The sequence below is a fragment of the Photobacterium marinum genome (assembly GCF_000331515.1).
GTDB lineage: Bacteria > Pseudomonadota > Gammaproteobacteria > Enterobacterales > Vibrionaceae > Photobacterium > Photobacterium marinum.
In genome coordinates, this window is the sequence record NZ_AMZO01000016.1 from 115,344 (window position 1) to 173,014 (window position 57,671).

General features: G+C 44.3%; 49 protein-coding genes and 1 pseudogene (1 of these 50 only partly in view). 29 read left to right on the forward strand and 21 right to left on the reverse strand.

Going from position 1 to position 57,671, the window contains the following annotated elements; all coding sequences use genetic code 11:
- Positions 1–342 precede the first annotated feature (342 nt).
- From C942_RS10635 to sgrR, 11 genes and pseudogenes are all read left to right on the forward strand, one after another.
- Positions 343–2,331, forward strand: coding sequence for a prolyl oligopeptidase family serine peptidase (locus C942_RS10635; protein WP_007465542.1), 1,989 nt, complete (start codon positions 343–345; stop codon positions 2,329–2,331).
- 12 nt (positions 2,332–2,343) lie between these two features.
- The gene (locus tag C942_RS10640) at positions 2,344–4,479 is read left to right on the forward strand and encodes a TonB-dependent hemoglobin/transferrin/lactoferrin family receptor (protein ID WP_007465544.1); all 2,136 of its coding nucleotides are present in this window, start codon (positions 2,344–2,346) and stop codon (positions 4,477–4,479) included.
- Positions 4,480–4,488: 9 nt separating this feature from the next.
- Positions 4,489–6,774: a proprotein convertase P-domain-containing protein gene (locus tag C942_RS10645; RefSeq protein WP_007465546.1), complete on the forward strand. Its 2,286-nt coding sequence runs from the start codon at positions 4,489–4,491 to the stop codon at positions 6,772–6,774.
- A 17-nt stretch (positions 6,775–6,791) separates the two neighbouring features.
- Positions 6,792–8,234, forward strand: coding sequence for an Lcl domain-containing protein (locus tag C942_RS10650; protein WP_007465547.1), 1,443 nt, complete (start codon positions 6,792–6,794; stop codon positions 8,232–8,234).
- A complete protein-coding gene (locus C942_RS10655; RefSeq protein ID WP_007465549.1) occupies positions 8,234–8,797 on the forward strand; it encodes an Lcl C-terminal domain-containing protein in 564 nt (187 codons plus the stop codon). Before C942_RS10650 ends, C942_RS10655 begins: the two co-directional genes overlap by 1 nt.
- A 356-nt stretch (positions 8,798–9,153) precedes the next feature.
- On the forward strand, positions 9,154–9,666 hold the full coding sequence (locus tag C942_RS10660) for a hypothetical protein (protein WP_007465550.1): 513 nt from the start codon (positions 9,154–9,156) through the stop codon (positions 9,664–9,666).
- A 188-nt stretch (positions 9,667–9,854) separates the two neighbouring features.
- Complete coding sequence (locus C942_RS10665) at positions 9,855–10,802, forward strand: HlyD family secretion protein (RefSeq protein ID WP_036799630.1); 948 nt, start codon at positions 9,855–9,857, stop codon at positions 10,800–10,802.
- Between the two features lie 7 nt (positions 10,803–10,809).
- Positions 10,810–10,908: pseudogene (locus C942_RS25755) on the forward strand (ABC transporter ATP-binding protein); the annotation flags it as partial.
- Positions 10,891–11,721, forward strand: coding sequence for an ABC transporter ATP-binding protein (locus tag C942_RS10670; RefSeq protein WP_408633477.1), 831 nt, complete (start codon positions 10,891–10,893; stop codon positions 11,719–11,721). The pseudogene C942_RS25755 and the gene C942_RS10670, both read left to right, overlap by 18 nt.
- A complete protein-coding gene (locus C942_RS10675) occupies positions 11,718–12,812 on the forward strand; it encodes an ABC transporter permease (RefSeq protein WP_007465556.1) in 1,095 nt (364 codons plus the stop codon). The genes C942_RS10670 and C942_RS10675 overlap by 4 nt, the downstream gene beginning before the upstream one ends.
- A gap of 186 nt (positions 12,813–12,998) precedes the next feature.
- Entirely contained in the window at positions 12,999–14,693 is a 1,695-nt protein-coding gene (sgrR, locus tag C942_RS10680) for an HTH-type transcriptional regulator SgrR (protein WP_007465558.1), read from the forward strand.
- 82 nt (positions 14,694–14,775) lie between these two features.
- On the opposite strand, the gene C942_RS10685 is transcribed toward sgrR, so the two are convergent.
- From C942_RS10685 to C942_RS10700, 4 genes are all read right to left on the reverse strand, one after another.
- Complete coding sequence (locus C942_RS10685) at positions 14,776–15,984, reverse strand: serine hydrolase (protein WP_007465560.1); 1,209 nt, start codon at positions 15,982–15,984, stop codon at positions 14,776–14,778.
- 151 nt (positions 15,985–16,135) lie between these two features.
- A complete protein-coding gene (locus tag C942_RS10690) occupies positions 16,136–16,606 on the reverse strand; it encodes a hypothetical protein (RefSeq protein ID WP_007465563.1) in 471 nt (156 codons plus the stop codon).
- A complete protein-coding gene (locus tag C942_RS10695) occupies positions 16,603–17,547 on the reverse strand; it encodes an ABC transporter ATP-binding protein (RefSeq protein WP_007465565.1) in 945 nt (314 codons plus the stop codon). The genes C942_RS10690 and C942_RS10695 overlap by 4 nt, the downstream gene beginning before the upstream one ends.
- Positions 17,544–18,386: an ABC transporter ATP-binding protein gene (locus C942_RS10700; protein WP_007465567.1), complete on the reverse strand. Its 843-nt coding sequence runs from the start codon at positions 18,384–18,386 to the stop codon at positions 17,544–17,546. Before C942_RS10700 ends, C942_RS10695 begins: the two co-directional genes overlap by 4 nt.
- A gap of 336 nt (positions 18,387–18,722) precedes the next feature.
- Between C942_RS10700 and nhaD the strand changes: the two genes are divergently transcribed.
- The 3 genes from nhaD (at position 18,723) to C942_RS10715 (ending at position 21,370) form a co-directional block, all read left to right on the forward strand.
- The gene (gene nhaD / locus C942_RS10705) at positions 18,723–20,093 is read left to right on the forward strand and encodes a sodium:proton antiporter NhaD (protein WP_232428171.1); all 1,371 of its coding nucleotides are present in this window, start codon (positions 18,723–18,725) and stop codon (positions 20,091–20,093) included.
- Between the two features lie 100 nt (positions 20,094–20,193).
- Positions 20,194–20,844 carry a hypothetical protein gene (locus tag C942_RS10710; protein WP_007465570.1) on the forward strand — a complete coding sequence of 217 codons (651 nt, stop codon included), beginning with the start codon at positions 20,194–20,196 and terminating at the stop codon, positions 20,842–20,844.
- Positions 20,845–21,067: 223 nt separating this feature from the next.
- Positions 21,068–21,370 (forward strand): hypothetical protein, encoded by a 303-nt coding sequence (locus tag C942_RS10715; RefSeq protein ID WP_036799637.1) that lies wholly within the window; start codon positions 21,068–21,070, stop codon positions 21,368–21,370.
- Between the two features lie 102 nt (positions 21,371–21,472).
- On the opposite strand, the gene C942_RS10720 is transcribed toward C942_RS10715, so the two are convergent.
- Positions 21,473–22,351 carry a LysR family transcriptional regulator gene (locus tag C942_RS10720; protein ID WP_007465573.1) on the reverse strand — a complete coding sequence of 293 codons (879 nt, stop codon included), beginning with the start codon at positions 22,349–22,351 and terminating at the stop codon, positions 21,473–21,475.
- A gap of 421 nt (positions 22,352–22,772) precedes the next feature.
- Here C942_RS10720 and pulA point away from each other — a divergent pair, with 421 nt between their 5' ends.
- Complete coding sequence (pulA, locus tag C942_RS10725; protein ID WP_007465574.1) at positions 22,773–26,387, forward strand: pullulanase-type alpha-1,6-glucosidase; 3,615 nt, start codon at positions 22,773–22,775, stop codon at positions 26,385–26,387.
- A gap of 911 nt (positions 26,388–27,298) precedes the next feature.
- Here the strand turns inward: pulA and C942_RS10730 are convergent.
- Both C942_RS10730 and C942_RS10735 read right to left on the reverse strand, forming a co-directional pair.
- Positions 27,299–27,838: a hydrolase gene (locus C942_RS10730; protein ID WP_007465578.1), complete on the reverse strand. Its 540-nt coding sequence runs from the start codon at positions 27,836–27,838 to the stop codon at positions 27,299–27,301.
- 104 nt (positions 27,839–27,942) lie between these two features.
- On the reverse strand, positions 27,943–29,502 hold the full coding sequence (locus C942_RS10735; RefSeq protein WP_007465580.1) for a glutamate synthase-related protein: 1,560 nt from the start codon (positions 29,500–29,502) through the stop codon (positions 27,943–27,945).
- Positions 29,503–29,760: 258 nt separating this feature from the next.
- Between C942_RS10735 and C942_RS10740 the strand changes: the two genes are divergently transcribed.
- Positions 29,761–30,447, forward strand: coding sequence for a VC0807 family protein (locus C942_RS10740; RefSeq protein WP_007465582.1), 687 nt, complete (start codon positions 29,761–29,763; stop codon positions 30,445–30,447).
- 138 nt (positions 30,448–30,585) lie between these two features.
- On the forward strand, positions 30,586–30,867 hold the full coding sequence (gene ppiC, locus C942_RS10745; protein ID WP_007465584.1) for a peptidylprolyl isomerase PpiC: 282 nt from the start codon (positions 30,586–30,588) through the stop codon (positions 30,865–30,867).
- Positions 30,868–31,093: 226 nt separating this feature from the next.
- On the opposite strand, the gene C942_RS10750 is transcribed toward ppiC, so the two are convergent.
- The gene (locus C942_RS10750; RefSeq protein ID WP_036799641.1) at positions 31,094–31,369 is read right to left on the reverse strand and encodes a hypothetical protein; all 276 of its coding nucleotides are present in this window, start codon (positions 31,367–31,369) and stop codon (positions 31,094–31,096) included.
- A gap of 114 nt (positions 31,370–31,483) precedes the next feature.
- Positions 31,484–32,800 carry a winged helix-turn-helix domain-containing protein gene (locus C942_RS10755; RefSeq protein WP_007465588.1) on the reverse strand — a complete coding sequence of 439 codons (1,317 nt, stop codon included), beginning with the start codon at positions 32,798–32,800 and terminating at the stop codon, positions 31,484–31,486.
- A 352-nt stretch (positions 32,801–33,152) separates the two neighbouring features.
- Here C942_RS10755 and C942_RS10760 point away from each other — a divergent pair, with 352 nt between their 5' ends.
- Positions 33,153–34,409, forward strand: coding sequence for an autotransporter outer membrane beta-barrel domain-containing protein (locus C942_RS10760; protein ID WP_198287482.1), 1,257 nt, complete (start codon positions 33,153–33,155; stop codon positions 34,407–34,409).
- 31 nt (positions 34,410–34,440) lie between these two features.
- On the opposite strand, the gene C942_RS10765 is transcribed toward C942_RS10760, so the two are convergent.
- Complete coding sequence (locus C942_RS10765; protein WP_157372611.1) at positions 34,441–35,571, reverse strand: hypothetical protein; 1,131 nt, start codon at positions 35,569–35,571, stop codon at positions 34,441–34,443.
- Positions 35,572–35,868: 297 nt separating this feature from the next.
- On the opposite strand from C942_RS10765, the gene C942_RS10770 reads away from it, so the two are divergent.
- Positions 35,869–36,147 carry a hypothetical protein gene (locus tag C942_RS10770; RefSeq protein WP_036799643.1) on the forward strand — a complete coding sequence of 93 codons (279 nt, stop codon included), beginning with the start codon at positions 35,869–35,871 and terminating at the stop codon, positions 36,145–36,147.
- A 316-nt stretch (positions 36,148–36,463) separates the two neighbouring features.
- On the forward strand, positions 36,464–36,739 hold the full coding sequence (locus C942_RS10775) for a hypothetical protein (protein ID WP_007465593.1): 276 nt from the start codon (positions 36,464–36,466) through the stop codon (positions 36,737–36,739).
- 91 nt (positions 36,740–36,830) lie between these two features.
- Here C942_RS10775 and C942_RS10780 read toward each other — a convergent pair whose 3' ends face one another.
- From C942_RS10780 to C942_RS10805, 6 genes are read right to left on the reverse strand one after another with little or no spacing between them, the layout of a single operon-like run.
- The gene (locus C942_RS10780; RefSeq protein ID WP_007465595.1) at positions 36,831–37,745 is read right to left on the reverse strand and encodes a hydroxymethylglutaryl-CoA lyase; all 915 of its coding nucleotides are present in this window, start codon (positions 37,743–37,745) and stop codon (positions 36,831–36,833) included.
- Between the two features lie 43 nt (positions 37,746–37,788).
- On the reverse strand, positions 37,789–39,879 hold the full coding sequence (locus tag C942_RS10785) for an acetyl-CoA carboxylase biotin carboxylase subunit (protein ID WP_007465597.1): 2,091 nt from the start codon (positions 39,877–39,879) through the stop codon (positions 37,789–37,791).
- Positions 39,872–40,711, reverse strand: coding sequence for an enoyl-CoA hydratase-related protein (locus C942_RS10790; RefSeq protein ID WP_007465599.1), 840 nt, complete (start codon positions 40,709–40,711; stop codon positions 39,872–39,874). Before C942_RS10790 ends, C942_RS10785 begins: the two co-directional genes overlap by 8 nt.
- Before the next feature lie 47 nt (positions 40,712–40,758).
- Positions 40,759–42,363 carry a carboxyl transferase domain-containing protein gene (locus C942_RS10795; protein WP_007465601.1) on the reverse strand — a complete coding sequence of 535 codons (1,605 nt, stop codon included), beginning with the start codon at positions 42,361–42,363 and terminating at the stop codon, positions 40,759–40,761.
- A 22-nt stretch (positions 42,364–42,385) separates the two neighbouring features.
- Positions 42,386–43,555, reverse strand: coding sequence for an isovaleryl-CoA dehydrogenase (locus C942_RS10800; RefSeq protein ID WP_007465603.1), 1,170 nt, complete (start codon positions 43,553–43,555; stop codon positions 42,386–42,388).
- Positions 43,556–43,609: 54 nt separating this feature from the next.
- Positions 43,610–43,987: a MerR family transcriptional regulator gene (locus C942_RS10805; RefSeq protein ID WP_007465606.1), complete on the reverse strand. Its 378-nt coding sequence runs from the start codon at positions 43,985–43,987 to the stop codon at positions 43,610–43,612.
- 232 nt (positions 43,988–44,219) lie between these two features.
- Here C942_RS10805 and C942_RS10810 point away from each other — a divergent pair, with 232 nt between their 5' ends.
- From C942_RS10810 to C942_RS10840, 7 genes are all read left to right on the forward strand, one after another.
- Positions 44,220–45,449, forward strand: coding sequence for a thiolase family protein (locus C942_RS10810; protein ID WP_036799645.1), 1,230 nt, complete (start codon positions 44,220–44,222; stop codon positions 45,447–45,449).
- Positions 45,450–45,519: 70 nt separating this feature from the next.
- A complete protein-coding gene (locus tag C942_RS10815; protein WP_007465608.1) occupies positions 45,520–47,013 on the forward strand; it encodes a CoA-acylating methylmalonate-semialdehyde dehydrogenase in 1,494 nt (497 codons plus the stop codon).
- 47 nt (positions 47,014–47,060) lie between these two features.
- On the forward strand, positions 47,061–48,215 hold the full coding sequence (locus tag C942_RS10820) for an acyl-CoA dehydrogenase family protein (RefSeq protein WP_007465610.1): 1,155 nt from the start codon (positions 47,061–47,063) through the stop codon (positions 48,213–48,215).
- Positions 48,216–48,275: 60 nt separating this feature from the next.
- Positions 48,276–49,070 carry an enoyl-CoA hydratase gene (locus C942_RS10825; RefSeq protein WP_007465612.1) on the forward strand — a complete coding sequence of 265 codons (795 nt, stop codon included), beginning with the start codon at positions 48,276–48,278 and terminating at the stop codon, positions 49,068–49,070.
- A gap of 64 nt (positions 49,071–49,134) precedes the next feature.
- Positions 49,135–50,292 (forward strand): enoyl-CoA hydratase/isomerase family protein, encoded by a 1,158-nt coding sequence (locus C942_RS10830; protein WP_007465613.1) that lies wholly within the window; start codon positions 49,135–49,137, stop codon positions 50,290–50,292.
- Positions 50,293–50,322: 30 nt separating this feature from the next.
- The gene (gene mmsB / locus C942_RS10835) at positions 50,323–51,240 is read left to right on the forward strand and encodes a 3-hydroxyisobutyrate dehydrogenase (protein WP_007465614.1); all 918 of its coding nucleotides are present in this window, start codon (positions 50,323–50,325) and stop codon (positions 51,238–51,240) included.
- Between the two features lie 80 nt (positions 51,241–51,320).
- A complete protein-coding gene (locus C942_RS10840; protein WP_007465615.1) occupies positions 51,321–52,079 on the forward strand; it encodes an SDR family oxidoreductase in 759 nt (252 codons plus the stop codon).
- 107 nt (positions 52,080–52,186) lie between these two features.
- On the opposite strand, the gene C942_RS10845 is transcribed toward C942_RS10840, so the two are convergent.
- From C942_RS10845 to C942_RS10860, 4 genes are all read right to left on the reverse strand, one after another.
- The gene (locus C942_RS10845) at positions 52,187–52,294 is read right to left on the reverse strand and encodes a 3-ketoacyl-ACP reductase (RefSeq protein WP_157372612.1); all 108 of its coding nucleotides are present in this window, start codon (positions 52,292–52,294) and stop codon (positions 52,187–52,189) included.
- A gap of 86 nt (positions 52,295–52,380) precedes the next feature.
- A complete protein-coding gene (locus C942_RS10850; RefSeq protein ID WP_007465617.1) occupies positions 52,381–52,905 on the reverse strand; it encodes an NUDIX hydrolase in 525 nt (174 codons plus the stop codon).
- A gap of 84 nt (positions 52,906–52,989) precedes the next feature.
- A complete protein-coding gene (locus C942_RS10855; protein ID WP_007465618.1) occupies positions 52,990–54,042 on the reverse strand; it encodes a GGDEF domain-containing protein in 1,053 nt (350 codons plus the stop codon).
- A gap of 125 nt (positions 54,043–54,167) precedes the next feature.
- Positions 54,168–55,097 (reverse strand): alpha/beta fold hydrolase, encoded by a 930-nt coding sequence (locus C942_RS10860; RefSeq protein ID WP_007465619.1) that lies wholly within the window; start codon positions 55,095–55,097, stop codon positions 54,168–54,170.
- Positions 55,098–55,345: 248 nt separating this feature from the next.
- Here C942_RS10860 and galE point away from each other — a divergent pair, with 248 nt between their 5' ends.
- Entirely contained in the window at positions 55,346–56,362 is a 1,017-nt protein-coding gene (galE, locus tag C942_RS10865) for a UDP-glucose 4-epimerase GalE (protein ID WP_007465620.1), read from the forward strand.
- A gap of 200 nt (positions 56,363–56,562) precedes the next feature.
- Here galE and C942_RS10870 read toward each other — a convergent pair whose 3' ends face one another.
- A complete protein-coding gene (locus C942_RS10870; protein WP_036799650.1) occupies positions 56,563–56,925 on the reverse strand; it encodes a DUF6404 family protein in 363 nt (120 codons plus the stop codon).
- A gap of 522 nt (positions 56,926–57,447) precedes the next feature.
- Here C942_RS10870 and C942_RS10875 point away from each other — a divergent pair.
- Positions 57,448–57,671, forward strand: partial view of a hypothetical protein gene (locus tag C942_RS10875; RefSeq protein ID WP_157372613.1) — the 5' portion only. It continues 193 nt past the right edge of the window; the window shows 224 of its 417 coding nt (coding positions 1–224); its start codon is at positions 57,448–57,450; its stop codon lies beyond the right edge, outside the window.

Consider the following 57,671-nt stretch of genomic DNA (forward strand, 5'->3'; position numbering starts at 1 on the left):
ATTTATTTAATATATTCATATTATTTTGGCTGGATGAAAAATATTCAACACTCAATTTTTGTCTGTTATGGAAACCTCAATTTGTTCAGTTTTCCTGTTGTGAAGATTCTCTGCTTTTTTCATTTGGTAAAAACACCAAACATCATAATTTATCATCATTGTGTCAATTTTAACTCATTCTGAGTTTTTTTATGAGTTGTTGAATTGGTGAATACGCGCAAAGTACGTGACCTGGATCACGCATTTGCACAAATGAGAATTGATTTCATTATCATTTGAGTGCAGCATTGCCGACCTGTTAGTTTTCAGTATGTTGTGACGAAAAGTATGAAGTGCGTGAATATGGTTTTGCTGGTCGTATCTACTGCGGTGGGAAGTATCCAAGCTTCGGCTGATTTCAATTGGCTTAGAGATGATACACGTAGCAGCCAGAAGGTGATGAACTATCTGCAAGAGAAAAACAAATCTGCAGATGATTATCTGGCTAACCTAAAACCGCTTCAACAAGAACTGCTTTCACATTGGCAGTCTCATGCTCCGACCAAAGCTGAGAACCCGTGGCGAATTATCGGTGACTTCGAGTTTAAACTTAACCATCGTGCCGGGGAGCGCGTACTCCTCAAGCGTCACAGAGCTTCCAAAGAAACTCAGATGTTACTCAATATTGAACAGCGGGCGGCTGATCATGATTTCTATCAGTTGAGTGGCTGGGCTTTAAGTAATAACGGTCAGTTTTTGGCTGTTGCCGAGGATCTGACCGGTGCTGAATTCTATCAAATAACCGTGATTGATTTAGTCAGCGGCCAAGAGACATTGCTGGCGCAGAATGCAGAAGCCACAGTTATCTGGAGTGCTGATGATGAATCGGTGTTCACTATTGAAAAAGGTCTTCAGGATTCTCGTCCTTACAAGCTGACCGTGCGATGCATTTCTAAACCAGAATCTGAAGTGAATCTGTACCAAGAGTTACAGAAAGACTGGCTGGTATCTGCGTATGTAGCCAGTGATCGTCGTTATGCATTGATTCAGTCAAACAATGAATCATCTAGTGAACAGCGCGTCCTTAATCTTCAAACTGGTGAACTTTCAGCTCCGATTAAAAATCGCAAGCAGGGTGTGGAATATTACGCAGATATTGCTCAGGGCAAGTTGTTTATCAATAGCAATGTTGAAGACCAGTTTGCTCTTTATCAGATCGCTCTGAATTCAAATAAAAATTGGAAAAAGATTTATACGCCAAAACCTAAGTCTGAGCTTAACAATTTTTACCTTTTTGAATCTGGTATAGCAGTGATCGAGCGTGCAGAAGGACAAAACTCACTGGTTATATTGCCATATCAGGAAGGTACGCCGAAGCGTGTTTCTCTGGCAAGTGATGGTAGTGTTGGTTGGATAAGTCGTGTTGGTGATTATGCCAGCAATATCATTCGCATTCGTACTATGTCGATGGTTCAACCGCCAAAGTGGGAAGAGTTTAATGTTACGACTCAACAGCGTACTTTACTAAGTCAGGATACCTACTCAAATTATCATGCCAGTGAGTATGAGACACAGCAGATTCAGGTTAATTCCGGCGGTGTTCAGGTGCCGGTAACGCTTGCATATAAAAAATCAGAACTTAAAAACGACTCTCCAGTAATTTTGTACGGCTACGGCGCGTACGGTTTTACCATGAAGCCATACTTTATGCCGCAGATCACCTCTTTGCTGGATCAAGGGTTCATTTATGCCATTGCTCATGTACGCGGTGGTGGCTTCAACGGTGAAAAGTGGCATCAGGCTGGCCGAGGAATGAATAAGCAAATGGGTATTAGTGATTTTCTTGCTGCTACTCAGACGTTGAAGCATTTTCAACAAGGAAACCACCCGGTTTTGGCTATGGGATCGAGTGCTGGTGGAACTTTGGTGGCAGCTTCCATTAACCAGCAGCCAACCTGGTATGCAGGTGCCAGCTTAAATGTTCCTTTTGTTGATGTTGTAAAAAGTATGTCTGACGAATCTTTACCGTTGACTGCTCAGCAATACAAAGAATGGGGTAATCCACATATTGATTCGCAGATAAAAACAATGCGGGCATATGATCCGGTGGTGAATGTTTCATCGCAACCTTATCCACCAATGATGGTACGAGTTGGATGGAATGATCGACGTGTCCCTTATTGGGAAGGGGCGAAATACCTGTCGAAGGTCGAGCAGTTAAGTTCAACAGATAAACCCTATCTGTTACTGACAGATTTCCAGAGTGGTCATGCAACTGACAGAAGGAAGTCGTTAGAACAACAAGCAATGGATTACGCATTTCTTATTTCACAAGTAAAAAAGTCTGATTAATCGGAGTCGTTAATGAATCTTTCCCGTGTAAGTGTCGCGGTGCTGACAGCACTGACGACAGGCTTTGTGCACGCTGAATCTGGTGTTAGTACATTTGATGAAGTTGTAGTAACAGCCAATAAATATGAAGAGAACCTGTCGGAAACCGCAGGAACAGTAGCTGTTGTTACAGGTGAAGAAATAGAAAGCCGTGGTGAAACAGAATTATACGATGCACTGAATCGCGAACCGGGTGTAAGTGTCAGCGGTGGTGCTGGCCGTCCTCAGAGTATTACCATTCGTGGTATTACCGGTAACCGTATCAAGATTGTAAAAGACGGTATTGCGATGTCAGACGGGTTTGGTGCATCGGACCTGAACGACAAAGTTGGACGTAACTCTTTTGATTTATCGACTCTGGATAATATTCAGATTGTTAAAGGAGCCAGTTCAACAATTTATGGTTCCGGTGCAATCGGTGGTGTTGTAATTCTTGAATCAAAAACACCGGAGGATCTTCTTAAGGGTGATGACTTTTATGTTGATGCCCGCGGCACATATACAGGGATCAGTAAAAAATATAAAGGAGCATCAAACCTGGCGTTTCGTACCGGTGATACCAGCAGCCTGATTTCTGCAAGTTACTGGACCGGAGAAGAAACTCGCAACCACAATGAAGATTTGTATAACCGTGATGTGGATGGTGTCAATGCTGCTTATACATTGCACCATGACCTTAATGATCAGGTGTTGTTGAAAGCAAAAGCAGAATACTACCGAGAGGACAGCTTACGTAAGGAAGGTATTGCTTGCGAGCAGAAAGATGGACGCTGGGACATTGTAGATTTCTACCAGGAAAATTCAGAAACAACTTACACCGTGATGGTTGGTGCGGAATATGATGCCGGACATTCGCTGTTCGACTTTATGGATACCAAAGGTTTTTGGCGTAGTACAGAGAACCTAGAGTACAGCAATCGTCTGATGACGAGGGAGATGCAGGGACTCCCTGAGCTGCGTCGTGAGCTTGAGGACCGAAATTTCAAGGACGAGATAATTGGTCTTTCTACTGATTTTAACAAAGAGTTTTATAGTGGTGATATTCAGCACAACCTAGTTTATGGCGTAGTTGTTGAGAGTGGTCATTATGAACGCCCGGTATCTGAAGACATAAAAGACTGGAATGGTATTAAAGTGACATCATCTCAGCCTTTTATGCCAGTTCGTAATTACTCCCTTGGTCTATACGCCCAGGACTCTGTCGAGATTGATAAATGGAAGGCAATGCTAGGCCTCCGTTTTGACGCACACCATGCGAAACCTGAAGATAAAAATGCCATTGAAGGCGTTGTTTTCGAAGATAATACCAGTAGCGAACTTTCACCAAGTGCGTCTCTGGCATACCAGTTCACGCCAAGCCTGAATGCTTATGCTTCCTACAGCCATGGATACCGAGCTCCGGATTATGATAAGGCATATGGATATGTTAATCACGATTTTGTGATTGCGACACCGTTTGTCATCCTTCCTAACTATGAGTTGGAAGCGGAGACCAGTGACAGCTTTGAAATTGGTACGAAATATGATGATGGCTTACTGAAAGTTTACGCTGCTGTTTTCTATAGCAAATTTAATAACTTTATTGATACTAAGGAGCTTGGTTTTAATTCTGAAACCGGGCTTTGGGAAAAACGGTACGAAAACCTAGATGGTGTAAACACTTACGGTGCCGAGTTCTCTGTTGAATATAAGTTTACTCAGAACTGGTCTGCGTCAACTAAAGCTGGCTGGGTAACGGGTAAAGACGGTAATAAAGAGTATGTCCGCTCAATCACTCCTCTTGAAGGTAATGTAGAGCTGAATTACGACAACGACACTTTGAATGGCTTTGCTCGCCTGAATTGGGCTGACGACATGGATAGTAAACCAAGTTGCAGCACTAAATATGGAGCGCAAACAGAGTGCGCAACAACCTCTGGTTGGGCATCTGTAGATCTGGGAGTGGGATATTCATTTACAGAAGATTTTGACGTCAATCTTAATATCATCAACCTATTTGATCGTGAATATACGCGTTATCAGGATGTTGCCGGTCTTTCAGTAGATCAGGTGCGCTTCTCTAGTGAACCTGGCCGTTACTTCACTGTTAATGCTCGTTACGCTTTCTAAGGAATGGATATGAAGCAAAAACTTAGCCTACTTGCACTGGCGATGGCCAGTGCAGTAAGCCATGCCGGTGAGTGGGATTACCCGGCAGGCAATGAAACGGTGGCCGATCAGGCCGACGCTAAAACTTACGTTGAAACGCATTATCCGGCTGTCAGTGACATTGAACTGCGATATAAAACCAAAAGTAAACTAGGTTACCAATATAATTTTAATATTGGTCTGGGTAGTGATTATAAAGCCCAGCGCACCATCGTTGTTCATACAGATAATGCAGGTATTGTTCAGCGTGTATTTAAAAGCCTTGAAGACACTGTTATTCGAAATGGTGTTGCTGAAAAGTTAGCAGAGCTTGAAAGTATCAGTCGATTAAAGGCTGTTGAATCACCTGATATTAGTTCAGGCAATATTATTTCTACTCAGGTGAATGTTGTCGATCCTGATCTTCGAACAATGGACAGAGCAGCGGCACCTGCAACAACTTGGAAGAATGTTTCAGATTATCCTGGTCAGCCACGTTTTGTCATGCGAGATATTGAGGTGCTGAACTCGGGGGGTAAATACCATCTATCAAATGCTCGGGTGAAGTTGGTTGAAGTTGAAGATTATGAAACTAAGAACCCGGTATCCGGGGGTTGGGAGCCTAGTAACAGTAATAACTTTATGCCACCGGAAAGTGTTTCGGAGTTTGATCAGTTAAATGATCTAAAAACTTTGACGTTTGGTAGCAATAACTTTCTACAAGTGATGGCTTTCTATCAAATCGATCAGTCATTGCGTTATTTGAAATCACTTGGCTATGAACTTTTCAATGAACCGGTCAGGTTTGATGCGACAGGGATCACCAATGATAACTCAACCTATTTAATAGGGACCAATACATTAATGTTGGGTACCGGAAGTGCACCGGATGCTTTAGACGCCGATGTTGTTGTGCATGAACTTGCCCACGGTATCCATCATCGGATCGTTGAAGACTGGGGGTATGGTCACACAGGCGCAATGGCAGAAGGTTTTGCTGATTACTGGGCTGGCTCAGATAGCTATCGCAAGTTGTATGAACAGGGTAGCAATTTTGAAATTGACACTGTCTTTAACTGGGACGGCTATTTCGGAACGAAGGTTGCCACACGCAGTTTGTGGAATCAGCGCGCCCGTTATTTTGAGCAAAGCGAATACCGCGCTCATGAAAGTGTCGGCGGTGAATTGGGGGATGAACTCTGGTCGACACCTTTGTTCCAGACCTTGAAGCAAGGCGTAGAGCTATATGGTAAAGAAGCGTTTAAAGAAGTGGATACTATAGTTCTGGAATCGATGCATGGTCTTGGTCGCGGCATGAAGATGCACGATCTGGTAGAGAGTATTATCTATGTGGCAGAAAAACTGTATCCGGGTCGTGATTATGCTGAATTGTTTAAATCAAACTTTAAATTGCATGGTTTGTTTAAAGAACCATTCCATACAGAAGTGAACTCAAGATATGTAGATGAAACAAAACCATTGCAGGTGCGTTTGATCGCTAATGAACGTCAGGCTTCTGTTAAAGGTCGAATGCAAACTTCAATTGGTAGCAATTTAGATGTTACTGCAGGTAAATTTTCAACGCTGGAAAGAGAAATTGTTTTGCCGGCTTCAGAATCATGTGGTGAAACATTCTTGCTGACAACCTCGTTGGATTATCAATATGACAGTCAGCTACAAAAGTTAAGCTGGAATAAAGAAGACAGTCTGATATATGGCGTTCCAAAGTTTGATCAGAATGTAAAAGTCCAGAATTCAATTATCCCTGATGCGACGCAGAGCGGTTTCGGTTTTAAGACCTTTAATTTTATTATTAATGGCGATAAAAACTTGGCAGATGACAGGTTAGCGGTATATCTGAAATTGAATCATGAGAATATGGCTGATTTACGGGTGACTTTGGTTTCACCGAAGGGTACTCGTAAGGATTTGTTGACTAACCGAGTTTACTCTAAGCCCATATTGACTCGTTATTGGGTAGCTAAACATGACGATGTGCTGAAGCCGTTTGCTGACGAACCAATGTCAGGGACCTGGCGATTAGAAATAACCGATTATTCGACAGGTAAAAAAGGTGAATTGGTTGAATGGGCTGTTGGCCGTATTGCTAAATACAGCTGCGGTGAAATAAAAGACAGCACTAAAACTAATACTGAAAATAATAGTAACAATAACTCCAGCTCAACTGGTGGTGGTAGCGGTGGCTCTACATCTATGGGAATGTTACTTGGACTTGGCTTTTTATTCTGGCGCCGTGAGCGACAGCTTTCAATTTAAACGGAAGATACAAATACATGAAATATCAATTAAGTGTCCTTGCAGCGGCTATGCTTGTTACTGGCTGTAACGGTGTTGGTGATAGACCGGATGAAAGTTCACCGCAATACAGTATTTCAGGTCGTATTACGGCACAGGTTGCTCAAGGTAATGAGACTGTATGTGCTGACTTTAATGGTGACTTTGTCTGTGATTCGGATGAACCAAGTGCATCGGCAAAGAATGGTGAGTTCACGATCAAGAGTACTAACAAGGCAATTTATGATGTACCGCTTGTAGTAAATTTGGATACTGGTGTATCAACGATAGCACGTAGTGCCGCTGATTCATCGACTAACGCTTTATTAGTTTCTCCGGGACAGCGCAAGGTCACTGGTAATGAAATTAATGCGGTTTCGACATTGGTTGCTAGCCAGGCCGCTTCAGGAAATAGCTTTGGTGATGCAGTCAAGTCTGCTAAATCAATGCTGATTGCTATGGGACTACCTGCGACAGATAACTTGTTAAATGAAGGTAGTAATAGCGAATATGTTACGTTTGAAAATAACTTTCTATCTATAGTAACGGCATTGGATAAAACGACACCGGATTTTTCATTGGTAATGCTGACTCAGAATTTGGAAAAATATAAAGATGTTCTGATGGCAGCAGCACCGAGTGATGCTGAACTAAAACGTGTTATTGATAATATTAATGGCTCTGTGGCTAAGGTTGCTCTTAATGATACCGGGGTGGCAACATACTATACCGATAGCGTTGATAAGACTCAGCCATCAACAGATTACCCGGGACAAGACGCAGAGCTGGGCTTCGATAAAACGGATAACGGATTTAAGTTCGTTAAACTCGATAAACACGGAAAGCCGTTGCCGGATGCAGCTGCTGAATGGTCATGTGTGAAAGATGCGCGTACAGGCCTTATCTGGGAAAGCAAGAAAAATGATGAAAATTCAATTCAGCACTTTGATCGCCTGTATGCTTACCAGGTAGCCGATAAGTTTGAACCATATATAGAAGATCTCAATGCTGCCAGCTGTAAAGCTAAAGGCGATGACGTTTGTACTACAGAGCAATATGTTAAGTATCTAAACGAACAACAGGTTTGCGGTATCAACACTTGGCGTTTGCCGACTTACTATGAGTTTTATGATCTAATTGATTTTGGTGAGACGGAAACAGACGATGGTGGTGAAGTGTACGGCCTTACTTATAAATACTTCCCATTGCAAAGTATCGCCAGTGATGTCTTTGAAGGAGAAGTTTGGACTTCTACTGACTTTTATACTGAATATTCAGACCAAAATAGTGAGGGCGGAATGTATATCAGCATAATCCAAACTCGTGGTGATGAACGAGGTCAAATTTATATGGACCAAATTCTCAGCAATAAAGCTGCAAGTGATAACAGTACCTCTTACCAGCTTCCAATCCGTTTGGTTTCAAAAGAGAGCAATAACTAATGAAAAAACAAATCTTAGGGCTGGTAATGGCTCTGCTTCCTGCGTTTAGCATGGCACAAGAGTGCAGAATCGATATGGGTAAAACTGCGCCTAATGTTCGTTATTCTTTCAACGACAATGGTACTCTTTATGATCGTGTGTCCGGTCTGACGTGGATGCGTTGCCCTCTTGGTAAGACATGGATTAAACAAAAGCAGTCCTGTGAAGGAAAAGGAAGTGAGGTCTTTTGGCAGGCTGCATTAAGTGATGTTGAAGCTATCAATAATAGTGAAAGTCATGCTCTTCACCAATTTGGTGGTAAGAAGCAATGGCGTTTGCCAAATATTAAGGAACTGGTTTCTCTCACTGAACATGGTTGTCGCCGACCATCAATGAACGGTAAGGCTTTTGCCAGTGCCTTCCCATATGAAACAAATGATGGCTCGATGAAAGCTTATATTTGGAGTAATACGCCGACCGCGGATGGTTCGCAAATTTTTACATTTGATTCGATTAACGGTGAAATATTTCCTCGTGAACCTTCAGGTCTGGCCATTAGTGTGCTTTTGGTAAGTGATGAATAATCGATGCTGAACTTGAAGCTTTAACAAAGGAGGAAGTCTTATGACTTCCTTCTTTTATTTTGTTTAGCCTAGAATCAAAGACTATGTCGGTGATGATTCTATGATTAATTCTTTCCCTAACTCTGACGAAAGTCTTGTATCAACTTTGGGCAGTGTTATTTGTCACAATAGCTCTATTGTGTGTCAACTCAATAGATTGACATGTTTTACTGCTCCCAGCCTACCTTTCGGAGCAATGATGCAAAATGATAATAGTAACAAATCCAAAATCTGAAAATTTACTATGCTTTTATTAGGTTACGCATTAGGGACTATGTTTGGTGATCACCACCGTTTGAATGACGAAGGGTATAAGTATGCAGGCTATAAACAGGCAAGGAGAGGTTTTTATCGCAAAGGTTAATGAACTAAAAAGTCGCCATGCAGAAGAGTTACTGCTCTTGGGACAAGTTGAAAATAAATGTTCCAGGCTATTTGTCGTAGTAACTGCGATTCTTGTGGCGCTGGCAATTGCGATGATGCTAAAGAGTCAGAGCCTGTTTTCTCCTTCGTTTCCAATTGAATGGATTCGCCTGGTGGCATTGTTAATTGCTGTGTTTGCTTTTGTCTGTTCATGGGGGCATACATTATTAGCCCTGAAAATCGAGGCTTTCCCATCGGCAAATAATCAACATGCGTCGTCAATGCATCGGTCATCCGGCTTCAGCCATAAGGTCTCATCTGAGGATGAGGAGGTGTTGGAAAAGTTGTCGGAGGCTATCAAAGAAAAAGAACGTAATATCGGTCTTGCGTATGAAGAATTGACAATGGGCGCATGGTTTATGGGTATAACTGTAGCGGTTTCTATCGGAATGAAGCTATTAAGTTAAACAACTAATCGTATTAATTTAAACAATCGCCAATCCAGAGTGGCAATATTGAGTTGTGCGGAAAACGCCATTCTTCCATTCCCCAATCTTCTCCATTTTTGATGAATTATGTGAATTAATTCAATTGTCTATCTGACTTGCGGGCATACACTTTTAATAATTGAGGTGGATTTGTGAGTCGAGAAATCATGAAAAAAATATTGTTGTTCATTGCGTTGATTAGCTTATTTGCCTGCAGTGAGAATAACGCAAATGTCGCTTTAGGAACACTTGAGCGTGACCGTGTCACGCTAACAGCAACGGCCGGAGAAATAGTTCGTGAGCAACCAGTGAAAGAGGGGGGTATAGTCACTAAAGGGGATGTGCTGGTTCAACTAGATACGAAGCAACAGCAGGCTGTTATGGCAAGGGCAAAAGCAGAAGAAGCCAAAGCCGCGGCATACCTGCTGATGCTGACAAATGGTGAGCGGCCGGAAGATATTGCTGCGGCTCAGGCGAGTGTGGAGCGTGCACAGGCAACACTGCGGGAAGCTAAAAATAACTTTCACCGTATTTCCAGGTTGGTCTCCCAGAAGCTGGCAAGCTTTGCAGAAAAAGATAAAGCGAGGGCAGAGCGTGATGCTGCTCAGGCTGACTATGATTCTGCCAGTGAGCTGTTGGCAAAACTTACGCGGGGTGAGCGTCCGGAAAATATTACTCAGGCACAGGCCGCTTTGGAAGCAGCTAAGGCCGAGGCTACGTTGCAAGACCAAATTCTTAAAGATTTGACAGTAGTGGCAACCCGCGATGGGGTGCTCGACAGTCTTCCGTACAATATTGGTGAGCGAGTAACTGCTGGCAGCATTGTTGCCGCAATTCAGGCCGAAACCGCTCCTTATGCTCGGGTTTATGTTCCTGAACCATACCGGGTCAAACTCAAAGCAGGTGACAGGCTGACGGTTCATGTTGACGGTATGAATACCAGCTATACCGGAACATTGCGCTGGATTGCTACTGAACCTGCCTTTACGCCTTATTATGCGCTGAATGAACAGGATCGAGCCCGACTGGTGTATTTAGCTGAGGTTGTTATGCCGGCTGAAGCGACTGAGTTGCCAGCTGGTGTTCCGGCTCAGGTGGAGATGCCCCATGAGTGAGAACGCAATCGTTGCTCGCAACATTACCCGTAAGTTTGGAGATTTTACCGCTGTCGACGGGTTAAGTCTGGTGGTTCCTACGGGCAGTATTTATGGATTCCTCGGTCCGAACGGATGCGGTAAATCAACAACCATTCGAATGCTGACTGGCCTGCTTAGCCCGACAGAGGGCAACATTGAAGTGCTGGGGCTGAATATACCAAGGGAAGCAGAAAAGCTTCGATTACGCATTGGATATATGACCCAAAAATTTTCCCTGTATGAGGATTTAACCGTTGCTGAAAACCTTGAGTTTATCGGTCAGGTGTTCGGAATTACCAATAAAGCACTTAAACATAGGGTAGCGGAGCAGCTTTCAACCTATGGCTTAGATCGCCTTTCACGTCAGCGAGCCGGAAGTATGAGTGGTGGACAGAAGCAAAGGCTTGGACTGGCAGCTGCGACAATGCATGAGCCGGATTTGTTGTTCCTTGATGAACCAACTTCTGCGGTAGACCCTGAAAACCGTCGTGACTTTTGGGAGCAGTTATTTGATCTCAGCGATCAGGGAACCACGATTCTGGTCACCAGTCATTATATGGATGAAGCTGAGCGATGCCATGGACTGGCGATAATGGAAGCCGGAGTTGTTAGGGCCGACGGACCGCCAGAAGCCCTGATGCAGAATATGGGTGTGAATGTTGTGGAGGTGCAGGCGGATCAGCTTAGGAAATTAAAGGCCGATCTTCTTCGACGTCCGGAAATTCGTTCCGCCGCACAACTTGGAATTCGTTTACGGGTGTTGGTAAATCAGAATATCGAAGAGCCCATTTCATGGTTACGGCAACAGATACCGTATTTGAATAATGCTGAAATGGCGATTGCCCGACCGAGCCTTGAAGATGTGTTTGTTACGTCAACGGGGGCGGGAAGACAATGAAGAGTTTCTTAAGAATTAAGGCCATTATGGTCAAAGAACTCCGTCAATTATCACGGGATCGTATTACCTTTGCCATGGTAGTGATGATTCCGTTGATTCAACTTTTGCTGTTTGGCTATGCGATAAATACGGATGTTCGAAATATTCCCGTGGCAGTCGTCGATAAAAGCCACTCAGCGGCAGGCCGTGTGATTACTGAATCAGTAAAGGCAACTCAGGTTGTTACCGTTACTCACACATATCCGACAGCAGCAGAAGCTGAGCAGGCTATTACGCAAGGGGTTGTCAGGGCTGCATTAGTTTTGCCATCTGATTTGTCCCAACGAATAACCCAGGGACGAACAGTTGGTCAGTGGCTGGTTGATGGTTCAGATACTATGGTCAGTGCAGCACTATTACAGCTGAGAAATATGCCGTTGCAGGAGTTAATCACCTATCAGCCGTCCGGGGAAACGACGTTTGAGGTTGCGCTGTATTTCAATCCGTCACGGCGATCGGCGGTCAATATCGTGCCCGGTTTGCTGGGCGTGATTCTGACAATGACCATGATCCTGTTTACCTCCGCAGCTATAGTGCGTGAGCGGGAAAGGGGAAATCTGGAATTACTTATCACAACACCGGTTCATTCACTGGAGTTGATGATCGCGAAAATCATCCCCTATATTTTTGTTGGCCTGATTCAGGTGGCAATCATTCTCGGCTTAGGGCATTTCATTTTTGATGTTCCGATTAACGGTGATTTGTCTCAGGTTCTGTTTGGCACATTGCTGTTCATTTCCGCCAGCTTGACTTTGGGGTTGGTTATCTCAACCATTGCGCAGACACAACTTCAGGCAATGCAGATGACGGTGTTTATTCTGTTGCCGTCGATTTTGTTGTCCGGGTTTATGTTTCCTTATGAAGCTATGCCGGTTGCGGCTCAGTGGATTGCAGAAGTTCTGCCCGCGACGCATTTTATGCGGATGATTAGGGGAATTGTGCTGCGTGGCGCAGATTTAATCGACCTCTGGCGGGATGCGTTGTGGATGGTCGGATTTACTTTTTTAGGGCTTGTGATTGCATCGCTGCGCTTTAAGAAGAGTCTTGATTAACTTTCTGATATAAAACTAAAAAAGATGGTGACCAGCTTCACTCAGAAGACATGCATTTGAATGGGGGTATGAAGCGCAAATCTTTTCTGGTCACCATCAAAACGGAATCTTTCTTGTTGCTGCTTATTATTACGTTAAAATAGGAAGTGAAAAACAGAACAAATAAATGATAAAGGTTCCTCTTTTATGAGCAGTCAAAGGTTGAAACTTCAATTTCAACGTCTCTACAACCATTTTTCCGGCGAAGATTGTGAAACTAATCTGCACGATATTGCAGAAGTGTTGTTTTGCACTCGGCGTAATGTTCGCATGGTCATCAACAAAATGGTTGATAAAGGCTGGATTGACTGGCACCCGGCTGTAGGGCGAGGAAAACAGTCAAAGCTGATATTTCACAGTACAGACAGTGAATTACAATACATGCACGCCAGAAGGCTGGTGGCCGAAGGTAAGCTGGAACCTGCGTTGGAAGCGCTTGGCAACAACGCTGACAAACTTGCCCAGTTGATTCAGGAGCAACTGGGCCATACTACTTCGCAGGGTAAGCAGATTGTGCGCTTACCTTATTATCGGGCATTTAGTAACCTCAATCCACTGCACCCGCTACGGCGTTCAGAGCAGCACCTGGTTCGACAGATTTTCAATGGATTAACTCAAGTTAATGAGGAAAAAGAGGAAATTGAAGGCGATCTAGCCCATCACTGGGAAGCGCTTTCTCCTCGTCATTGGCGATTTTATATTCGTCCTGCAGTCCGCTTCCATGACGGCAAGCTGCTTGACTGCAATGACATCATTACCACTTTCGAATATGTCAAAAAGCATCGTTTATTCCGCCATATAAAAAAGGTGGAATCGCCTTATGTTAATACTATCGATATCCATCTAAGTGCTGATGATCATCGTTTACCTGAACTGCTGACGAACCTGCAGGCGATGATCCAGCCGTCTGACAGTGATTTTGATAATGATAATGTCCTTTTCCCAACAGGTTCAGGTCCTTACAAAATTATTCAGAATGACAAGCAACGGTTTAAGTTAGAGGCTTTTGATCAGTACTTTGGTTTCCGTGCATTGATTGACGTTGTCGATATCTGGATGCTGTCAGAAGTCGCGGCCTGCTACCTTCAGCCGGGAACGGAAATAAACCAGCTGAGTGGGTGGAATGTCTCTGCAAGGATGCAACTTGATGAGGGATGCAACTATCTGCTATTTAACAGACTTACCGGTTTGACGAATAACGACGATTGGCTGGATTATTTCCAGAGTCGGCTGACTTCACTGAATATCCTGCGTTTGCTGAATCAGGATGATTTAGGCGATTTTCGTCTTATAAATGCTTACGGTATCCTGCCGGGTTGGGCACATGTCCCGTTTCAGTCGGGGAGTAAGCCTGTTCCAGCTAAGCGGACTGTCACCTTAGCATTCCCGCGCCAGCATCCGGTTTATCCGCAAATTGCTGAAGCAATAAGAACTTTGCTGGCGGAAGACGGCGTTAAACTTAAGGTGCTAGAGTTGTCCACTATGGATATCTGGTCTGGTAAACATGCCGATAAGATTGATATCTGGCTGGGTGGTATGAGCCTGATGAATTACCGTGATGATGCCATTCTGTCTTGGTATTTCAATTTCGACCATATTGCCAGAGTGATGCCGAAAGAGGAATTTGATGAGCTGGAACAGGCTGTTATGCGATGGCGAGCTGCCCCTGAGAAAACTTCTCCTTGTCAGGATATAGGTGCACGTTTGGTCCAAAGTGGTCAGATACTTCCGCTGTTTCACAACTGGCATGGTGTTGATGATTCAGGTGTTTTGCAGGGAATGCAGTCGAACTCAATGGGATGGTTTGATTTCAAATCAGTATGGATGAAACCAGAACACTGATTTTAAAGCATTAAACTCTTTGTTATGAAACAGGCCTGGAAGACAACTGGCCTGTCTTTCATTTTTTCGTTGGAGTTTTTGGTTAGCCACCAAAGCTACCCCAGTCGCGGTCGGTGAACCATTGTGCTATCGGACGCCAGACCATATCGATGATTTTTTTATACCAGGGTGCTTCTTCTGCTGCTTCTGCAGCAAGGATTGGTTGTTCTGTCAACAGTTTTTCACCCAGATACCATTCCACTTTTCCGACTTGCTGACCTTTGCTGACGGGGGCTTCCAGTTCATGGTTATAGCTGATCTTATATTCTAGATCTTTTCTTTGCCGTCTTGGGACCGTGATGACACCACCATCAGAAACTTCAAGACTTATGGTTGATGGTGAGCCATACCATACTTTAAGCGGTGACAGCTCTTTGCCGCTGAATTGCGGGGTGATGTCCTGGAAGAATCTGAACCCCCATGTTAGCAGTTTTTTTGATTCAGTCCTTCTTGCATCCGGGCTTTTGGTTCCCATTACTACAGCAATCAGGCGCTGATCATTCTGTATTGCGGATGAAACTAGGCTGTATCCGGCCTTTTTCGTATAGCCGGTTTTAACACCGTCCACATTCAGTGTGGTATCCCATAGCAGGGCATTGCGATTTCCCTGTTTGATATCACCGAACTTAAACGATTTTTCTTTAAATAGCTGATAAATATCAGGAAGTTCGTGTATGAAAGATCGTGTCAGTAATGCCATATCATAAGCTGTAGTAGTCTGACCTTCACTGTCCAGTCCGTGAGGGTTTGCAAAATAGCTGTCCATCATGCCGATTTTTTGTGCATGAATGTTCATCATCTCAACAAAGGCTGACTGATGCCCGGCAACATGCTCTGCAAGGGCTACAGTGGCATCGTTACCAGAGGCTATAATCACGCCATGGTTCAGATCATCAACAGAGACTTCATCACCTACATTCAGGAACATTTTCGATGAACCGGGGAATTTTTTACCCCAGGCACTCTCACTTATGATGACAGTATCGTCGGCAGCGATATGGCCAGCTTTCAATTCCTGGCCGACAACATAACTTGTCATGATTTTGGCAAGACTTGCCGGTGCTAATTGTTCTCTTTCATTATCACTGGCAATGATCTGGCCGGACTGGTAACTCATCAGTACCCAGGCTTTTGCCGCAATTTTCGGTGGGCTGGGCATAAGTTCAGGTTCGGCATTGGTAGTAGGAATGAAGGAGAAGAGCCACAAGAAAGTGATTAGGAGGTAGTTTGGTTTGATATTCTTCAATGTCATTGTTTTGTAACCCTTGATAGCTGTTCGATAGCGCTATATTGAGCTTAGTAAAAACATATGAAGAATCAGGATTTATTTCACACCAGCCTTATTGTTGGAATAAAACTGATGTGAAGGTTTGGATGGTGATAAAAGATCTCCCTTTGTTGTGTCAACAAGAGTCTGGATCAATGGAGTAGGAGAGGTTTTGATTATTTTGTGCCTGCATGAAAGCAACATGTAGTTCAATTAACTGGGTGCTTTCCTGTTGCCACTTGGTATCTTCCTGACGCTGACAAAAGTCAGCCATGGCGACAATCATGCGGTCCAATCGCTTCAGGCTCCAGCGTTTCATTCCCGGATCCAGCTTTGGATTACAGGCCATTTCCTGCAATTTTGCATAAGCGAATTGAAGGTAGTTGAAGGCTTTTTCCGGTTCGGCGATATCCTGATAATAGAAGCCGAGCCGTTGGCAACTGTCGATCCAGTAGGCCAGGGCCTCACTGTGTCTTTCTGTTTCCATCGCGCCGAAAATACTATCGGGAGCATTGCTGACAGCATTGATCAGGATGTTGATATCCCGGCGCTGTTGCGGTTGATACCACTGCTTGATTTGAGTGAGCCATGACTGAATTTCATTCATGCAACGCATTCCTTATTTTCTTCCCAATTAGCGACAAAGTGATTGTCGGCAATTTGCCGATACCCACTTACATCAGCAAGGCTGAGCGAACGGATTTTATCAGCACTTACTGAATAGTCTGGCTCAGAATCAACAAGTTGGTGAAATGGAAGATCAGGATCCGGTACGGCTGAAATTAGCAGACGAGTATATGGGTGTGTCGGGTTTCTGAGTATTGCCCGAGTATCTCCCCATTCAACGATTTTGCCCCGGTACATTACGGCGGTTTCTTCTGCAATGTAATGAGCGGTGGCTAAGTCATGGGTGATATACAAAAAGCCGATACCTTTTTGTTCTTTCATTTCCTTCATCAGATTGAGAATGCCAAGGCGAATGGAGACATCCAGCATTGATGTCGGCTCATCAGCTAGGATGACTTCTGCACCAACTGCCAGTGCGCGGGCAAGGTTGATACGTTGGCGCTGACCGCCGCTCAGTTGATGAGGGTATTTATCGAGGTCGGAAATCGGCAGCTCGATCAGGTTCATTAACTCTTTCAGTTTTTGTGGTAGCTCTGATTTATGGCTAACCTGCTTATGGATAAGGAGCGGGCGGGTGAGGTGGTGTCGGATCGTATGGGTTGGATTGAGCGATCCGAAAGGGTCCTGGAATACCATTTGCACCTTGCTGCGGTAATTTAATACTTCCTTGCGTGAACTGATGTCGGCAATATTCTTGCCTTTGAACAGAATTTCACCTTCAGTCGGGCTGTGAACTTTGGTGATCAGTCTTGCACAAGTACTTTTGCCACAACCGGATTCGCCAACAAGGGCGAGTGTTCTGCCTCTATGCAGGGTAAAGCTGACGTTATTCAGTGCTCGGAATATTTCCTTTGAGCCGAAACCGCCGCCGGCTGCAAATTCCTTAGTGACGCTTTTAACTTCAATGATTGGCTGGCTCATGCTGAAATATCCTCTGTCACGCTGATGTGTTCAGCTTCTTCGTGAATGTTAGGGAATGATGCCCATAACTGTTGGGTGTATGGGTGTTGAGGATTGTTCCTGATTTCCTTTGCCTTGTTGACTTCAACAATTTCACCGTGACGCATAACAGCAATACGATCACAAAGCTGGCTCATTAGAGCGAGGTCGTGAGTGATAAACAGTACAGAGAAATCGAACTCTCTACGCAACTGGTAGATTTGTTGCAGGATTTCACGCTGCACGACGACATCAAGTGCCGTTGTCGGTTCATCCATGATGATCAGCTTAGGATTCAGACTCAGGGCAATGGCGATAACCAGTCGCTGACGCATACCACCACTGAACTGGTGTGGAAATTCAGATAATCGTTCACGAGGAATGTTGACCAGATCAAGCAGCTTTTCAGCTCTGGCATAAGCCTCTTCATTAGTGCACCCAAGGTGATGTCGCATAACATCGGCAAATTGTTCCTTGAGCGGAAGAACCGGGTTGAGTGAGTTCATCGCACTCTGGAAAACCATTGCAATCTCTTTCCAGCGGATAACGCCCATCTCTTTTTCACTCAACTGGAGCAGGTTGGTGCCGTTGTAATTTATCTCACCGTTTGTGATCAGTGCTGGTGGCTTGTGAAGGCGGTTGATGGCAAAGGCGATAGTGCTTTTGCCGCAGCCTGACTCTCCCGCCAGACCGAATATTTCACTTTTTCCGATATCGAAGCTGACCTTTTTAACGGCCCGGAAATCTTCGTTGTCGGTAATATAGGTCACTTCCAGATCTCTAACTTTTACCAATGGATCGGGGTGATATGCCTGTTCCATCGTTCTCTCCCTTAAAATTCAAAATGTTAATTCGTAATGAAAATTATTACCATTTGCATGTTAAGTAAAGCGAAGAGAGCCAGTAGGTGATGAAGCTTACAAAAATATATTTATCGTTTCATTATTTGCGATTTAAGGCAGTTAGTAAGCTAAAAAAACAGCTGTATGTTAATGTTTTGTTGTTTTTCTGTTTGTTTGGTTGCTACTCTACAGATTAATAAATGTTTACAGTATGGATAGTTAGCTGGATTTTATATTTCTCAAGGAGCTGAGAGGAAAATGTTTGTTAAACAGCTTGTATTTTCATTAACAGGACTAGTTGCCGCATCGCCTGTGATGGCCGTAGAGACGGGAATGGATTTAACCCAGTCAACGGTTGGTTATACCGCGTTAGTGATTTTCGGGTTAGCCTACTGCCTGGTGATGGGGGAGGAGTATTTACAGTTACGTAAATCGAAACCTGTTCTGTTAGCGGCTGGTATCATATGGCTGATGATTGGGTTCGTATTCCAGCAGCAGGGGCAGATTGATCTAGCCAAACATGCGCTTGAGCATAACCTGCTCGAATATGCGGAACTGTTGCTGTTCCTGCTGGTGGCGATGACCTATATCAATGCCATGGAAGAGCGACGGCTCTTTGATGCACTTCAATCATGGATGGTAAGCAAAGGTTTTAATTTCAGGACGCTTTTCTGGCTGACAGGTATTCTCTCATTCTTTATCTCTCCTATCGCAGATAACCTGACGACCGCGCTTTTGATGTGTGCCGTTGTGATGAAAGTCGGCGGCGATAATACCCGTTTCATAAATCTAGCTTGTATCAATATTGTAGTTGCAGCAAATGCCGGTGGAGCATTCAGTCCATTCGGAGATATCACAACGTTGATGGTTTGGCAGGCCGGGTTAGTTAGCTTTCTGCAGTTTACCGATCTCTTCATCCCGTCATTGGTTAATTACCTTGTACCTGCTGTAATTATGTCGTTGTTTGTTCCGAAAACGCAGCCGAACACTGTGGGTGAGTATATTGAGCTCAAGCGTGGAGCTCGTAGAATTGTCGGCCTGTTCATTCTGACGATTATGACCGCAGTAGCTTTTCATGCCTGGGTACATTTCCCGCCCGTTGTCGGCATGATGATGGGGCTGGCCTATCTACAATTCTTTAGCTTCTTTTTGGTTAAGACCTTACCACAATCGTTGGAAAAGAAACGGGCGATTGCGCGGGCCAATAAGGATGAAGCGGCTTTGGACAGGCTGGGTTCTGTGGTGCCATTTGACGTATTCAAAAGGATTTCGCATGCGGAATGGGACACCTTACTTTTCTTTTATGGCGTTGTAATGTGTGTGGGAGGCTTGAGTTTATTGGGATACCTGGGCGTAGTTTCAGAGGTGATGTACACCCAATGGAATCCGGTCTGGGCCAATATTATGGTCGGCGTGCTGTCAGCAATTGTCGATAATATCCCGGTAATGTTTGCCGTATTAACCATGGAGCCTGAGCTGAGCTTGGGTAATTGGCTATTGGTAACACTTACCGCTGGTGTGGGTGGTAGCTTGCTATCTATTGGTTCAGCAGCAGGTGTGGCTTTAATGGGGGCGGCTCATGGAAAGTACACCTTTTTTGGTCACTTGAAGTGGATGCCTGTGATTGCTTTAGGTTATGTAGCAAGCATTGTGTGCCACTTATATCTGAATGGCAGTTTGTTTTAATCCATACTGCTAATTATTGATAAGTCACTATGTTAATTTGCCCCTTTTTGATGTTCATTTGTACAATTTTAAGGAAGGATGACGAAAAAAGGGGTCGCAAATGCAAATAAGAAAATGGATTTTTTCTGGTGTTTTTTTGCTGTGCCCGTTGCCACAGGCGATGGCGGAAGGTGATGACTCGATTTTCAGGACTCCATCGGTAAAGCTGAGCATAGTAAAGAGTACCGGTAATACAAAAGTCTCCAGTAAGGGGCAGTTTGATGATGTTCCTTTCAATTCTTCAAACCTGATCACCCCGGTTCTCACACTTATCCAGCCTCCAGCATACTTTTCTGATGATACAAGGTGGGGTTATCACACTGAGCTCAGTACCACTTACTTTGAGCTCGATTATGACAAAGATGATAAGCGTTATCGGGATGGTGACTTTGAGGGGATTTCATTCTCACTGACACCGGTTTTGTTTTATCAATGGGGAGATAAGACTTTGTGCGGGCACTGTAAAAGTTCTCGTCTTGAGTTTGGTGTCGGTTTGAATTATTTGAATGCTGAAGGTGACTTGGTAACCGATCAAGGTGAAGAGGTTATTTTTGACAGTACCGGATTTGGTTTTAATTCCCATATCGGGTTTGTAGTGAATTATAAACAGTGGGAGCTTTCTTTACGTTATGTTGCTCCGACCCGTATTGACGAGCAAGATGTTGATGTGAGGCACGCGCTGTCTTCGATTGGGTTGGGTTATCGGTTTTGAAAATCCTTGGTATCAGCTTAAAAATGGTCACTGTTTTAAACATGATTGGCTGCGCGGAAAGAGTATTGAAGAACTATTCACCCATTAGCATAAAGTGGGAATAATACTCTGATCTATATCAAACAAAATGTTGGATAATTGTGTTGTTTTTGTGAATCCTTATCTGCGGCCTCTTATATTAGCTAAACTAAAGTTGATGGTGGGTTAAGATGGGAGGCAGAGTATGTTAGCTGTTCATCGGCAATTTATCTTGCCAGGTCATAGAGGACTACATGCAGATGTAACAGTTATTCCTACAGGGGAGTTGGAAGTCAATATTAAGGAGAAAAATAATAGTTTGAAAGCTGAGTTCGAAGATTTGTACTTCTTTTCAAGTGGTAAAGCGACAGATATCGTATGTCGTGATCCGGTAAGTCATGATGAGGTTCGCTGGCAGCTTCACATGGCAAGTGATGATGCCAGAGAACTAGCAAAAATGATTGAGTCCGCAGAAGAAGAATTTGAAATATTAATGCGAGACTTGTAATAAATCTAACTGGTTGGTTAGCATCTGCGTGCAGTAATAAGTCAAAGCCTTGCTTAGCAAGGCTTTGTTGTTCTGACGGTTTAAATTTGTTGTTTTAGCTGTTTAAAACAGCTTTTTGATTAGACCGACAAAATACTCATAGCGTTTGGGTAAAGGCCGATGTTTTTTTGTGATGAGGTAGAGTTCTTCGCTTACAGTCTCCGTAGTTGTAACAACAGAGATTTTGTTTTGATGGGGAAAGCTACTCACTGTTTTTTCAGGCAATACGGTAAAGCCTAATCCTTGTGAGACCGGAAGCAAAATCTGGTTCAGCTGGTTGATATAACCCGCTATTTTCACCGAAGAAATATTATGTAATGCTTCATTATAGTTAGCTGTGAACATCTGCTTTAAATAGTGCTCTCCATCCGGGTGATTGATAAATCCGAGTTGTTGAAGCCGCTCAAGACTGACATCTTCTTTAGCAAATGATGATGGTGCAACCAGACAAAGTGTTTCCTGTCCAATAAGTATTTGCTTAATGTCGTCTGATTCTACTTCTCTGGTGACAATTCCGACTTCGATCTCGTTCGCCTTCAAGTTTTCAATAATGCGTTTATTCGGTGCGGCTTCTAGCTTAATAGTAAGATCGGGGTGTGCTTTCTGATAGTCGAGAAAATGGGGATATAAGAATGTAGCTAGAGAGCCAGAACAGGCAAATCGGCATTCACCGCTATACGGGTCATCATTTTGTAACTGATGAAACAGCTCTGATTCTTCTTTTTGCTGACGGCAGCCATAGTGATAAAGGGTTTCACCGGCTTGAGTCAGCTCAAATCGCTTACCGTACCTTTGGAGTAGTGGGGTACCAGCCTGCTCTTCCAGTTTCTTAATATGTTGGCTCACACCTGGTTGGGTCATGAATAGTTTTTCGGCAGTCTGGGTAAAATGGCCGACTTCTACCAGGGTTATAAAGGTTTGAAGCCATTGTGTATTAATCATCGTTGGCCCGATAAGCAAGGATTATTAGTGAATATCATATTAGATCAATTGATCTTTTCAATAATCACTGTGCTTTTTGTTTGAGCCCGATTCTTGATTAAAAGATTCAGAATGGAGCTTTGGGTACCAGTCTCTCTATACCCGTTGGTATGAAATTATTCAGCAAAAAGAACTGGGGGGGCATATTATTTCTTAATGATTTGAGCTGTATAACATTTCGTGCATTAATGACGGATATATTAACACTATACAAACAGTGACTTAGTACTGAAATGTAATTAAATCCCGTTATTAATTTACTAATCAAGTGCTTACTGTCACAGTTTGTAGTGCATAAGCTCGATTATCTTCTCTCGCCATAACAATAAAACTCTAATTTTCACTTCCCCCCGATAAATTATGAGTGTTCAAGGAAAGAGACGTGAATTTTAAATTGTCTACGATAGCTAAAGTAATTATTCCTCTGTGTTCTGCTGTTGCGGTTGTTGGATGTAATGGTGATGATGCATCACCAACAAACAAAACTGATGGTAACGGGAAACTGGTCACAATATCTAAAAATCAGGCTGCCATTTATTTTAAGCTCAAAGACCAAGCGGTGACCTCTAAGGCTGCAACAAATCAGTATGAAGGTTATAGCTTGCATATTTGGAATGATGATACATGTGGTAGCTATGATGGTGAAGATACTGACTGGAATAAGGGGCTTCCGTTAAGTGGGGTTGATGAAGAGCAGGGCGCTTATTGGATTATTGATCTCAAAGAAGATACAACACAGTGTGTTAACTTTATTCCTAGAGATTCGAAGCTTAATAAGCCACTGGGTGATTTTAATGCGAAACTGGATTTAAATCAGGTTCACAATCAGGGTAATTACGTATTTACCAAAGAAGGTGTTCCTGCTGTTTTTCCTGAGCTCATACCAGCATTGGCAAATAATACCTCGCGTATTTATATCAACCTCGATGATGGTGACTATTCTGACATAACTTTGCATGTTTGGAATAATGAGAAATGTAGTGGCTATGCTGGAGCAGATACCGGTTGGGGCACTGGATTACCTGTTACTGGGATTAGTGAAACCTATGGGGCTTATTGGGATTTGGCAACCAATAATCACGAAAGTCACTGTATCAACTTTATACCTCATATAGGTGATAGTAAGCCGTTAGTATCTGATACAGTTTTAGATATTAGTAAAGCGAGTGTCATCGCGGATTCTGCTTTTACATTTGAGGGAAGTTCAACGGTTTATTATCAACCAATGGCGAAACAACCACAGGCTCAGTTAAGTGGAGCATCTGCCCATTGGCTAACGAGTAACATTTTAGCATTGCCATCAGGAGCCGCTAAGGTTGAACTCATTTATGCCCGAGATGCAGGTATCCAATTCGACAGTAAAAAACTCGCTTTTACTGAGGTTGATAAAGTTATTACGGCTAAACGCTCATCAGATAAATCTTGGAGCAATAAATATAGATACTTGAAGGAGTATGATAGCTGGGAATTGGACTTTGAAGACGCAAAAATAACAGCGAAAGAGCTGCTGAAAGGTCAACTCTATGCAGCATCATACGATGCCAGTGGTAAATTAATCTCTGCGACGCAGGTACAGCCTGCTGGGGCGCTTGATGATATTTATGCTGCTACTGCTGACGACCTTAACTATGGTGCGATTGTAAGTGACTCTGATGTGACTTTCCGGGTTTGGGCACCGACAGCACGGTCAGTTTCTGTTGTGAAGTATTCACAACAGAAAAATATGGTTGAAAGTTTGCCGATGACTTTTGATGAGCAAAGTGGCTCGTGGAGTTTGAATACAGGTAAACTCAAGGCAAATGACTATTATCGCTACAAAATTAATGTGTACCATCCGGCAGTTAAAGAGATGCGGGAATATGAAGTGACAGATCCGTATTCACTTAGTCTGTCAATGAATTCAGAATTCAGTCAGGTTGTGGATCTAAATGATTCATCGCTAAAGCCTGATGGTTGGGATGCATTGAAGCGTCCGGTTAAACAGGACAACCCTGCTGAGTTTGTGATTTATGAATCACATGTGCGTGATTTTTCAGCTTTGGATCAATCAACACCTGTCGATTTACGTGGCAAATATGGAGCCTTTACACAATCAGATGCTGCTCCGGTTAAACATTTAAAATCGCTTAAAGCTAGTGGTGTTACTCACCTGCATTTATTACCGTTCTTTGATATCGCAACTATTAATGAAGATCCGGCAAAAGTTGCCGAAATTGATCAGCCTTTTAGTAAGTTGTGTGATGTGAACTCCGGTGTTAAAGAGTCACGTTTCAAACAGTATTGCTCTTCAGAAAAGACAATTGCTGATGTATTAGAAACTATTAAGGCTGACGATAGTCCATCCAATCCGGTTGTTCAGGAACTGAACCGTTTTGTGTCACAAACTGATGGCTTTAACTGGGGCTATGATCCGTTCCACTATACTGTGCCGGAAGGCTCTTACTCAACAAATGCAGATGGTACTAAGCGTATTCTTGAACTTCGTGAAGCGATTAAGGCAGTGAAGGAAAATGTTGGTATGAACGTGGTTATGGATGTTGTTTATAACCATACCAACTCTGCAGGACCTGATTCGAAGACCTCTATTCTGGATAAAATTGTACCTTGGTACTACAACCGTTTGGATGGAGTGACTGGTGGAGTGAAGAACTCTACTTGTTGCTCTAATACTGCACCAGAGCATGCAATGATGGAGAAATTGATTACTGATTCATTGGTAGTCTGGGCTCGTGAGTATAAGGTAGATTCATTCCGTTTTGACCTAATGGGTCATCACCCGTTGTTACAAATTCAGCACTCTCTGGAAGCGGTCAAGAAAGTTGATCCAAATACTTACTTCTACGGTGAAGGCTGGAACTTCGGTGAAGTAGCGAATGATGCTTTGTTTAAGCAAGCGACTCAGAAAAATCTAGCAGGAACAGGTATTGGTAGTTACTCTGACCGCCTTCGCGATGCAGTTCGCGGTGGTACTCCCTTTGATGACAAAGATAATATTCGCAAGAATCAAGGCTTTGGTAACGGCGCTTATGCTCTGAAAAATGATATTTCTGAAACGAGTAAAGCCGACGCATTGCATAATGCAGATATCGTACGGTTAGGCATGGCCGGTAACCTTAAAGATTTTGTTTTAATTGATTCCTTGGGAACTGCGAAACGTGGTGATCAAATCGACTATAACGGTCAGTCGGCTGGCTACGCGACAGATCCAACAGAAGTTTTGAACTATGTTTCTAAGCACGATAACCAAACGCTTTGGGATAATAACCAATACAAGATTGGTTATGCTGTTAAGACAGAAGATCGTGTTCGTATGCAAGCCATATCACTGGCAACGGTTATGTTAGGTCAAGGTGTTCCATTTACTCAGATGGGGGCTGAGCTGTTACGCTCGAAGTCGATGCAGCGGGACTCTTATGATTCTGGTGACTGGTATAACAAAGTCGATTTCAACCTTGAGGGTACTGAGGATAATAACTGGAATAAGGGCTTACCTCGTAAAGATAAGGATGGCAGCAATTACGATATTATTACGAAAGTAATTGAAACTGCAGGAGAAAATGCGAAGTCATCGAATGCTGATATTAATCAGATGGATGAGTTCTTCAAGGAACTGACTGACTTGCGTCAGCAATACCCGTTAATCACATTGGGTAAAGGCAGTGAAGTTACGGCTCGTGTTGATTTTCACAATACCGGTGCTGATCAGGTTCCGGGACTGATTGTGATGTCTATTAATAACGGTACTGGTATGGCTTCGGATATTGACTCAAGTCTTGATGCTATGGTGATTGTGATTAATGCAACACCAGAACAACAAGACTTTACACTGAATGGTGTAACAGGACTTAGGCTGAGTCCGCTGCATAAATCAAAACTGGCTTCTGGTGCAACGGTTAAAGATAGCACTCTGTCTGTTCCTGCATGGTCACCGGCGGTATTTATTCAGCCACGTGGCAATGCCCGCGGAGCTGGGATTCCAGTAGTAGCTAAGAACTAATTAATTAAATTCACAGTACTATCTAGAGAGCTCGGAACCATTGAGTAATGCTGATCGTTTAAGAATACTTGAACGATCCTATAGCTGATAGATAATCCCTAATCACGTGTTGGTTAGGGATTTTTTATGTTTGTGTAAGTGCTTGATGGCTTTTGAGTCTGTAGATGAAAGAGGCTCATTTGATTCACTGATGCTGATCAGATTGAGCAGTGATTTTTTGCAACAGGTAAAGTCAGTATCCGACGGCGTTGGTTATCAGCGAAGCAAGCTGTTTGGCTTGTAATCCTCATGGGGCTGATGCGCAACCAATTCATCTATCAAAGAAGTGTGCGGCTTAATGGATCTTGTATTGCAGTCAACGTGAATCAATACCTGGTTTCATGTTACACCGAGTGTTCTGATCGACTGTCGAAAGCGTCTTGATGAAGTGACGATGTCTTATTGTAGCTTGGATGGACTAGTGTATACCTCGACAAGAATGCTTCAGGGGCCGCTTTTGATGGCTGTTACGTGGGAAAAATTTGTTTGGCCTAACTGCTTTTTATGGATCTTCCAGATGACTCTCTGACATTATTTGTTCGCTGTTATTTTTCCGCAAAATTACTACTTAGTTGGCAGCAATTTGGTTGTCATTCACACAGTTTAACTCCGGTCATGACTGGGCTTCGATACGAAGTTATCGACCGTTACAGTGATAATGACTTATTGCTTGAGAGATCTATGTCACCACAGGCTAGAGCCCAAAATCCCACTTTGCCGAAAAGGAAACACCGAACTTTTTTGCGTTCGGTGTTACATGTACATTGCCGTTATCCACTCTGATATAAGCGTTAGTATTTATCTGAATGGCATTGGATGATTGTTCATCAGCTGTTTTAGTGAATTCATCAGGTTATTTATCGTATGGCAGACTATTTCACAATACTCAGAATCTGTTTGAAGCGATCACCCTCAGCTACTGCCTGTAATTCAAACAGGATCATCTCTGTACAAGACAGCTCTGCACCAGCTTGTTGCATTTTATTTAATGCAACTTCACGGTTGAGAGGGTGGCGGGATGAAACCGCATCACTGATGACTTCTACATGATAGCCAGCATCCAGCATTTGTCTTACGGTTTGGTAAACACAGATATGTGCTTCAATACCAGCGACAATGACATTCTTACAACCCGTGGCTTCAAGCGCTGAAATAAATTCTTCAGAACGGTAGCAGCTGAAGCTGTTTTTGGTGATAGGTTGCTGATCCTGAAGGCTATCAGCAATTTGTGGAATTGTCGGGCCGAGCTTATGAGGGATCTGTTCTACCCATACAACAGGCAATTCAAGAATCTTTGCTCCTTTCACCAGTGTCTCAAGGTTTTGAAACAGGGCATCTTTCTGGTCCATGATTTGTGCAAGTTTGCCCTGGACATCAATAATTACCAGGGCGGTATTTGCTGCATCAAGCATTTGCTATGTCCTTTGTTCGTGATAACGAAATTGGCCGGGCTATACGCGGCATCTTGCATAACAGGTTACCAGAACAACCGCTGTTTTTCTTTTATAATCATCATTTAATCTCTTTGTTTAAAGCCGGAATATTCAATACCTGCCAGACGAGCCATATCATGATTCCAGGTGGCTAAATCGTCTTTATTGAATTGATTCAGGTGCGAGTGACCACATGCTCGAGCCATTACTTGCATGAGTTCAGTTGAAGCGGTGAGAAAGTTTGCCAGCTGTTTTGCTGCTTTTCCCGGATTAAGTTTTTGTCGTAGATCTTTGTTTTGGGTTGCTATACCGGCAGGGCAGTTATTGGTGTTACAGATCCTGGCTGCAACACAACCGATCGACTGCATTGCACTGTTGGCGATAGCAATGCCGTCGGCTCCTAAAGCCAAGGCTTTTACAAAATCGGTTGGGGTGCGTAGGCCTCCGGTGATAATTAAAGTCACATCGTCAGAGACACCTTGTTTATCGAGGAAGTACCGGGCGCGAGCAAGAGCCGGAATCGTCGGCACACTGATATGATCGCGGAAAATCTGTGGTGCGGCACCGGTTCCGCCACCTCGGCCGTCGAGGATGATGTAATCAGCACCTGCTTCAAGAGCAAAACTCATATCACGTTCTATATGGTTGGCGCTGAGTTTGAAGCCGATCGGTATGCCGCCGGTTATTTCCCGAACATGATTGGCAAAATCAGCAAAATCTTTCACCGTCTTTAAATCAGTGAAGGTAGGGGGGGAAATAGCATCCGTTTCGGGTTTCAGACAACGGGTCTCGGCAATTTTGTCGATATTTTTACTGGCAGGAAGGTGCCCGCCGGTTCCTGTTTTCGCTCCCTGGCCGCCTTTAAAGTGAAATGCCTGAACTTTATATAGTAATTCCTCGCGGTAGCCAAATTTGGCACTGGCAAGTTCATAGAAGTATTTGCTGTTTGCCTGCTGCTCTTCAGTGAGCATGCCACCTTCACCTGAGCAGATCCCTGTGCCGGTCATATCCGCACCCATTGCCAATGCTATTTTAGCTTCTTCGGATAAGGCGCCGAAACTCATGTCAGAGACAAACAATGGAATATCCAATACTAAAGGTTTTCTGGCCTTAGGGCCGATCACTAACTCTTTTCCAACTTTGGCATTTTCCAGCAGCGGGCGAGTAGCCATTTGGGCGACCATAATTTGAATGTCATCCCAGTCTGGTAACTGGTAGCGGGGGACTCCCATTGCAGTCATTGGACCGTGGTGTCCCATCTGTGACAGACCTTCTCTTGCTAATTGGTGAATGAAAGCAACGGTTGGTTCTTCTTTGGTCGGAGTGGCAATCGGCATTTCATTTGCTGAGTTCTCAGTTGAGGAGGCTGATATACCGGGTCCTTCTTTGCCTACATCTTCTGCTGCAAATTGTTTGTGTGTACCGTCGCAAAATGGTGCATTGCCTGTGTGTTTGCACGCACAGAGATAAGCGTCTCCGGAGTTTTTGGCTTTAAAAGCTTTAGGGCTAAAACCAGTACCTTTGTGTGAACCATCACAAAAAGGTTGTTTTGAAGAGCGTCCACAGCTGCAGAAGTAGTATTCCTTATCTTGTTCTAGACTGACTTTTATAGGCTGATTGTTGGCAATAATCGGCTTAGTCATTGCTTAACTCCTTGCTCCGGTAATATTGTGCTTTGTTATTTTGTCTTTGTTGAATGAGTATGGGAGAGGATTGCTGAATTTCCAGCTGTCGGTATCGCTATAGAGCTATAGATACGCTATTGAAAAAATGCGAGGAGTGGCAGAGCTTTTGGCTTTGTTGCAGCCTTTTACAGTTTGTATGTTCGAAACGCTTTACAGGAACATCAAATCACGGAACAATGGTCGGGAATTAACTTTTAAGTAACTTTTGACGAGATTATGGCAGAAAAGAAAGCGAACCCGTTTACTGATTTGATTTTCAACGTAATTGTTCCTTCTGTTGTACTCATGAAAATGAGTGGTGAGGATCAGTTGGGCTCCGTCGGTGCCTTAGTTATCGCTCTGGCATTTCCGGTTGTATTCGGCGGTTATGAATTAATTAAGTTCAAGAAATTCAATTTTATTTCATTATTGGGTTTTGTCAGCGTGTTGCTAACTGGTGGGATAGGCTTGCTGGAACTGGACACTAAGTGGCTGGCTGTAAAAGAAGCGCTTATTCCGGGCTTAATCGGTCTTGCTGTATTCATCTCGACCTTTACTAAGTATCCGGTTGTAACCAAGTTGCTGTTTAATGATTCTGTGTTGAATTTGACGCTGATTAAACAGAAGCTGAGCGAAAACGGCAGACAGCCGGATTTCGATAAGTGTCTGATGCGTTCTAATTACCTGTTTGCGAGCACTTTCGTGTTCTCATCTGTAATGAACTATGTGCTGGCAAAAATGATTGTGACCAGTCCGTCTGGTTCTCAGGCGTTTAATGAAGAACTGGGTCAGCTAACTTTGATGAGTTACCCGATGATTGCGATTCCATCCATGTTGATGATGATGGGGATTTTCTACTTTGTATGGCGTCAAATTCGTCAGATGACTCAGTTGGAAACTGCGCAGATTTTTAAGATGCAGTAACCGCACGTTTTATACTCATCTCTTGATTAGATTAAATGCCAGCCGAATGTTGCTGGCATTTTTATTTGCGCTTGCTACTTGCTGCGATTTATCGCAAACTTTGCGCGATTTATTCATAGTTAGATTAGGGTTGCTATCATGGCTTCAACAGCAGCAGCGCTTCACATTCTGGTGAAGCACAAAGAACAAGCAGACGATATTCTTAAGCAATTGAAGAAAGGCGCTAAATTCCAGACGCTTGCTAAGAAATACTCAACTTGCCCCTCCGGCAAACGTGGTGGCGATCTGGGCGAGTTCCGCAAAGGTGCTATGGTTCCTGCTTTCGACAAAGCCGTGTTTACAGGCAAGGTGCTTGAGCCAATCGGTCCGGTAAAAACCAAGTTTGGTTACCACATCATTAAGGTGTTGTACCGTACGTGATGGTTAGAGCCTGCATAGATATTGTAAGCTGACTAATGTGCGTCTTAAACATTATCTTCGCGCCAAATGCTGAAATAGTGCATTGCAATGAGCACGTTACTAAGGTGCTTTACCGCACCTAATCTGATTTCAAAGCAGAAGATAATAAGAAGGACATCATTGGATGTCCTTTTTTGTGTCTGGCGTAACAACCGTTTTAAACGGAACCGTTATTTCAGCGGAAAAACTATCTCAGTGGAACAACTATCTTATTACTGCGTGTATCAGTTTTCGCCAGAATTGTTGGATAAAAATGCTTCAGAGCCAACAGAGAACATGAGCTGAATGCAAAACACAGGCATATGATTTCGCTGTACTCGCGAGCGTTTGACGGTGTAAATATCAGCAGCAGCCCCAAAGCCACACCCAGCAGGTTAAGGCTAAATAGCATAGGAAAGGCTAGTCTGAAGAAAGCCTGAAATGTGAAGAAGAAGCTGAACAGTCCATGTCTAATTTTGTTCATCACGTCACCTTAAAGAAGTAAAGCCTTTATATAAGAGTAATCATCAATTGCGTGATGGCAAATTAGTTGGAGTTTTTGATACCTCCGGCCTGTATCTAGCCGGAGGTGTATGGGTTATTTGCACTGGGGATTGGAACTGATGTGCAGGAAGTCTTTGCAAGGTGCTATTGTGTCGAATTCAGGAAAGTTGGATGCCTCATTTCCCTGCTTGTTAAACCAGTAGAAACCGGCTTCTGCGGAGTACCATAGGTACAGGCCATCCTGTCGGTAAAGCATATAGCTTTCATATCCGATTGTCTGGCGGTAAACGTTATCGAACCTAGTTTCCATTTGGCTTGGAAGCTGGATGTTCATAGCCTTTAATTCTTCTTTGGATTTGATCCAGTAGAAATATTCAGGCTTTGTCGTCGTCATCGCCAGAAAGGGCACAATTGTGGTCTCTTTCAGCCTGAACTCGCCCCCTTTGAATGAAATTGGAACAAACTGTTTCTGTTTTTGGTTCATCCGATAAGTGATCCCAGTGAAGTTCCAGTAGTTTTGTTCTTTTTTATGGACGAAATACTGAGATAAGTTAGGGGATACCTGTCCGTTTTCCAGATAGAGATTGTACGATTTCGCAGACGATGTAATGGCGATGTCGTCGTTAAATACAGACATACAACCAATAGACAATGATTCTTCAGTCATCAGTGGCCAGAAAGATGCTAGTTCAAGATGGCTGAATCTCAGTGCTCGGGCTGAGTTAGGGTCACAAACGTTTTGTTCGTTCTTTTCACAAAAGGCTATGGAGTAATAGTTTTCGGTTTTGGCAATGAAAAACAGATTGTCATGGAATTTCTTCGGAGACAGGTGTTGCTCCGTACGGTTTAGAAGAAAATCCAGATCTTTTTGATTTTGTGCCAATAACACTATGGTGTTGTTATTGTTTTTGTCTGCTACTTCGTAAAAGAAATCTTTAGGTTTAACGGTGAAATACAGCACTGTAGCTAACGTTAACAATATACATCCGGCAGAAAGAGCCGCTATTTTACGATTATTGTTCTTAGTCTTCCGGCATTCAGGGAGGAGCTTTGTTTCTGGAGTGTTTGCTGGCTCTGGCTCTTCATAGGGGGTTATTTTAATGATGTATCCCAGCTTAGGGATCAATTCAATAATTTGTCCTTTTTCTTCCTCTTTCAGCTTAATTCTGAGGTTCCTGATTGTTTGAAATAACGAGGTTTTAGTTACATTTTTGCGAACCCAGCCTGCTGCGAGTAAATCAGGTTTAGAGACCATGCGAGGAGAGTTGATAACAAGAGTATAGAGAACCTCTCGTTCAGCCCGGTTCAAATCGATGTGACGGTTTTTGTATGTCAGGCGCTTGGTTGAGCAGTCAAAAACTATAGCTTTCCCCAGCTGGACTTTTTGTGCGGTGTCTTGATGATCGGACATGCTCTGGTTGCTCAGATGAAAGTGACTTTGTTTAAATTATATTTAGTAGGGTTATGGTAACTGATTGATTTATTTATTATCGTTAATTTTACGTCTGAATACTGCCATACATCATGCGGATAAGCCAGACAGGAATAACTATAAAACTCACTATATTTCAGTCCAGTATAAACATTTAGTGCAATTTTAGGATTTGTTTTCATTTTTCATAATTTTCCAACCATAAAAAATCTTCAATATGGTCATTTTTGCGACAAGGGCGTCTGGCGTTGATACCTATACTGACCTATGTGCTCACTGATGATAGATAGAAAAACCAAAGTTTGTGAGCTGCTGCATTTGGGGGGGGGGTATGGATATAAAGACAATGCGGAACGCAATTTTTGCGTCAATGCTTGCTGTAGGCACAACGATTTTAAGCCAATTCTCTTATGCGACAGAGAAAGAGCAACCACCGACGATGACCAGTCGGATTTCTCAAGAAGTTTATCAGGCTATTTCAGATTTAATGAGGCTGGCTAATGATGTAAGAGGGGATAAGTTAGGTAAACAGGATTTCTCACAAGCCAAATCATCTCAGGCATTATCGAACAGCTACAGCGGCTTAAATGGTAATGAAATGGCTTTGCGTGCCAGTGATCTTCGTTATGCGGCTAAGCAAAAATCCTGGCCATCCGGGAACTCTCAGGTATCTGAACTTATGTTATACCAAGACGGATTTCTAGGCGATCAGAACTATTCTCGTCTTGGGGCATATGTTCGTTTTGATTCTAATACTTATGTCACGAAAACTAATGACAGGGCTTACCTCTCCAAGGAGATTAATCAGAAACTGGACGGGTATTCGATTACTTTAGGTGGTGATTACTTGTTTAATGAGCACTATTTATTTGGTGTTGCATTGGGTTTACCATTTGATGAAAACCATAATGAAAGTACTGAAAGTGAAATAGATGGCTTGGTGGCTTCTGGTTATTTCAGCTATTTTCGTGATGACTGGTTTGTTGACTTTACTGCCAGTTATGCGCTGATGGATACAGATATTGAGCGTCGTATTCGTCACTACAGTGATAGTGTATTTAACAATTCGAGCGAAGTGGATTCTGATATTTGGGTTTTCTCCTTGGGTGGTGGTTATGTCCTCGATTTTAACTATCTGAATATTGCGTTTGAAAGCAGTATTCAACACACTCTTTCTGATACAGAACGCTACAGTGAACGACCGTCTAAGGGGATCTCAAATTATCTGATCTCCAAAGTTGATGATATAAACGAGCTGCAGTCAACGATGGTGATTGCCGGTGTCAGTGCATCGCATCCGGTGCGAACTACCCTCGGAGTTTTCCAACCTTATGTTCGCGGATTTTTGCATTATGATATTGACGGTGGTTCAGAACGAATTATTAGCCAGTTAAAGTCTGATAACTCCGGTAGTGTGTTGCCGATTATCGTAAACACTAATGACGCAGTTTACGGTCGTGTTCACCTCGGTTTGTCTGGCGCGTTCAATCGAGATTGGCATGGCTATGCTGAGGCAAGTACATTAGTGGGGCTTGATGACCTATCTGCTTATACCTTTACCTTAGGTGTTAGTATCGCGCTTGATTAGATTAGGCCGAAAGATTCATTTTTCTGAGATGTTATAACGAAGGAATAGATCTCTTCAAGCGGTCGGTACTGCGAGCATTGGAGCTAAAGTACAACTCAAGTTCTAACATAATTCCTGGATTAATTTTGTAGTTAAATTGTTCCTGGAAATCAAACTCAGAGGTTGCTGTTAAGTAGAGCCATTTTTTGTAAAGGCGATGCTTCCAGCCGATGGACACCCACGAGTTGGTTACAGAATAGTTCGGTCTTGAATCTGCGCTGACACCAATAGAGTATTGTAGAAGGTTATCCTGATTGACTCGGTCGAATATTTCTGCTTGTTGAACGACTTCCCAATTATTATCGGTATCAAGATACTGGGCATTTAGGCTTAGTTTGAGAATAGTGGATGGAGCTTGGCTGATAGCATGATAAAAGTTGAATGACGTTATAGCTCCCGGGCCTTTGGATTTATAATAAAATACTTCTTGTTTTGTCAGGCTGGTCCATTCATAGCTTAACTGATCTGTACGATAAACCTCTATTCGGGTGAAGGGATCTATGGGGAACCTGAGTTTGAGCCCTAAATCAAAGTTGGTCTTCCACTCTCCCCATTTTCTTCCCTGGAGGCGAACGCCACCAACAGCGCCACTTAGGCTGTTACTGCTGTTGGCGCTGATCCCACGTTCCTTGTCTTCCAGACGATCAAAGTCATCGGGATCACTTTCAAAGATCAATTTCCAATTTTTCTTTGTGTGTGGTAGATCCAGCTTGAAATAGACGCTACCGTCAGGATCAAAATTCTCTCGATGTGAGTAGCGGCTTTTTAGTTTAAGCCTGAGATAACTTCGGTTGTTCATAGGCTCTTCATCGTCTTTCTTGCCAACAAAGTGATCAAAAGAGCTGCTGTAATCATGAATACTATCAGCGATTGTCAATTGCGTATCATCAATCCAGCTAATAATGTCATTCTCTTCTTCGATCTCTTCAACATGGCTTACCTTTGAAGATGGAACTGCATTTTCAGATACAGGTGCTGCGAACAGATGGTGGGGAGATGAAATACCTACGATAAGTAATGATAATTCAACTGCAAAATCAATACGTTTGACTGTTAGTTTTGATGTGGTGACGGGATAGTTATCCAGTGCTTGCTTATAATTATTGCGGTTATAATCCATCATAACACCATGATTTGACAACTGTTTTAATTATAGTCGCTTTATTTGTTGAAAGCCGAAATGTATGAAGTTTCATGTTTTTCGGGATCTTGGTCTAAAAAAATGGCGGCAGTCAGTTTATTAATAAAAATTTAATCGTGATGTCATGGCAGCTAATCTGTTATTAAACATAACCTTAGTGTTTAGTAAGGTAGGATTTTGTTACTTTTTTGAAGTATAAGTGAGTAATTTATCGTCTACAATTGATACTGTTAGATAATCTGGACAATCCGGCAAAGAAAATTATGGAGCGATGGAATTATGGACAGTTCAGACATTGATGGAGTTAATCACGGTCTTCCAATGAATGTTAATAATATTGTTGAGTCTTTAGATGACTTGCATTTATCTATGCCCACAATGGAAGAATGTCGTTCAATATTTGATGACAATACAAAAAATTATATAGGTCCGATGGATCAACTTAGTGTTGAAGGAATAACAAATAACTTTGAAAAGCAATTTGCCAGAGTCAAAAGAGCAGGGCGGGTGTTATATCATTTAGATTCGGAACAAATAATTTTAAAATATCAGCAGTAGAGATTGCAACTTATACTTCAATTATTAACGTGTCTTAACGTTAAGCGATAGTTATGTTGTTTGCATAACTATCGCTTTTAAAAAATATAATATTATTTTTTGAGATCAAGATCGCAAAAAGAAGGTGGTGTTTTATCATTTTCATGAGCTCTAACATTAATTCTTATTTAAAGTCCTTATAAAACAGCGGCTCACGATGATTTTCATTTATTCTCATTAGTGATATTGATTTTCTGTGAATTCTAAAATTATTGGCTAAACTTTAGATATTTCAACCTTGTGCATTGTGTCGCAATTAATATTGGAGCTAATAGTTATGTTGAGTTCAGATGTGGATGGCGTTAAGCGTGATATTTCGACAAAAGTAAATGATATTTTTGATTCGTATGAGCGAGACCATAATTGTTTGCCGACAATGGAAGAATTCAGGACGTTATTTGATAACTATGCAGAGCAATATATTGGTTCTGATAACAGACGAAACGCTGCCAATAAAAAGCATGAGCAGAGTATACGAGATAAAAGAGAGATGGTTATATGGCAGGTTGCCAGTGAACTGGAAGCCGAGCAGCGTTATTTAAGAGCTGATTAATTCGTACTTAAAATTTGGTTGCTACTATCTCATAGCCCTTTGGCGATAATTGGAAGCAGTTCTGGTTGTCGTCTTTTTTTATTGTCTTATTTTATCTTTGCTTGTAATGCTGTGATTTTAACGCCAACGAAGTTCGTGAAGTTGGCTGTTTTCCTATTTTTTCAGTTATCATCCATCCGGCTGATGCGATTTTGTCTAAATCAACCCCCGTTTTTATTCCCAGCCCTTGGCAGAGATAGATGACATCTTCAGTGGCCACATTTCCGCTGGCTCCTTCAGCATAGGGGCACCCGCCGAGACCGGCGGTACTACTGTCGATGACGTGAATTCCCATCGTTAGAGCCTGGTAAATATTAGTTAGTGCCTGTCCCCAGGTGTCATGAAAATGTACCGCCAGGTTTTCCAGCGCCACCTGACTGGCGACAGCTTCTATCATTCTGGCGATACGTAGTGGTGTGCCTGTTCCAATGGTGTCGCCAAGGGATATCTGGTAACAGCCTAAACCGGTCAGTGCCTTAGCAATATTAGCAACTTGTTGTGGTGGTGTCGGACCATCATAGGGGCAATCAGCAACACAGGAGAGGTATCCCCGAACTGGAATTTGATGTTTTTGTGCCAGCAACATAATTGGTTCGAAACGTTTCAGACTTTCTGAAATTGAGCAGTTGATATTGTGCTGGCTGAAGCCTTCAGACGATGAGCCAAAGATAGCAATTTCCTCAGCACCGGCGGCAAGGGCAAGCTCAAAGCCTCGAATGTTAGGGGTTAGAGCAGAATAGATAACGCCAGGTTGTTTTTGAATTTGTTGCATTACTTCCATAGAGTCTGCCATTTGAGGTACCCATTTCGGGGAGACAAATGAGCCCGCCTCTATGTGACGTAATCCGCTTTGGGAAAGCCGGTTGATAAATTCTATTTTGTTTTCTGTACTGACGTGGGCTTCATTCTGGAGTCCGTCTCGGGCTCCGACTTCAAAAATAGTCACTTTTTCCGGAAGTGTGGCCATTTGAAACTCCTTTTTCGTCGGGACTATCAGTTTTCTTATTTTCCTATTTGAAACTGACTAACTGCTCACCATGTTCAACCTGATCGCCAGGCTGGAAATGAATATTGGTTACGGTTCCTGCATACGGCGCCCTGACTGTATATTCCATTTTCATTGCCTCAATAACCAGCAGAGGTTGTTCTTCATCTACGGTGTCGCCGGGCTGACAAAGCAAGGTGCTGACAATACCGTTTAGAGGAGCGACTGCCTGATTATTTTCTTCTTTACTGTGCTGGTAATCAGCCTGATGACCAAATGTGAATACGTCATGCCAGTGGTCATGATAGATGTGGAGGCGGTTTTGACAGTAAACGGCGCTGAAATGACAGGAGCACCCGTTTACTTCAATCTGAAAGTCGTTAATTCCTGAGTTATGTGGATTTTCAGTTGTCGATAAAAGATGGATATCCAGACTTGCGGCTGACTCAGGCTCGTTATTTGTTGCTATCTTTTTGATCTTTGTTTTTAGCGAGCAAGACGTTTTATCTTCCAGATGCTGGAAACTCAGCTTATAGCAATCGCCCTTATCTGTATTTATGATGCTATCTGAATACGGCTCCTGATTGAGTCGCCAGCCATATAAGTCGGGAAATGGTTGGGAGTGACGACTTTGTTCGATTTCGGCAACGGCCGCAAACAATACAAGCTTTGGGATCTTGGCGGCTGATGGTTTACCGGTTTGTCCTGTTTTAAATAGTGGTGGAGCAATGCACTCTAACTCTGCTTTATATTGGTCAATGAAATGCGTATTGAGCTGAGTTTTTTTAAACTCCGGATGCTGAATTACTCTTTGTAAGTAGGGAATATTGGTTTCCGGGCCAATCAGACGATAATCAGAAAGTGTTGATGACAGCTCATGAGTAGCCCGCTCTCTGTCCTCCGCCCAAACGATGAGTTTTGCCAGAATAGGATCATAATATGAGGTGACGCTGTCACCTTGTCTGATGCCGGAATCAAGTCGGATACAGATTTGATCGTTCTGATAGGTCAGGGGCTCCTGAAGAAAATGGATTTGCCCGGAGGATGGAATGAAATTTTGCTCCGGATCTTCAGCATAGATTCGGACTTCAATTGCATGGCCGCGGTGAATTATATCTTCCTGCTTAAGCGACAAGGTTGAACCTTCTGCGATTTTTATTTGCCATTCAACTAGATCTTGCCTCGTGATTAACTCGGTAACCGGGTGTTCAACCTGCAGGCGGGTGTTCATTTCCATGAAATAAAATTGCTCATTACTGTCGAGAAGAAACTCAACAGTCCCTGCTCCTACATAGCCAATCGCTTTGGCGGCATCAACGGCGGCTTGTCCCATCGCTTGGCGTAGCTCGGCAGACAGCCCTGGAGCCGGGGCTTCTTCAACAATCTTTTGATGGCGGCGCTGAATTGAACAATCCCGATCGGAAAGATAGATAGTATTGCCTGCCTGATCGGCAAAAACCTGAATTTCAATATGCCTCGGTTGTGTTAAATACTTTTCAATCAGCAGATGGTCATCGCCGAAAGCGGCTTTTGATTCGCGCTTGGCTCCGGCAATAGCTTCCGGCATCTCTGGGGCTGAATTGACAATTCGCATGCCTTTACCGCCGCCGCCAAGAGCAGCCTTGAGTATGACCGGATAACTGATCTGACCGGCAATATCGAGTAATTTCTCCGTTGAGTTATCTGCGCCGTGATAGCCGGGAATCAGCGGCACATTGGCTTTTTCCATTATGGCTTTGGCTTCAGATTTTGAACTCATTGCCAGCATGGCTTCGGCTGTCGGGCCTATGAAGATGATGTCATTGGATTGGCATGCTTCAGCAAATCGGGCATTTTCAGAAAGAAAACCATAGCCGGGATGGATGGCTTCTGCACCAGCCTGTTTTGCTGCTTCAATAATCTTCGGGATGTTGAGGTAAGAATCTTGTGCCGGGGCTTTACCAATCAGAATGGCTTCATCCGCCATTGCTACATGCTTTGCCTTTTTGTCGACATCGGAGTAGACCGCTATGGTGGTTATGCCCATTTTTTTTGCTGTTGAAATGATACGACAGGCGATTTCACCTCTGTTTGCGACCATCAGTCGCTGAATTTTTTTTCCTGCTGATTCATTCATGTCTTGTGCTCCATGCTGGTGGTCGTTTGGCAAAAAATGCTTTCAGACCTTCCTGACCATTGGGTGAAACTCGAATATCAGCAATAAGGCCACTGGTGGTTTCTCTCAGCTCTTCGTCTATTTCTCTGTTATGGCACAACTGGCACAAGGCTTTGGCCTGAGTCAGTGCCTCGGGACTGTTATGAAGTAGTTGCTCGATAAGATGCGATAATAATCTGTCCGTTTCCTCATAGTGGCTCCGAACTTCATGAATGATCCCGAGCTTGCGGGCGGTGGCAGCGTTGAAACGTTCTGCAGTCAGCATATAACGCCGAGCCTGGCGCAGGCCTATTGCCCGACAGATATAGGGGCCGATGGTGGCTGGAATCAGACCAAGCCGCACCTCACTGAGACAGAAATGACTTTCTGCACTGGCAATGGCGATATCACAGCAGCAGATGAGACCCAAGGCGCCGCCATAAGCGCTGCCATGAACCTGGGCAATGGTCGGGGCTGGAAAGGTGTCGAGTTCGGCCAGCAAGTTCGCCAGTTGAGAAGCATCTTTATGATTCTCCTGAACTGACTTGTCTGCCATGGATTTCATCCAGTTAAGATCCGCGCCGGCGGAGAAGTGACGTCCTTTGCCGTTCAGAACCAGTATCCGGATATCTTTTCTTTCTTTTAGCAGCGAAAGGTAGTGGCTTAAGGTTTTAACAACGCTGGCATCAAAAGCGTTATGTTTATGGATTCTATTAAGCGTGAGAGTGGCAACACCAGAACCGGATACGGAGCAGAGGACATCGGCATCAAGTTCTGTATGCAGGTTGGTGTAACTTGATGTGGACTGGTTCATTGTTTGCTCCTTACTTTGCCTTATCGCATTAAGTTATGTGGAGTCACTTACATTCTGAAAATACCAAACTGGCTGTCAGGTATCGGTGCACGCAATGCCGCGGTTAATGCAAGGCCGACCACATCTCGGGTCTGGCGCGGGTCGATAATCCCGTCATCCCACAGGCGGGCACTGGCGTAATAAGGAGAGCCCTGAGTTTCATACATTTCATGGACTGGTTTTTTGAAAGCGTCCTCATCGGCTTGTGACCAGCTTTCTCCGTTACGTTCTTTAATGTCTCGGGTAACCTGAGCAAGAACCTCGGCAGCCTGTTCACCGCCCATAACGGAGATTCGAGCGTTGGGCCACATCCACATCATGGTTGGGTTATAGGCTCGGCCACACATGCCATAGTTACCGGCACCGTATGAACCGCCGACGATCACGGTAAATTTAGGAACATCGGCACAGGACACGGCCATCACCATTTTGGCTCCGTGTTTAGCGATTCCTTCAGCTTCGTATTTTTTCCCGACCATGAAGCCGGTAATGTTCTGGAGAAACAGCAGGGGGATTTTCCGCTTGGCGCACAGTTCTATGAAATGTGTACCTTTTTGAGCGGATTCTGAAAACAGAATGCCGTTATTGGCGACGATGCCGATTGAATGGCCATAAAGTCGAGCAAAACCACAGACCAGAGTTTCACTATATAAGGCTTTGAATTCGTCAAAATCGGAATCATCAATAATCCGGGCAATGACTTCTCTGATATCAATTGGTTTGTGCAAATCTGTGCCAACAATCCCGAACAGATCATCCTGTGGGTAACGAGGCGGTAATACCGGATGATCCGGTTTGTATGATTTCGAAAGGTGGCTACTGGTGATGGCCTTACGGGCCAGCTCCAGGGCATGGTGTTCGTCGTGGGCATAATAGTCGGCAACACCGGATGTTTTGCAATGGACATTGGCGCCGCCCAGTTCTTCTGCCGTGACAACCTCGCCTGTTGCTGCCTTTACCAGCGGCGGTCCGGCCAGAAAGATCGTACCTTGTTGCTTGACGATAATGGCGACATCGGCCATGGCTGGAACATAAGCACCGCCCGCGGTACATAATCCGAGTACGACCGCGATTTGCGGAATACCTTTGGCCGACATTCGGGCCTGATTAAAGAAGATACGCCCGAAATGGTCACGGTCGGGAAAAACTTCAGCCTGATGGGGAAGGTTAGCACCGCCGGAATCGACCAGATAGATGCAGGGCAGGTGGCAGCGTTCGGCGATTTCCTGAGCGCGAAGGTGTTTTTTCACAGTCAGGGGATAGTAGGTGCCACCTTTTACTGACGGGTCGTTGGCGATAATCATACATTCTATGCCTTCAATGTAGCCGATTCCTGCTACAACTCCGGCACAGGGAATAGGTTCGTCGTAGACTTCCCAAGCCGCAAACTGACCGATTTCGAGGAAAGGGCTTCCATTGTCCAGTACGGCATCAAGGCGTTCACGAACAGGAAGTTTGCCCTTGGCTTTTTGCCTTTCAACGGCTTTGTTTCCGCCTCCTTGCAGAATTTGGTGCGCTCTGGTTTGTAGCTCATCCACCAGCTCTGCCATATTCTGACTGTTCTGCTTAAACTGTGCTTCGCCCGGATGGATGTGAGTCTGAATAATCGCCATGGCTGTCCTTGCTTTGTTGGTTTTATTTGGATTCTTCAAACAGTTCCCGTCCGATCAGCATTCGGCGGATTTCAGATGTGCCAGCACCGATTTCATAAAGCTTTGCGTCCCGAAGCAGTCGTCCGGCCGGAAATTCGTTGATATAGCCATTACCTCCAAGTAACTGAATAGCATCCAGCGTCAGCTGGGTGGCGAGTTCAGCACTATAGAGGATCACTCCGGCGGCATCTTTACGGGTTGTCTCACCGCGGTCACAGGCTGCAGCGACGGTGTAGACATAAGCTCGGGCGGCGTTGGTTCGGGTATACATATCGGCAACTTTGGCCTGAACCAGCTCGAACTCGCCGATAGACTGGCCGAATTGTTTTCGGTCATGGATATAAGGAACGACCAGATCCAAACAAGCTCGCATGATGCCAAGTGGCCCGGCAGCAAGAACAACCCGCTCATAATCGAGGCCGCTCATCAGCACACTGATCCCTTTATTTAATTCACCGAGCAAGCTGCTCGCCGGGACTTCACAATTTTCAAATACCAGCTCACAGGTGTTCGAGCCACGCATTCCCAGCTTGTCGAGCTTTTGGGCGTGGCTGAATCCCTTCATGTCTTTTTCAATGATGAAAGCAGAGATGCCGTGAGAGCCTGCATCGGGATCGGTTTTGGCATAAACCACTATGGTGTCGGCATCGGGGCCGTTTGTGATCCACATTTTGCAGCCGTTGAGGATGAAGCGGTCGCCATGCGGTTCAGCTTTTAATTGCATGCTGATGACATCGGAACCCGAGTTCGGCTCGCTCATCGCAAGGGCACCGATTTTCTTTCCGCTGATCAAATCGGGGAGGTATTTCTTTTTCTGTTCGTCCGTGCCATTTCGGTAAATCTGGTTGACGCAGAGGTTAGAGTGAGCGCCATAGCTCAAGCCGACCGAGGCTGAAGCGCGGCTGATTTCTTCCATTGCAATGGCATGAGCTAGGTATCCCATACCGGCTCCGCCGTATTTTTCATCAACAGTGACCCCAAGCAGACCCATTTCGCCCATCAAGGGCCATAACTGGTTGGGAAACTGATTGTCTTGATCGATTTGGCCGGCTAGCGGGGCAATGTTTTCAGCGGCAAAACTGTTGACCTGTTCACGCAACATATCCATGGTTTCGCCGAGACCAAAATTAAGAGGGGAGAACAGATCTTTCATAGCATCTCCGATTCAGTAAAATGAAGAAGACGGGGTTTAATATTTGAAAACAGTCTAAGCGCTTTTTGGTTTAGAGAGCGCTTGTTGGCACCGGATTTTAGCTGTCTGTAATTCGTTCATTACCGCGTTTATATCGTCAAGCTGTTGTTGCAGAATAGCTTGTTTTTTATCAATGATTCTTAACATTTCGTGAAGCTGAGTCTGGCTCTGATCTGTGTCGTACAGCTCGAACAGTTCCTTGATTTCTGCCAGGGAAAACCCCAGCCGCTTGCCCCTTAAAATCAGCTTCAGTCTGACCTTATCTCTGTGCTGGTAGATTCGGATATTGCCACTTCTTGACGGATGTAGCAGACCAACATCTTCATAAAACCGAATGCTGCGGGTAGTAACATCGAACTCTTTTGATAATTCACTGATTTTAAATGTTTCCACTGTCCGGCACCCTCCTGAATAAGGGTATTAACCGATCGCATACCTGCATCAAGGCTGCTGACGGAAAGAAAATTTACGTTTTTCTAATTGATAGATTTATTTGTTTCTTAACGTTTACGTAAATGTTAGTGCTATGCTTACGAAAACGTCAAGAAATCGAAAATGCTCAAAATAAACAATGACTGACATTCGATTTCGCACATGTTGCTATCGTCAGAGAGAGGGCGGAGTGATGGACAAAAGCGTTTGGATAGTGGCTGCCCGCCGTACTGCTATGGGCAGCTTCCAAGGTCAGTTTTCTTCTTTAGCTGCACCGAAATTGGGGGCATTTGCCATCCGGGGCGTAATGGAAAGTGCCGGAGTGGCACCCGATCTCGTCGACGAAGTCTATATGGGCTGCGTTCTACCTGCTGGTTTGGGACAGGCTCCGGCCAGGCAAGCAGCTCTGGGCGCTGGGCTTCCTTCCTCAACAGGCTGTACCACCATTAATAAAGTATGCGGTTCCGGAATGAAATCAGTGATGCTGGCTCATGATTTGATTCAGGCCGGGACAGCAAGCACTGTGATTGCCGGTGGGATGGAAAGTATGTCCAATGCGCCTTATCTGCAAAAAGATGCCCGCAAAGGACTCCGCCTTGGCCACAGCTCTTTTTATGATCATATGTTTCTGGATGGATTACAGGATGCCTACGAAGGTCAACTGATGGGTTTTTACGCTCAGCAGATTGCCGATAGATATGAGTTTACCCGTGAAGAAATGGATAACTGGGCAGCACTCTCTGCTGAAAGGGCGGTAGCGGCTCAACTGACTGATGTTCATGATGATGAAATTGTTCCTGTTCGGCTGGAAGAGAGTAAACGCGCCGTCTCACTAATAGAACAGGATGAGCACCCGGGTGAAATTAAGATTGAAAAAATAGCGGCATTAAAACCGGCTTTTGCAAAAGAGGGAACGGTGACAGCGGCAAATTCGAGTGCAATTTCTGACGGTGCGGCTGCGCTACTGGTAATGGATGCTGAACTGGCAAAACAAAAGGGATTAGAGCCGCTGGCGATAATTCGCGGTCATACAACTCATGCCCGTCCACCTTATGAATTTACGATTGCCCCAGTTTATGCCATACAGCAGTTACTGGATAAGCTTAACTGGTCAGTAGCTGACGTTGATTTATGGGAAATTAATGAAGCGTTTGCCGTTGTTACTCAAATTGCTATACGGGAGCTGGGATTGGGTGAATCCAAGGTTAACATCCATGGAGGAGCCTGTGCACTTGGTCACCCAATTGGTGCAAGCGGAGCAAGGATTCTGGTGACTTTGATTCATGCATTAAGGCACCGAGCTTCTACTCTTGCCGCTGATTCCCTCAGCAGTGAGAGTCCTGCGCTTATGAAAGGAATCGCTGCATTATGCATCGGAGGCGGAGAAGCAACGGCTGTCGCTATTGAAGTGCCTGTTCTGTGACGGCGTCACGTTAATGAATGCAAGCATACGAATTTATTGAATGGAGGGCTCAGCGCCCGGAGGAGCAAACATGAGTCACCATGTTCCCGTCTATATCAACGGTGAATTTCGGCAGTCTTTTTCACTGGAATGGCTGGATGTCACCAATCCGGCAACCAATGCTGTTATTGCCCGATTGCCATGTTCAACTGAGGATGAAGTTGAAGAAGCCGTTGCCAGTGCGCGCGAGACTTTCAAAAGCTGGAAAGAAGTGCCGGTGCCTGAACGGGCCAGATTGATGCTGAACTATCAGCAGTTGCTCAAGGAGCATCATGATGAACTGGCTGAGTTGTTATCGAGTGAGACCGGGAAAATCATTGCCGATGCCAAAGGTGATGTCTGGCGCGGTATTGAAGTTGTTGAGCAGGCTGCCAATATTGCCAGCCTGATGATGGGAGAAACTGCTGAAAATATTGCAGCGGATATAGACTCATACTCGATTACCCAGCCATTAGGTGTTTGCTGCGGGATCACCCCGTTTAACTTTCCGGCCATGATCCCGTTGTGGATGTTTCCAATGGCGATAGCTGCGGGTAATACCTTCGTGCTGAAACCCTCTGATCAGGTGCCGCTGACTTCAATTCGTTTGGCTGAACTCTTTAAGCTGGCCGGTGCGCCTCCCGGTGTTTTGCAAATCGTTCACGGACAAAAAACGCAGGTTGATTACTTGCTGGCTCATCCTGATATTAGGGCTGTTTCATTTGTCGGTTCAGTCCCTGTTGCCCGCCATATTTACCAAACAGGTACTCATCACCTTAAACGGGTACAGGCGTTTGCCGGGGCCAAAAATCATTTGGTTGTAATGCCGGATGCCAACAAAGAGCAGGTGATCAGTAATCTTGTCGGTTCATCTGTCGGAGCCGCAGGTCAGCGCTGTATGGCGATATCTGTCGCTGTGTTTGTTGGTGGGGCAAAAGAGTGGATTGCTGATTTGAAAACCGAGATGGAAAAAGTCAGCCCCGGAGCCTGGAATGATGATAAAGCAGGATATGGCCCTTTGATCAGCAAGCAGGCTAAAGAGCGGGTGCTGGATTTGATTAAGGAAGGTAAAGCACAGGGTGCGAGATGTGAACTTGATGGTAGCCATTGCGAAGTAGACGGCTATCCGGATGGTAACTGGGTTGGGCCGACATTGTTCAGCGGTGTTCAAACTGATATGTCCATTTATCAGCAAGAAATTTTCGGGCCGGTTCTGGTTTGCCTTGAAGTGGATACTTTAGATGAGGCGATCGCTCTTGTTAACGCCAATCCTTACGGTAACGGCACTTCTGTTTTTACCGCCAGCGGGGCGGCAGCACGTAAATTCCAGCATGAAATTCAGGTCGGACAGGTCGGGATAAATGTGCCGATTCCTGTGCCGTTACCTTTCTTCTCGTTTACCGGCTGGCGCGGAAGTTTTTACGGCGATCTCCATGCCTATGGCAAACAGGCTGTTCGTTTTTATACCGAGACAAAGACCGTTACTTCTCGATGGTTTGAAGATGATATTCCGACCGGACCAAACCTGACTATCCATTTACGCTAGGTCAGAAGTACAGCTCTTATATGCTCTGATGTGTTGAGGGAGGACTGATGGATTTTGAACTTAATGAAGATCAGCGGGCATTTGCTGAAACAGCCCGTCAGTTCGCCCATGACCAGTTGGAACCGAATGCAGCTCAATGGGATGAAGCGCAGTCTTTCCCTAAAGACGTATTAAGGGAGGCTGGCGAGTTGGGCTTTCTTAGTCTTTATGTGCCGGAAGAAGACGGTGGTCTTGGTCTGAGCCGTTTGGATGCGTCGATTATATTTGAACAACTGGCGATGGGGTGCACTTCAACCACTGCATTCATGACCATACATAACATGGTGACATGGATGATTGCGTCTTTTGCTACTGAGTCGGCGAAAACGCACTTTTGCCCGAAATTACTGACTGGTGAATGGTTGGGATCCTATTGCCTGACTGAAGCAAATGCGGGGTCGGATGCGGCATCGTTAACAACCAGCGCGATCAGGCAGGGAAGCAACTATATTCTCAATGGTGCCAAGGCGTTTATTTCCGGAGCCGGTGAAACTGATGTGTTGCTGGTGATGGCGCGCTCTGGCGAGCCGGGCTCCGGTGGCATTTCTGCTTTTATTGTTCCGGCGGACGCTCAAGGAATCAGCTATGGTCGGAAAGAGCCCAAAATGGGCTGGAACAGTCAGCCGACTCGGGCTGTTACGTTTGAGAATGTTGCTGTTGCGGTTGAGAACCTTCTTGGTTATGAAGGTGAGGGCTTCAAAATTGCTATGAAAGGGCTGGATGGCGGCCGCATCAATATTGCGACTTGTTCATTGGGAACTGCTCAGCAAGCGCTGAATCAGGCGCGTCAGTATGTTACGGAACGCCAGCAATTCGGCCAGGCGTTGTCTCAGTTTCAGGCAGTGCAGTTTAAGTTGGCGGATATGGCAACGGAACTGGTTGCAGCCAGACAATTGGTTCGTTATGCCGCCAGTAAACTAGATCGTCAGGATATGGACAGAACGGCCTATTGCGCAATGGCAAAGCGCTTTGCAACAGATATTGGTTTCAGGATCTGCGATCAGGCACTGCAGCTATACGGCGGCTATGGCTATATCAAAGAGTACCCGCTGGAAAGGTATTTCCGTGATGTCAGGGTGCACCAGATTCTGGAAGGTACCAATGAAATTATGCGTTTGATCATCGCTAGGCGGGTATTGGCTGAAAGCCCTGAATTGGTTTGAACTGATTATAAATCAAGCCGTTATTTCTATGTCAGCCATTTAGTTAAGAAGGGGAAAGCTATGTCTGCAGAGACGTCTGATGACACTTCACTTCTGTTGGATATCGACAATCATGTGGCTGTTGTCACAATGAATAACCCTCCGGCGAATACCTGGACCGCAGAAAGCCTTGAGCAACTGAGAGCCATGGTTGAGAGCCTCAACGACAACAAAGATGTTTATGCCTTGGTGGTCACCGGACAGGGCGATAAGTTTTTCTCGGCTGGTGCGGATTTAAACCTGTTTGCGGATGGGGATAAAGCGATCGCTGTGGCGATGGCTCAAAGCTTTGGTCGTGCGTTTGAAACCCTGTCGGCATTCCGGGGCGTTTCTATTGCGGCAATTAACGGTTATGCCATGGGGGGCGGCCTTGAAGTGGCGCTGGCTTGTGATATTCGAATTGCTGAAGCCCATGCACAGATGGCTTTGCCTGAGGCCAAAGTGGGGTTGCTGCCCTGTGCTGGAGGTACGCAAAATCTGGCATGGCTTGTGGGTGAAGGCTGGGCCAAGCGGATGATCCTTTGTGGTGAAAGGCTTAATGCGTCACAAGCGCTTGAAATTGGTTTAATTGAAGATATGGTTGCCGTCGGTCACGGACTGGAACGGGCGAGAAAAATGGCTGAATCTGTGGCGAATCAGTCGCCGCCTGCTGTTGCGGCCTGTAAGCAGCTTATCCAGAACTGTCGCAGTGCTCCACTTCAACATGGATTACTTCAGGAGCGTGAGGCGTTTGTGAGGTTGTTTGATACCGAAGATCAGACAGAAGGTGTCAGGGCATTTCTGGAAAAGCGTCAACCGCAATGGAAAAACAAGTAAGGAAATGGGAAAAGTTGTTATGAGGATGAGCATGGGGATCTAAATAAGGAGTGGTCGCGCGGATATGACAGGTAAAGTAAATATAAGCGAGCTGGATTGCGTTGACGGGCACAAAATCGGGATTGCCGAACTTGATAATCCGGCGTCTTTGAATGCGCTAACACTCGATATGCTTAAGCAACTGAAAAGTAGCCTCGAAGACTGGGAAAAAGACGATTCAATTGCCTGCGTTTTTCTTCATGGTGTCGGTGAGAAAGCTTTCTGTGCCGGAGGTGATGTTCGCACTATGTATCACATGATGCAGGCATCATCAGAAAAGAGAAAGAACGGACAGGACGATGATTCGGCCCAAAACTTTCTGACTGAGTATTTTACCGTCGAATATAGTTGCGACTACCTCATTCATACCTATAGTAAGCCGCTGATTGTATGGGGAGAAGGGATAATTATGGGCGGTGGCATTGGCCTTTATATCGGCGCAAGTCACAGGGTTACAACGCCAAAGTCCCGAATGGCGATGCCTGAGATCAGCATCGGCTTATATCCCGATGTCGGTGGCACTTGGTTTCTTAATAAGCTTCCATCTGGGATTGGGTTGTTCCTCGGCCTTACCGGTGCACAGATCAATGCCAGTGATGCGCTTGATCTTAGGTTGACGGAACATCTTCTTCTTCCTGAACACAAGCAAGGCGTCATCGAAAAATTGCAGGGGCAATTGTGGAATAAAGCCGATCATTTCGAGCTGGTCAGTGAACTTCTGTCTGGGTTTGAAGACGCTGCATTATCACAACACCCGTCCAGTCAACTCATTCCTTACTTTGCCCAGATCCAGGCTGCTTGTGTTGCGGAAGATTTATCTCTTGTTTGTACACAAATAGCCGCAATTGATGGTATTGGACGTTGGCTGGAACAGGCAAAGAAAAACCTTGAAGAAGGCAGTCCGATTACTGCCTGTATTTGTTTTCGTCAATGTACTCAATATCACCTTTTATCATTGGAAGACTGTTTTCGGCTTGAGCTGGTATTGTCAGTGCGAAGTGGCTTGCTGGGTGAGTTTGAAGAAGGTGTGAGGGCGAGACTGATTGATAAATGTGGTCAGCCGAGCTGGATGTATAAACGGGTAGAGGATGTGGAACAGTCCGTGATAGACAGGCTTTTTACTTCGTTATGGGAGGATGAAAAGACTCATCCTTTGGCAAAGCTGGGGCTGCCGCGTAAGTAATAAGTCGTTGTTAACAAGAGGAACTGAGTCATGAGTGATATTGCTACAAGCACTATTGCGTTTATCGGGTTGGGAAATATGGGTAACCCGATGGCGAAGAACCTGTTAAAAGCCGGCTGTAAGGTCAGGGTGTTTGATATTAATACTGACGCAGCAAAACAGGTCGAAAGCGAAGGCGCGCATCTTTGTCTTTCCCTTGATGATGTTATTCAGGGAGCAGATACCGTCATTACCATGCTTCCTGCAGGCGAGCATGTTCGTGCTGTCTACCTTGGTGATCATCATGGCGGTGTTGGTTTGCTGAACATGGTCGCTGGTGGCACATTTCTTATTGATTCATCAACTATCGATCCTGAATCAGCACGTCTGGTTGCCGGAGAAGCGGAGAAAAAAGGATTTGAATTTGTTGATGCGCCGGTATCCGGTGGTGTAGCCGGCGCTCAGGCGGGGACTTTAACCTTTATTGTCGGCGGTACTGATTCAGCTTTCAGCAAAGCAGAGGGTGTACTGCAACATGTGGGGAAGAATATTTTTCATGCCGGTAAAGCTGGTGACGGCCAGATGGCCAAAATCTGCAATAACCTTCTTTTAGGTGTGTTGATGTCCGGAACTTGTGAAGCCATAAGCCTGGGGATTGATAATGGCCTCGACCCTGAAGTGCTATCCAACATTATGCTACAAAGCTCGGGGCGTAATTGGGCTCTGGAGCTCTACAATCCGTGTCCCAATGTGATGGAAAAAGTTCCTTCCAGTAATAACTACCAGCCTGGTTTTATGGCAAAACTGATGCTTAAAGATCTTGGTTTGGGTATAGATGCTGCATTACAAAGTCAGTCAGCTATTCCAATGGGTACATTGGCCCGAAACCTTTATGCCTTTCATAATACGAGAGGTAATGAATTGCGGGATTTCTCGAGTCTTTTTGAGTTCTATCGGGACAAAAAATAGCGTAAACAACAAGCATGTTTCTAATCCCTTTGAGGGAACACAATGCGGTTGGCGGCAGTTAGGGGCGGGGAGTCGACAGTATGGATTTGAACAATAGTGTGATTGCAATTACCGGAGCAGGACAAGGGTTGGGGCAAATGATGGCGGTGACTCTGGCACAGGCCGGGGTTGATTTGGCATTGATTGACTTTAATGAAGAAGGATTAAAGGAAACTCAGAAGCAGTGCCAGATGCTCAGTGCGAAAGCGTTAATCTATAAAGCGGATGTATCTAATGAAGTGCAGGTTGAAATTGCTTTCGAGCAGATCGTTGCTGATTTCGGACAGCTAAACGGACTGGTTAATAATGCCGGGGTATTGCGAGATGGTTTATTGGTTAAAGTGAAGGACGGTGAACTGACCAAAATGCCATTGGAGCAGTTCAACACCGTAATGAATGTGAATGTTACCGGTACATTTCTATGCGGTCGTGAAGCGGCAGCGAGTATGATCGAGCTGGGTAATCAGGGAGTCATTATCAATATTTCCAGTGTCGCCAGAGCCGGAAATATCGGCCAGACCAATTACTCTGCGTCTAAGGCCGCAGTAGCAACATTAGCTGTATGTTGGGCAAAGGAGCTTGGACGATATGGTATTCGAGCGGCCGCTGTCGCCCCCGGTATCGTGCATACTGCAATGGCAGATCAGTTAAAGCCGGAAGCTATCGACAGGTTGAAGCAAATGGTGCCGCTCAGCCGAATGGGAGAAGCCAGTGAAATCGCACATGCGGTGAAGTTTATCTTTGAGAATGATTACTTTACCGGTCGTGTGCTTGAAGTTGATGGCGGGATGCGAATGTAATACCAAACTGGGTATAACTCTTCGCACAGTTTTATTCAGACATAAAAAAGCCTGAACCGGATAGATAAGACCAGGTTCAAGCGCTGAATTCATTTATGTTGTGTGGGTTAATTACCGAAAATCATCACATACAAAGCCATACCGCCTCCGGTTATAAACATCAGCATGGCAATAATGGCTGCGGCCTTATTCAAAATTGAAAATAGCTTATCCATATCATATTCCTCGTTATCAAGGGGCAAGATGCCACAACCTGATCAGGATATCGAGTTTTACAAGAGACTTGTTAGGGCGTTTCTAATCAAATCAGACTCATCATTCTGGCTTTAAAGAATGTCGCGATGGTTTTTGCATCCTGAATCTGGTTTGTTGCCACTTTTTCTTCAAACTCGGCAATAGTCAAAGAGGTAACTTCGATGACCTCATCATCATCCAGCTCGCCGACACAATCAGACAGTCCTTGAGCAAGATACAAGTACTGAACTTCATCACAAAAGCCTGGAACCGGAAGAAGTTCACCAAGTGATTGCCAGTCAGATGCTTGAAGCTGTACTTCTTCAGCGAGCTCTCGCTTTGCACATTCCAGGATGTTCTCCTGATCTTCAAGAGTGCCTGCCGGAAATTCCAGAATCCATTTTTGAATTGCCGGACGGTATTGGTTAACCATCACCAGTTTGCCGTCATTTGTTATCGGCAAAATGATAACGGCACCAGGATGTTTGACTGTGGTAAATTCGACTTCACGTCCGTCAGGCAGGGTATGTTCAGCCTGTTCAACAGAAAAGCATTTCCACTGACATAGGGTTTTATTGTTCTTTGTATTCATAGTGGTTTTATAAAAATCAGCGAATAGAAAAGGCCAGGTGAGTGTAACACAGACTCATCTGGCCTATTTTAGGGAATTCGGTTTTTACTGGCTTACGACAACCTGGTTTCGCCCCCAGTTTTTGGCTCTTTGCAGTGCACTGTCTGCTTTTGAATAATCAATGCTGAATTCCTGATATTCGACAGGTGTTAAGCCAATGCTGATGGTAACAGTAACAGTTTGTCCGTTTTCCAATTCCAGTGAGCAGCTGGCGATATCGTCTTTTAGTCGGGTTGCCATTTCTTCAGCCTGGGTGATAGATGTGTTCGGCAGAAGCAGGCAAAATTCTTCACTGCTTAGACGGGCGATATGATCTGTTTGACGAATTTTATCTCGCATCAGATTGGACACCATCATCAGGACCTTATCACCGGCCTGCAGGCCGTAGCGATCATTGATGTTTTTCAGATTGTCGATATCCAGCAACAGCATTGAAAAATCGCGCAAGTAACGTTGGCAGCGAGCAGCTTCATTTTGATAGATATTCTCAATACCATGACGATTTTTAAGTCCGGTTAAAAAATCAGTGGTCGCTGTTTTGCGCACTTTTGATATTGCCTCATTGCGATGACGGGCCAGTAAGTGTGCCATGATGAAAATCATGGTGTAAGAACTGATATTTTGCAGCACTTCAGTCAACTGCTGCTCCTTACTTGATATCTCTCCGATGCTCAGAAAAATGTAGATAAGACCAAAAGCCAGACTGTATGACAGGGCATGTTTATATCTGAGAGAAAAGAAACAAAGCAGTGGAATAGTAAGAGCAATGGTATTGCTGACCATATGGGTATTGTCACTGTAAAATCCATAGCAACACACTGCGGTTGAGAAGCCAATAAAAATCCAGATTAAAATGTATGGATTGCCATTGCGCAGATTCATAAGTGATAGCAGGTAGGAGAGTACTGCACCGGTTAAAGCCGCGATGGTGAAAACGGAGGAAACATCCGCAACATAATAGGTAAAAGCGCAAAGTAAACAAATTGCGCCAGTTACAGGAAACAATATTGCAAGTTGTTTCTTCAGTATTTGCTCACGCTTTTCATAGTATGCGTAGTTGGTTGATTTTAATTGTTCGCTTTTTATTACAGTCGTCATAGCCAGACTTCACATCCTTGTAGAAACTTAGCCATATTGCGCAACGTGATGCACTACACAGCTAGGATAATTCGTCTGGCTATATCTGTCTAATTTTTTCTGTAAATTATGAAACTGATTGGTTACTAAATGAATGAACTTAACAATTTAGTTACGAGTTCAGGTTGCTCATTGGTTACACCATGACCGGTTTCAGGTATCACAACTAATGCTGTATTTAGATATTTGCTCAGTCTTAAACCATTTTGAAGCGGAAAAATCTGATCACTGTCGCCCCAAACTAGCATGCTGGGCGGGAGTTCATTGACAGGGTAATTATTTATTCGAGTTCGGTCATTAATCAGGCTAGTGATTAGCTGTTGTTTTTCTTCTCGCCACGGTTCGAAATAGCTCTGGTAGATTTGGTCAGCAATGAAGTCCGGCATTTGCTTTTTCTTATAGAAGACGTGGTTAAATAATCGTCTTACTTCATCACTGTTTTGAGGAACGAATAGCTGTTCCGGTTTATCAACTTCGGCTCTTTCACATAGCAGCCCTACATCTTGATCGTTAAACAAGGGACCGGGACTGGCAATGATGACTGACTTTTCGATTCGCTCTGGCGTCGTCATCATGTTGTAAGTTACAAACCCACCGTATGAAATACCGGCAACACTGACTTTATTAATATTTAGTGAATCCAGAATCTGCCAGACTGCGTCGGTTTGAGTTTCCAGGTTCGGCGCTCCTTTACTGTAAGAATCTCCGAACCAGGCCAGATCGGGCGCTATGACCATGTAATCTTTGTTCAGGCTGAGCATTTCATTCTTCCAGGTCGAAATTGCAGTGCCGCCAAAACCGTGAAGTAAGAGTAGAGGTTTGCCGTTGCCACCAACCCAGAATTTCATTACTCCGCCATCCTCTAGGGGGAGAAAATGCTCGGTGTAACCTGCTTCTTGAAGGGCGTTTTTGTCTTGCTCTGCTTTCCAGCCAACCAGTTCACACCCGGTTAAAGTAATAAAGAAGAACAGCAGGATTATCCTGCGATAGAGTTTAGAGATGGTTTCAGCGTTCATGATTCAATTCCGTTTTGTAAAAGGTACATTAATTGTACAGTGTTCTATTTCATTTGTCGTGTAATAACTATTGATTACATAATTGATGATGAATTGTACTAGCAGTCAGCGTTTCAGTTGCTTATGCCATTTTTTGCGGCATAATCTGCTCAATTCAGTGAATATATGATTCTAGCTCTGGTACAATTATATTCAATTGATTGGGCATTGTTGTCCGGCAGAGTTTTCAAAATTACAGGGAGACACCCATGCGTGTTTTGGTAACAGGTGGAATGGGCTACATCGGCAGCCATACCTGTGTTCAGATGATTGAAGCGGGTATGACTCCAATCATCGTAGATAACTTATACAACAGTAAGAAAACTGTTCTGGCTCGAATTGAAAAACTGACCGGTGTTTCTCCGGCCTTTTATGAAGGTGATATTCGCGACCGCGCTTTTCTGGATAAAGTTCTGGCTGAGAATGATGTTGAAGCTGTAATTCATTTTGCCGGCCTGAAAGCTGTAGGTGAATCAGTACAAAAGCCGCTGGAATACTATGATAACAATGTTCACGGTACTCTGGTTCTGGTAGAAGCGATGCGTGCGGCTGGTGTGAACAGCCTGATTTTCAGTTCTTCTGCTACGGTTTATGGCGATCCGGCCTCTGTGCCTATCACTGAAGACTTTCCTACCAGTGCGACTAACCCGTATGGCCGTAGTAAGTTGATGGTTGAAGAGTGTCTGACCGACATTCAGAAAGCATATCCTGAAATGAGCATTACTTTGCTTCGCTACTTTAACCCGGTTGGTTCTCACCAGTCAGGTGAAATGGGTGAAGATCCACAAGGTATCCCAAATAACCTGATGCCGTTCATTTCTCAGGTTGCAGTAGGGCGTCGTGAGTATTTATCTGTATTCGGTAATGATTACCCGACAGTTGATGGTACAGGTGTACGTGATTATATCCACGTGCTTGATTTAGCAGACGGTCACTTGGCTGCACTGAATCATAAGGGTAAAGAAGCCGGTCTTCATATTTACAATCTGGGTACAGGTAACGGTTTTAGCGTGCTGCAGATGGTAGAAGCCTTCTCTAAATCTTCCGGTGTTGAAGTGGCTTATCAGATTGCGCCCCGTCGCCCGGGGGATATTGCTGAGTGCTGGGCAGATCCAGGCAAAGCAAAATGTGAGCTTCACTGGGAAGCAACCCGCACGATTGATGATATGACGACAGATACCTGGCGTTGGCAGTCAAACAACCCCAATGGTTATCCTGACGCTTAATGCCAGAACTTCTTACAAAAGGTCACTCATGGGTGACCTTTTTCTTTTGAATGCTCTTGGCAGTTTAGTTCCAGAAAGCCGAATCAAGTATAAAGCGCCTGTGATTCATTATCAGCAGTTAAGGGTAAGCAAGGTACGACGACTTTGGTGAAAAGGCGTTAAGCCTCGAAATCGATTAAAACAGACCATGTGGGGTATGCTTATTCAGCTAAATCATGCTCTTTTAACCACTCAGCCCATGATGACGTGATTTTAAGCTTTCTTGAGTAATACAAAACTTCCAAACTCAAACCTAAACCTGAGAGAAAGCCAAAAAGTAACGACATATACAAATTGTTGATACTCGGTTCTTGTGAGCGCCATACGATTAACCACATAAAACCGCCCCAGAACACTGTTCCCAAGAACAACTCCTTAAAAAATAGTTTCAATGGTGATTCAAATAAGCAAGGTTTACCGTTCGATTTTAAAAGCCAGTGCCATAGAAAAGGATAAGGTTTCACTACCGTTCTACTCGCACCTTTTTGACGCAAATATACTTCTATAAACTCTTTGTTATGCATTGTTGATCATATTTGATTTGATAATAACCAAGATAACCACATTCGATTTGCACCAAATGTGATATACGGCGCACACATTCATCTGGTAGATGGAAAATAAGATTTCGAGAGCCGTAAAGTATACCACCTCAGAATTGATTTCCCTTAAGCACCAAAGTTAAAAGATATCCAAAATTAATTTAAGGGGAGTCGGGAGGAAAGTTCGAGGTTTATAAACTCCGGTTGATCTCAAGCAAAAATCGCAAAGACTATTTAATTTCATTCAGAGTAATTACATGCGAATAATGTACATCGACTTTGGTGAAAAGGATTTAAAACGTTATGGAAGTGGGTTGTAGTGTTGTCCCCATTATTTCAGTTCGGTAAATCTGTCTTTTCCTATTCCATTTTAATTCAAAGTATTGATTAATTGATTGGCTAACCTAAAAAAGGATGTTTAATGAAAAAAACTGAAAAATGCACTTGTCTTATCTAGCCTTGTTATTCTAACAGGTTGCTCTTCTAAACTGCTCTATGAAGAATGTGGCTAGTAGTGCTGTTGAATTTAAGGAGTATCAGCTTAAACAAGATAAAGGTTATAGTGATTCACTGGAACGGATGTACCTTATTCGCAAGGCTAAGCCAGTCAAAGAAAATAACCTTGATACTTTCTATATTGGCAAAAACTACCATGCTGTTGATGATCAATCCCTCGCGGTAGCTGCTGCCGGAAGCATTAATGTTTTTCAGTTGGCTACCCACTCAAT

Excerpts from the sequence above, each read along its gene's own strand:
- C942_RS10700 (WP_007465567.1), bottom strand. The coding sequence starts at position 18,386 with ATGGAACAGGCATATCACCCCGATCCATTGGTAAAAGTTAGAGATCTG.
- C942_RS10690 (WP_007465563.1), bottom strand. The coding sequence starts at position 16,606 with ATGAATGAAATTCAGTCATGGCTCACTCAAATCAAGCAGTGGTATCAA.
- C942_RS10780 (WP_007465595.1), bottom strand. The coding sequence starts at position 37,745 with ATGGCCACACTTCCGGAAAAAGTGACTATTTTTGAAGTCGGAGCCCGA.
- C942_RS10740 (WP_007465582.1), top strand. The coding sequence starts at position 29,761 with ATGGCAGAAAAGAAAGCGAACCCGTTTACTGATTTGATTTTCAACGTA.
- C942_RS10730 (WP_007465578.1), bottom strand. The coding sequence starts at position 27,838 with ATGCTTGATGCAGCAAATACCGCCCTGGTAATTATTGATGTCCAGGGC.
- C942_RS10870 (WP_036799650.1), bottom strand. The coding sequence starts at position 56,925 with ATGCATAACAAAGAGTTTATAGAAGTATATTTGCGTCAAAAAGGTGCG.
- C942_RS10645 (WP_007465546.1), top strand. The coding sequence starts at position 4,489 with ATGAAGCAAAAACTTAGCCTACTTGCACTGGCGATGGCCAGTGCAGTA.
- C942_RS10850 (WP_007465617.1), bottom strand. The coding sequence starts at position 52,905 with ATGAATACAAAGAACAATAAAACCCTATGTCAGTGGAAATGCTTTTCT.
- C942_RS10760 (WP_198287482.1), top strand. The coding sequence starts at position 33,153 with ATGGATATAAAGACAATGCGGAACGCAATTTTTGCGTCAATGCTTGCT.
- C942_RS10820 (WP_007465610.1), top strand. The coding sequence starts at position 47,061 with ATGGATTTTGAACTTAATGAAGATCAGCGGGCATTTGCTGAAACAGCC.
- C942_RS10765 (WP_157372611.1), bottom strand. The coding sequence starts at position 35,571 with ATGATGGATTATAACCGCAATAATTATAAGCAAGCACTGGATAACTAT.
- C942_RS10675 (WP_007465556.1), top strand. The coding sequence starts at position 11,718 with ATGAAGAGTTTCTTAAGAATTAAGGCCATTATGGTCAAAGAACTCCGT.
- sgrR (WP_007465558.1), top strand. The coding sequence starts at position 12,999 with ATGAGCAGTCAAAGGTTGAAACTTCAATTTCAACGTCTCTACAACCAT.
- C942_RS10770 (WP_036799643.1), top strand. The coding sequence starts at position 35,869 with ATGGACAGTTCAGACATTGATGGAGTTAATCACGGTCTTCCAATGAAT.
- C942_RS10840 (WP_007465615.1), top strand. The coding sequence starts at position 51,321 with ATGGATTTGAACAATAGTGTGATTGCAATTACCGGAGCAGGACAAGGG.
- nhaD (WP_232428171.1), top strand. The coding sequence starts at position 18,723 with ATGGCCGTAGAGACGGGAATGGATTTAACCCAGTCAACGGTTGGTTAT.
- C942_RS10830 (WP_007465613.1), top strand. The coding sequence starts at position 49,135 with ATGACAGGTAAAGTAAATATAAGCGAGCTGGATTGCGTTGACGGGCAC.
- C942_RS10785 (WP_007465597.1), bottom strand. The coding sequence starts at position 39,879 with ATGAATGAATCAGCAGGAAAAAAAATTCAGCGACTGATGGTCGCAAAC.
- C942_RS10695 (WP_007465565.1), bottom strand. The coding sequence starts at position 17,547 with ATGAGCCAGCCAATCATTGAAGTTAAAAGCGTCACTAAGGAATTTGCA.
- C942_RS10660 (WP_007465550.1), top strand. The coding sequence starts at position 9,154 with ATGCAGGCTATAAACAGGCAAGGAGAGGTTTTTATCGCAAAGGTTAAT.
- C942_RS10640 (WP_007465544.1), top strand. The coding sequence starts at position 2,344 with ATGAATCTTTCCCGTGTAAGTGTCGCGGTGCTGACAGCACTGACGACA.
- C942_RS10635 (WP_007465542.1), top strand. The coding sequence starts at position 343 with ATGGTTTTGCTGGTCGTATCTACTGCGGTGGGAAGTATCCAAGCTTCG.
- C942_RS10750 (WP_036799641.1), bottom strand. The coding sequence starts at position 31,369 with ATGAACAAAATTAGACATGGACTGTTCAGCTTCTTCTTCACATTTCAG.
- C942_RS10710 (WP_007465570.1), top strand. The coding sequence starts at position 20,194 with ATGCAAATAAGAAAATGGATTTTTTCTGGTGTTTTTTTGCTGTGCCCG.
- C942_RS10810 (WP_036799645.1), top strand. The coding sequence starts at position 44,220 with ATGGACAAAAGCGTTTGGATAGTGGCTGCCCGCCGTACTGCTATGGGC.
- C942_RS10715 (WP_036799637.1), top strand. The coding sequence starts at position 21,068 with ATGTTAGCTGTTCATCGGCAATTTATCTTGCCAGGTCATAGAGGACTA.
- C942_RS10855 (WP_007465618.1), bottom strand. The coding sequence starts at position 54,042 with ATGACGACTGTAATAAAAAGCGAACAATTAAAATCAACCAACTACGCA.
- ppiC (WP_007465584.1), top strand. The coding sequence starts at position 30,586 with ATGGCTTCAACAGCAGCAGCGCTTCACATTCTGGTGAAGCACAAAGAA.
- C942_RS10795 (WP_007465601.1), bottom strand. The coding sequence starts at position 42,363 with ATGGCGATTATTCAGACTCACATCCATCCGGGCGAAGCACAGTTTAAG.
- C942_RS10775 (WP_007465593.1), top strand. The coding sequence starts at position 36,464 with ATGTTGAGTTCAGATGTGGATGGCGTTAAGCGTGATATTTCGACAAAA.
- C942_RS10790 (WP_007465599.1), bottom strand. The coding sequence starts at position 40,711 with ATGAACCAGTCCACATCAAGTTACACCAACCTGCATACAGAACTTGAT.
- mmsB (WP_007465614.1), top strand. The coding sequence starts at position 50,323 with ATGAGTGATATTGCTACAAGCACTATTGCGTTTATCGGGTTGGGAAAT.
- galE (WP_007465620.1), top strand. The coding sequence starts at position 55,346 with ATGCGTGTTTTGGTAACAGGTGGAATGGGCTACATCGGCAGCCATACC.
- C942_RS10755 (WP_007465588.1), bottom strand. The coding sequence starts at position 32,800 with ATGTCCGATCATCAAGACACCGCACAAAAAGTCCAGCTGGGGAAAGCT.
- C942_RS10825 (WP_007465612.1), top strand. The coding sequence starts at position 48,276 with ATGTCTGCAGAGACGTCTGATGACACTTCACTTCTGTTGGATATCGAC.
- C942_RS10800 (WP_007465603.1), bottom strand. The coding sequence starts at position 43,555 with ATGAAAGATCTGTTCTCCCCTCTTAATTTTGGTCTCGGCGAAACCATG.
- C942_RS10720 (WP_007465573.1), bottom strand. The coding sequence starts at position 22,351 with ATGATTAATACACAATGGCTTCAAACCTTTATAACCCTGGTAGAAGTC.
- C942_RS10665 (WP_036799630.1), top strand. The coding sequence starts at position 9,855 with ATGAAAAAAATATTGTTGTTCATTGCGTTGATTAGCTTATTTGCCTGC.
- C942_RS10655 (WP_007465549.1), top strand. The coding sequence starts at position 8,234 with ATGAAAAAACAAATCTTAGGGCTGGTAATGGCTCTGCTTCCTGCGTTT.
- C942_RS10845 (WP_157372612.1), bottom strand. The coding sequence starts at position 52,294 with ATGGATAAGCTATTTTCAATTTTGAATAAGGCCGCAGCCATTATTGCC.
- C942_RS10860 (WP_007465619.1), bottom strand. The coding sequence starts at position 55,097 with ATGAACGCTGAAACCATCTCTAAACTCTATCGCAGGATAATCCTGCTG.
- C942_RS10815 (WP_007465608.1), top strand. The coding sequence starts at position 45,520 with ATGAGTCACCATGTTCCCGTCTATATCAACGGTGAATTTCGGCAGTCT.
- C942_RS10650 (WP_007465547.1), top strand. The coding sequence starts at position 6,792 with ATGAAATATCAATTAAGTGTCCTTGCAGCGGCTATGCTTGTTACTGGC.
- C942_RS10685 (WP_007465560.1), bottom strand. The coding sequence starts at position 15,984 with ATGACATTGAAGAATATCAAACCAAACTACCTCCTAATCACTTTCTTG.
- C942_RS10735 (WP_007465580.1), bottom strand. The coding sequence starts at position 29,502 with ATGACTAAGCCGATTATTGCCAACAATCAGCCTATAAAAGTCAGTCTA.